The 57,671-nt window shown below is 50.4% G+C and carries 45 protein-coding genes and 2 tRNA genes (2 of these 47 running past the window's edge); 18 read left to right on the forward strand and 29 right to left on the reverse strand.

Going from position 1 to position 57,671, the window contains the following annotated elements; all coding sequences use genetic code 11:
• From BOC67_RS07930 to BOC67_RS07950, 5 genes are all read right to left on the reverse strand, one after another.
• Positions 1–569: the 5' end (the start) of a cellulase family glycosylhydrolase gene (locus tag BOC67_RS07930; RefSeq protein ID WP_291909096.1), read on the reverse strand. The gene continues 880 nt to the left of window position 1, outside the view; the window shows 569 of its 1,449 coding nt (coding positions 1–569); the start codon lies at positions 567–569; its stop codon lies off the left edge, out of view.
• Positions 570–673: 104 nt separating this feature from the next.
• A complete protein-coding gene (locus BOC67_RS07935) occupies positions 674–2,266 on the reverse strand; it encodes a RagB/SusD family nutrient uptake outer membrane protein (RefSeq protein WP_291909100.1) in 1,593 nt (530 codons plus the stop codon).
• Between the two features lie 17 nt (positions 2,267–2,283).
• A complete protein-coding gene (locus BOC67_RS07940; protein WP_291909103.1) occupies positions 2,284–5,358 on the reverse strand; it encodes a TonB-dependent receptor in 3,075 nt (1,024 codons plus the stop codon).
• Positions 5,359–5,425: 67 nt separating this feature from the next.
• A complete protein-coding gene (locus BOC67_RS07945; RefSeq protein WP_291909104.1) occupies positions 5,426–8,278 on the reverse strand; it encodes a TIM-barrel domain-containing protein in 2,853 nt (950 codons plus the stop codon).
• Between the two features lie 327 nt (positions 8,279–8,605).
• Positions 8,606–10,903, reverse strand: coding sequence for a glycosyl hydrolase family 28-related protein (locus BOC67_RS07950; RefSeq protein WP_291909106.1), 2,298 nt, complete (start codon positions 10,901–10,903; stop codon positions 8,606–8,608).
• 324 nt (positions 10,904–11,227) lie between these two features.
• Between BOC67_RS07950 and BOC67_RS07955 the strand changes: the two genes are divergently transcribed.
• Together BOC67_RS07955 and BOC67_RS07960 are read left to right on the forward strand one after the other, a co-directional pair.
• Positions 11,228–11,659 carry an SgcJ/EcaC family oxidoreductase gene (locus tag BOC67_RS07955; RefSeq protein ID WP_291909108.1) on the forward strand — a complete coding sequence of 144 codons (432 nt, stop codon included), beginning with the start codon at positions 11,228–11,230 and terminating at the stop codon, positions 11,657–11,659.
• Between the two features lie 83 nt (positions 11,660–11,742).
• Complete coding sequence (locus BOC67_RS07960; RefSeq protein WP_291909110.1) at positions 11,743–12,729, forward strand: hypothetical protein; 987 nt, start codon at positions 11,743–11,745, stop codon at positions 12,727–12,729.
• Between the two features lie 17 nt (positions 12,730–12,746).
• On the opposite strand, the gene BOC67_RS07965 is transcribed toward BOC67_RS07960, so the two are convergent.
• From BOC67_RS07965 to BOC67_RS07990, 7 genes are all read right to left on the reverse strand, one after another.
• A complete protein-coding gene (locus tag BOC67_RS07965; RefSeq protein ID WP_291909112.1) occupies positions 12,747–13,451 on the reverse strand; it encodes a class I SAM-dependent methyltransferase in 705 nt (234 codons plus the stop codon).
• A 236-nt stretch (positions 13,452–13,687) separates the two neighbouring features.
• A complete protein-coding gene (locus tag BOC67_RS07970; RefSeq protein WP_291909114.1) occupies positions 13,688–14,059 on the reverse strand; it encodes a hypothetical protein in 372 nt (123 codons plus the stop codon).
• A gap of 37 nt (positions 14,060–14,096) precedes the next feature.
• Positions 14,097–14,870 (reverse strand): relaxase/mobilization nuclease domain-containing protein, encoded by a 774-nt coding sequence (locus BOC67_RS07975; protein ID WP_291909115.1) that lies wholly within the window; start codon positions 14,868–14,870, stop codon positions 14,097–14,099.
• On the reverse strand, positions 14,860–15,222 hold the full coding sequence (mobC, locus tag BOC67_RS07980) for a plasmid mobilization relaxosome protein MobC (RefSeq protein WP_291909117.1): 363 nt from the start codon (positions 15,220–15,222) through the stop codon (positions 14,860–14,862). Before mobC ends, BOC67_RS07975 begins: the two co-directional genes overlap by 11 nt.
• A gap of 437 nt (positions 15,223–15,659) precedes the next feature.
• A complete protein-coding gene (locus BOC67_RS25390) occupies positions 15,660–15,806 on the reverse strand; it encodes a helix-turn-helix domain-containing protein (RefSeq protein WP_367115549.1) in 147 nt (48 codons plus the stop codon).
• On the reverse strand, positions 15,761–15,997 hold the full coding sequence (locus tag BOC67_RS07985) for a hypothetical protein (protein ID WP_291909118.1): 237 nt from the start codon (positions 15,995–15,997) through the stop codon (positions 15,761–15,763). The genes BOC67_RS25390 and BOC67_RS07985 overlap by 46 nt, the downstream gene beginning before the upstream one ends.
• Positions 15,998–16,096: 99 nt before the next feature.
• Entirely contained in the window at positions 16,097–16,801 is a 705-nt protein-coding gene (locus BOC67_RS07990) for a hypothetical protein (protein WP_291909120.1), read from the reverse strand.
• Between the two features lie 722 nt (positions 16,802–17,523).
• On the opposite strand from BOC67_RS07990, the gene BOC67_RS07995 reads away from it, so the two are divergent.
• Positions 17,524–18,438, forward strand: a complete 915-nt coding sequence (locus BOC67_RS07995; protein WP_291909122.1) for a hypothetical protein — start codon at positions 17,524–17,526, stop codon at positions 18,436–18,438.
• Positions 18,439–18,814: 376 nt separating this feature from the next.
• Here the strand turns inward: BOC67_RS07995 and BOC67_RS08000 are convergent.
• Both BOC67_RS08000 and BOC67_RS08005 read right to left on the reverse strand, forming a co-directional pair.
• Positions 18,815–18,887 (reverse strand) — tRNA-Lys (locus tag BOC67_RS08000).
• Between the two features lie 102 nt (positions 18,888–18,989).
• Entirely contained in the window at positions 18,990–21,470 is a 2,481-nt protein-coding gene (locus BOC67_RS08005; protein ID WP_291909124.1) for a glycoside hydrolase family 95 protein, read from the reverse strand.
• A 287-nt stretch (positions 21,471–21,757) separates the two neighbouring features.
• Here BOC67_RS08005 and BOC67_RS08010 point away from each other — a divergent pair, with 287 nt between their 5' ends.
• Complete coding sequence (locus BOC67_RS08010) at positions 21,758–22,615, forward strand: hypothetical protein (protein ID WP_291909126.1); 858 nt, start codon at positions 21,758–21,760, stop codon at positions 22,613–22,615.
• Positions 22,616–22,635: 20 nt separating this feature from the next.
• Here the strand turns inward: BOC67_RS08010 and BOC67_RS08015 are convergent, their stop codons facing one another.
• Positions 22,636–23,211, reverse strand: a complete 576-nt coding sequence (locus BOC67_RS08015) for a Crp/Fnr family transcriptional regulator (protein WP_291909128.1) — start codon at positions 23,209–23,211, stop codon at positions 22,636–22,638.
• 121 nt (positions 23,212–23,332) lie between these two features.
• Here BOC67_RS08015 and BOC67_RS08020 point away from each other — a divergent pair, with 121 nt between their 5' ends.
• On the forward strand, positions 23,333–24,244 hold the full coding sequence (locus BOC67_RS08020; protein WP_291909130.1) for an alpha/beta hydrolase: 912 nt from the start codon (positions 23,333–23,335) through the stop codon (positions 24,242–24,244).
• 80 nt (positions 24,245–24,324) lie between these two features.
• Here BOC67_RS08020 and BOC67_RS08025 read toward each other — a convergent pair whose 3' ends face one another.
• Together BOC67_RS08025 and BOC67_RS08030 are read right to left on the reverse strand one after the other, a co-directional pair.
• Positions 24,325–24,951 (reverse strand): cysteine hydrolase family protein, encoded by a 627-nt coding sequence (locus BOC67_RS08025; protein WP_291909133.1) that lies wholly within the window; start codon positions 24,949–24,951, stop codon positions 24,325–24,327.
• A gap of 115 nt (positions 24,952–25,066) precedes the next feature.
• The gene (locus tag BOC67_RS08030; protein WP_291909135.1) at positions 25,067–25,663 is read right to left on the reverse strand and encodes a Crp/Fnr family transcriptional regulator; all 597 of its coding nucleotides are present in this window, start codon (positions 25,661–25,663) and stop codon (positions 25,067–25,069) included.
• Between the two features lie 138 nt (positions 25,664–25,801).
• On the opposite strand from BOC67_RS08030, the gene BOC67_RS08035 reads away from it, so the two are divergent.
• Positions 25,802–26,800, forward strand: coding sequence for a hypothetical protein (locus BOC67_RS08035; RefSeq protein WP_291909136.1), 999 nt, complete (start codon positions 25,802–25,804; stop codon positions 26,798–26,800).
• Positions 26,801–26,813: 13 nt separating this feature from the next.
• Here the strand turns inward: BOC67_RS08035 and BOC67_RS08040 are convergent, their stop codons facing one another.
• The 3 genes from BOC67_RS08040 to BOC67_RS08050 all read right to left on the reverse strand — a co-directional run bounded on the left by BOC67_RS08040 (position 26,814) and on the right by BOC67_RS08050 (position 29,105).
• Positions 26,814–27,566 (reverse strand): DJ-1/PfpI family protein, encoded by a 753-nt coding sequence (locus BOC67_RS08040; RefSeq protein ID WP_291909137.1) that lies wholly within the window; start codon positions 27,564–27,566, stop codon positions 26,814–26,816.
• A gap of 90 nt (positions 27,567–27,656) precedes the next feature.
• Complete coding sequence (locus BOC67_RS08045; RefSeq protein ID WP_291909140.1) at positions 27,657–28,577, reverse strand: DJ-1/PfpI family protein; 921 nt, start codon at positions 28,575–28,577, stop codon at positions 27,657–27,659.
• A gap of 165 nt (positions 28,578–28,742) precedes the next feature.
• A complete protein-coding gene (locus tag BOC67_RS08050; RefSeq protein WP_291909142.1) occupies positions 28,743–29,105 on the reverse strand; it encodes a DoxX family protein in 363 nt (120 codons plus the stop codon).
• A gap of 110 nt (positions 29,106–29,215) precedes the next feature.
• Here BOC67_RS08050 and BOC67_RS08055 point away from each other — a divergent pair, with 110 nt between their 5' ends.
• The 3 genes from BOC67_RS08055 to BOC67_RS08065 all read left to right on the forward strand — a co-directional run bounded on the left by BOC67_RS08055 (position 29,216) and on the right by BOC67_RS08065 (position 34,353).
• The gene (locus BOC67_RS08055) at positions 29,216–29,554 is read left to right on the forward strand and encodes a helix-turn-helix domain-containing protein (protein WP_291909144.1); all 339 of its coding nucleotides are present in this window, start codon (positions 29,216–29,218) and stop codon (positions 29,552–29,554) included.
• 199 nt (positions 29,555–29,753) lie between these two features.
• The gene (locus BOC67_RS08060) at positions 29,754–31,670 is read left to right on the forward strand and encodes a carbohydrate-binding protein (RefSeq protein ID WP_291909146.1); all 1,917 of its coding nucleotides are present in this window, start codon (positions 29,754–29,756) and stop codon (positions 31,668–31,670) included.
• A 274-nt stretch (positions 31,671–31,944) separates the two neighbouring features.
• Positions 31,945–34,353 (forward strand): FdhF/YdeP family oxidoreductase, encoded by a 2,409-nt coding sequence (locus tag BOC67_RS08065; protein ID WP_291909148.1) that lies wholly within the window; start codon positions 31,945–31,947, stop codon positions 34,351–34,353.
• Between the two features lie 7 nt (positions 34,354–34,360).
• Here the strand turns inward: BOC67_RS08065 and BOC67_RS08070 are convergent, their stop codons facing one another.
• The 3 genes from BOC67_RS08070 to BOC67_RS08080 form a co-directional block, all read right to left on the reverse strand.
• Positions 34,361–34,672: a DUF1493 family protein gene (locus BOC67_RS08070; protein ID WP_291909151.1), complete on the reverse strand. Its 312-nt coding sequence runs from the start codon at positions 34,670–34,672 to the stop codon at positions 34,361–34,363.
• A 236-nt stretch (positions 34,673–34,908) separates the two neighbouring features.
• Complete coding sequence (locus BOC67_RS08075) at positions 34,909–35,895, reverse strand: pyocin knob domain-containing protein (RefSeq protein WP_291909152.1); 987 nt, start codon at positions 35,893–35,895, stop codon at positions 34,909–34,911.
• A gap of 276 nt (positions 35,896–36,171) precedes the next feature.
• Positions 36,172–36,244: transfer RNA gene (locus BOC67_RS08080), tRNA-Lys, on the reverse strand.
• A 143-nt stretch (positions 36,245–36,387) separates the two neighbouring features.
• Here BOC67_RS08080 and BOC67_RS08085 point away from each other — a divergent pair.
• The 5 genes from BOC67_RS08085 (at position 36,388) to BOC67_RS08105 (ending at position 44,534) form a co-directional block, all read left to right on the forward strand.
• Complete coding sequence (locus BOC67_RS08085) at positions 36,388–37,200, forward strand: SDR family oxidoreductase (RefSeq protein WP_291909153.1); 813 nt, start codon at positions 36,388–36,390, stop codon at positions 37,198–37,200.
• A 237-nt stretch (positions 37,201–37,437) separates the two neighbouring features.
• Entirely contained in the window at positions 37,438–38,265 is an 828-nt protein-coding gene (locus tag BOC67_RS08090) for an SAM-dependent chlorinase/fluorinase (RefSeq protein WP_291909155.1), read from the forward strand.
• On the forward strand, positions 38,262–38,555 hold the full coding sequence (locus tag BOC67_RS08095) for an antibiotic biosynthesis monooxygenase (RefSeq protein WP_291909156.1): 294 nt from the start codon (positions 38,262–38,264) through the stop codon (positions 38,553–38,555). The genes BOC67_RS08090 and BOC67_RS08095 overlap by 4 nt, the downstream gene beginning before the upstream one ends.
• Positions 38,556–38,695: 140 nt before the next feature.
• Positions 38,696–41,908 (forward strand): DUF2723 domain-containing protein, encoded by a 3,213-nt coding sequence (locus tag BOC67_RS08100; protein WP_291909158.1) that lies wholly within the window; start codon positions 38,696–38,698, stop codon positions 41,906–41,908.
• Positions 41,909–42,113: 205 nt separating this feature from the next.
• Positions 42,114–44,534, forward strand: a complete 2,421-nt coding sequence (locus tag BOC67_RS08105) for a TonB-dependent receptor (protein ID WP_291909160.1) — start codon at positions 42,114–42,116, stop codon at positions 44,532–44,534.
• An 81-nt stretch (positions 44,535–44,615) separates the two neighbouring features.
• Here the strand turns inward: BOC67_RS08105 and BOC67_RS08110 are convergent, their stop codons facing one another.
• Positions 44,616–45,461, reverse strand: a complete 846-nt coding sequence (locus tag BOC67_RS08110; RefSeq protein WP_291909162.1) for a sugar phosphate isomerase/epimerase — start codon at positions 45,459–45,461, stop codon at positions 44,616–44,618.
• A 120-nt stretch (positions 45,462–45,581) separates the two neighbouring features.
• On the opposite strand from BOC67_RS08110, the gene BOC67_RS08115 reads away from it, so the two are divergent.
• The 4 genes from BOC67_RS08115 (at position 45,582) to BOC67_RS08130 (ending at position 49,825) form a co-directional block, all read left to right on the forward strand.
• A complete protein-coding gene (locus tag BOC67_RS08115) occupies positions 45,582–46,673 on the forward strand; it encodes a VWA domain-containing protein (protein WP_291909164.1) in 1,092 nt (363 codons plus the stop codon).
• A gap of 33 nt (positions 46,674–46,706) precedes the next feature.
• On the forward strand, positions 46,707–48,203 hold the full coding sequence (locus BOC67_RS08120) for a sigma 54-interacting transcriptional regulator (RefSeq protein WP_291909165.1): 1,497 nt from the start codon (positions 46,707–46,709) through the stop codon (positions 48,201–48,203).
• Between the two features lie 91 nt (positions 48,204–48,294).
• Positions 48,295–48,513: a hypothetical protein gene (locus tag BOC67_RS08125; RefSeq protein ID WP_291909167.1), complete on the forward strand. Its 219-nt coding sequence runs from the start codon at positions 48,295–48,297 to the stop codon at positions 48,511–48,513.
• Between the two features lie 13 nt (positions 48,514–48,526).
• A complete protein-coding gene (locus BOC67_RS08130; RefSeq protein ID WP_291909169.1) occupies positions 48,527–49,825 on the forward strand; it encodes a Gfo/Idh/MocA family oxidoreductase in 1,299 nt (432 codons plus the stop codon).
• 355 nt (positions 49,826–50,180) lie between these two features.
• On the opposite strand, the gene BOC67_RS08135 is transcribed toward BOC67_RS08130, so the two are convergent.
• From BOC67_RS08135 to BOC67_RS08155, 5 genes are all read right to left on the reverse strand, one after another.
• Entirely contained in the window at positions 50,181–50,654 is a 474-nt protein-coding gene (locus BOC67_RS08135; protein WP_291909171.1) for a GNAT family N-acetyltransferase, read from the reverse strand.
• Between the two features lie 297 nt (positions 50,655–50,951).
• Positions 50,952–52,139 carry a thioredoxin family protein gene (locus BOC67_RS08140; protein WP_291909173.1) on the reverse strand — a complete coding sequence of 396 codons (1,188 nt, stop codon included), beginning with the start codon at positions 52,137–52,139 and terminating at the stop codon, positions 50,952–50,954.
• A 36-nt stretch (positions 52,140–52,175) separates the two neighbouring features.
• Positions 52,176–53,633, reverse strand: coding sequence for a RagB/SusD family nutrient uptake outer membrane protein (locus BOC67_RS08145; protein ID WP_291909175.1), 1,458 nt, complete (start codon positions 53,631–53,633; stop codon positions 52,176–52,178).
• Between the two features lie 14 nt (positions 53,634–53,647).
• Positions 53,648–57,097 (reverse strand): SusC/RagA family TonB-linked outer membrane protein, encoded by a 3,450-nt coding sequence (locus tag BOC67_RS08150; protein WP_291909177.1) that lies wholly within the window; start codon positions 57,095–57,097, stop codon positions 53,648–53,650.
• Between the two features lie 198 nt (positions 57,098–57,295).
• A protein-coding gene (locus BOC67_RS08155; protein WP_291909178.1) for a FecR family protein crosses the window boundary here: on the reverse strand, positions 57,296–57,671 show its 3' end. 776 nt of this gene lie beyond the right edge of the window; the window shows 376 of its 1,152 coding nt (coding positions 777–1,152); its start codon lies off the right edge, out of view; the stop codon is at positions 57,296–57,298.

The following is a 57,671-nucleotide window of genomic DNA, read 5'->3' on the forward strand; positions in this document are numbered from 1 at the left end:
CAGGAGCATGGGAGCCTGATGGCGTTAAAGCCCTGTTGCTTTACGCCCTGGATATAGCTTTCGCTGATGAGCGGATTGCCCCAGGCGGTTTCCCCGCCTATGGCTTCCAGGGTGTTGCCGATGTTCCAGCCGAGTTTGAACTTAGCGGCCAGCTGTACGGCATTGCTTTGCATGCCGGTAGCATCTGCTGGCTTCGGAGAGGTGTTGTAGTTCGGGTAGCGACTACTGCCCTGGCTTACGCTGATCCGGCGTACCTGGCTGTTGCCGGCATTGACCTGGAGTATAGCCGTGCGCGTTGCGCCGGTGGTATTAGCCGCGGCGGACAGGCGAATGCTGGCCTCGCCGCTTTTACCCGTGGCCTGGCTGGCCTGCAGCCAGGAAGCGGTATTGGTAATATCCCAGTCTACATTACTGGATATGGTTACATCGGCATTGCCCCCTTCAGGCTGGAATGTTATTTCAGCTAAGGAAACGGACAAGGTGGGCGTAACGGTACTCTTTTTACCACAGGCACTGGTCACTGCGAAAAGTAAGAGTACAAGGATAGATAAGCTCCTGTTGATATTCATATCTCCCTAAAAATTTTAAAACTTACCGGGTAATAATGGAATTGGCGCAGCTCAGCAAAGCCTTACTACGCCATATCCCAGCTTAATAATAAATTGACAGCCTGTTACCAGCCTGCGTTTTGCTTCAACACGTTATTGGATAAAGTGATCTGCGAATAAGGTATTTGCACCAGGCCTTTAGTTTCCTGAATTTTGGCGGCGGTAATAGTTTTGGTCGTATTTACGCCACCATTCTGCACTGTAGTGGTTTCAGCAATTGCGGCTGCGGCTGCGTTTATGCCTTGCCGTAGTAAGTCCCAGTAGCGGATACCTTCGGCTGCAAATTCCAGTCTTCTTTCGTTCAGGATATTTTCCCTGGTTACCGGCGTTTGTACAAAAGCAGCGCCATAGGCCCTTCTGCGTACCTGGTCAAAATAATCCTGCGCGCCGGCAGCGCCCAGCTCGGCCGCCATCAGCAATACATCCGCATACCGGATGGAAACATAATCCTGGTACTGGCTGATCATGAAGCTGGCGCCTCCCATTTTTTCAGCCAGGCTTCTGCCGGCTTCATCTGCCATGGGCGTGTATTTCTTGATAGTATAGCCGGTGTACTCCCGCTGATCTTTAATATTTTGGAAGTCCAGGTGCTCATCGGCGAAAGATATGATGGAAGCGCTCTTCCGGGAATCATTGGCATCAAAGGCGTTCCAGAGCTTCGGGTTGACGGTGGCGCCGCCCCAGCCCATGCCATACGGGTAGATGCTTTGAATGCGGATGCCGAACATCACCATCCAGGTGTTACCGTCCACGTTGCCGTTCCAGTCGCCCGTAAAGGTGTACTTGATGGCGAAGACGGTTTCCTTATTATCCTCCCCTACATAATTATTCAGGGAAGCTGCGGGCCAGAGGTTGGCAAACTTGTCTACCAGGCCAAAGCCGCCGTTGCTGATGACATCTTCCAGGTAAGCCAGCGCCTGAGGTTTGGTGACTTCACCCACCAGGTCAGGCTTGCCGTAGTAACCGGTATAGTACAGGAATACGCGGCCGAGCAATGCTTCCGCGGCCCATTTGGTGACGCGGCCACGTGTGGATGGATCCTGGCTGCCGTAGCTGGTACCGGCAAGGTTAGCGGCGGCAAACTTCAAATCTTCCGCGATCAGTTTGTACACGCTGTCCGGATTGGCCTGCGGCACGTTGGCGGTGGTCGGGGTGGTGATCAATGGGATATTGCCCCATAACCTTACCATATCAAAGTAGCAGTAAGCCCTGATGAACCTTGTTTCTGCCTCATAAGTATTTCGCAGGGTAGTATTGCCTTTCCAGTCAATACCATTCATATGCGTCAGCAACATATTGGCGCGGTAGATCGCTTTATAATAAAGCGCCCATGAGTCGCCGAACATATCCTGATCGGAAGGAGAACGGAGTTTATCAAATTCATCCATCATCTGGTAGCCAAATCCGTCCGCATTACCGGTAGCGCCAAATGCCTCGTCGGACATGATGGTGGAGGCCACGGGAAACGCTACCCCGCCGGACCATACACGTTGCAACCCGTCATAAACGCCTACCAGCGCCTTCCAGGCATCGCCCTGCGTTTTATAGAAGTTCTGCTCTGTAGCGGAGGTCACATCCTCCGTATCCAGGAAGTCCTTGGAACAGGCGCCCAGGGATATCAATGCAGCGAGCAGTATATATAATTTTATGTTTTTCATCGTCTGATCATTTTGAATTAAAAACGGATGTTTGCACCTGCCATAAACGTTCTCGGACGAGGGTAGTAACCTAAGTCCACACCGGACGAAAAGCCTTCATTATAGCCCACTTCAGGATCCATTCCTTTATACCTGGTGATGGTGAAAGCGTTTTGAACGGAAGCATATAACCGCAACCTGCTCAGGTAGCTTTTCTTCAGCAGTGCGGAGAAGTCGTACCCTAACGTGATGTTGTTGATGCGCAGGTAGTTGCCGCTGTAGATGTACAGGTCGGAGAACTGGGCGTAGTTCGCGCCGTCTTCCGTTACGCGGGGAATCCTGTTGGAAGTGCCCGGTCCATGCCAGCGTTGCAGTATCTCCGTGGTGTAGTTGGCAAAGCCGCCGGGGCCCCTGTAGGATTGTACCAGCTGGTTGCCGGATACGCCGGAAGCCTGCACCTGGAAGTCGAAGCCTTTGTAACCGAGAGAAATATTGAAGCCGTAGGTGAAGTCCGGATTAGGATCACCGATGTTGGTTTTATCGTTCGCGTCGATCACGCCATCCCCGTTCAAATCCTGGTAGCGTACATCGCCTGGTTTTGCGTTAGGCTGGATAGGCGCGCCGGTTTTACCTTTGTAGGCCAGCACTTCTTCCGCTGTCTGGAAGATACCGTCTGTTTTATATCCCCAGAAATAACCCACCGGCTCGCCGTTTGCAGCGCGATAGAATTCGCCGGCATTGTTAAACAATACGTTGGTATTGCCGTGCAGCACATGGTCGTTGGTAGGAATATTTCCAATCCTGTTCTTGTTATATGCGCCGTTCACTCCAATAGAATAGCGGAAATTTTTGCCGATGTTATTACTGTAATTCAGTGCCAGCTCCACACCGGTATTCTTCACATCTCCACCATTGATCAGCGGTGCATCCGCTCCGCCGGTGGCCAGGATAGGTACGGTGATCAGCCAGTCTTTCGTTTGCTTCACGTAATAATCGAACACTACGCTCAGGCGTTGGAACAGGGTAGCGTCGAAACCGATATTCGTCTGTTCGGAAGTTTCCCATTTAACATTGGGGTTGGCGATGCGGTTAGGATAAGCGCCCTGCGTATTGGCGCCTTCCACCGGGCCGAAGATGTAGGAAGTATTGCTGAAACTGATGGGCGATAAAAACTGGTAGGGTACTACGTTCTGGTTGCCCACCTGGCCCCAGGTACCGCGTAATTTCAGGAAGTTCAGCCATTGGATGCCCTGCATGAAATTCTCCCTGGTCAGCACCCATCCTGCGGATACAGACGGGAAGTAACCCCAGCGGTTATCCGGTGCAAAATTGGAAGAGCCATCCGCGCGGAAGGTGAGGTTCAGGATATATTTTTCCTGGAAGTCGTATTGCAACCTGCCGAAGTAAGAGAGCAGCGCGCTTTCCGTAGGTCCGCCGCCGAGGCTCATATAAGGCGCGCCCCTGTTCACATTTTGCGCAACGGACAAGTAGGCATGACGCAGGTCAGCCACGCGCAGGTCCCAGTTACTACCCCTCATGTCTACCGTTTTCTTTTTCAGGGAAGAGCTACCGGCCATGATGCTGAAATGGTGATCATCCTTGATATTGAAATCGTAGCTGAGTTGGTTATCAAACTGAATGGTACGTCCGTTACCCATTGCCTGGCTCACTTTTGCCGTATCGTTAAAGGAGTAGATAGACAGATGATACACCGGCGTATAGCCATGGCTTTGGTTAGAGTAGTAATTGATGCCGATGCTGGAACGGTATTTCAACCCTTTTACCGGTTCCACCTGGAGGTACACATCTCCGAATAAACCCTGGTTGCTATTGCGGTTACGGGTAGTGTAATCCATTACAGCGTAGGGGTTTGCTTCCCCGTTGTTCCAGGACTGGTCAGGCTTTCCGGGATACCATCCCTTCTTGTCGCTGCTATAGTAGCTGCCATCCGTATCATACATTGGCAGGAACGGGCTGGTAGTGAAAGCACTGCGCAGGGTATTATTGTACAGGCCATCCACGAGGATGCCGTGGTTATTCTGGTAATTGAAGGTAAGGTGCTCTCCTATCTTCACATAATTCTCGTATAAGTTATGCTCGGAATTGATGCGGAAGTTATAACGGTCGAAATAAGACATATCGGAGCCGCCCACAATACCACCCTGGCTGGTATAACCGAGGGAAAGGGAGTAGATGGAATTGGCTCCGCCTCCCTGCACACCCAGTACGTAGTTTTGCGTAGGCACGTTACTTTTAAACATCTGATCCAGCCAGTTGGTGTTTACCGGCAGATTATTCACGACGTCGTCACTGAAGTAAGGCGCTTTACCGGAGTTCACGGCCGCTTCGTTAATGATCATTGCGTACTCTTTGGCGTCGAGCAGGGCGGTTTTGCGGGGCGCCTGCTGCAGGCCATAAAACGCATCCAGGGTTACCTGCGGCTTCTGGTTAATCTTACCTGTCCTGGTAGTAACGAGGATCACGCCGTTTGCCGCCTGGGAGCCGTAGATCGCTGCGGATGCGGCATCTTTCAGGATGTCGATGGAGGCGATATCAGCGGGGTTCAGGTAGGAGATATCACCTGTTTGCACTCCATCTACGATATACAGCGGCGAAAAGTTACCCACCGTACCTTTACCGCGGATCACGACGTTCATGCCTGATCCTGGCTGGCCGGAGTAGGAAGTGAGCTGCACGCCGGCAGCCTGCCCCTGCAATGCCTGCAAGGCGGTGGTTGTATTTTGCTTTTGGATGTCCTCTCCTTTCACCTGCAGGTTAGCGCCGGTAACGAGCTTTTTCTTCTGCACGCCATAGCCGATCACCACCACATTTTCCAGTTGGCTTTCCGCATCCTGCAATTGAATCTTCAGATCGTTGGAGGTCACTTTCACCTCTTTGGGAACAAAGCCAACAGAGGTAATAACAAGGACGTCCCCGTTAGCGGCGCTGATGGTGAACTTCCCTGCTTCGTTGGCAATCGTGGAAGTCTGCGAACCTTTTACCACCACTGAGGCATTAGCCACGGGTAAGGCGGTGTTTTGGCTGGTAATGGTGCCGCTTACCCTGCCTGTTTGTGCAAAGGTCTTGTTGCCCAGGGCAAGTAGCAGTAGCATTCCCCATAGCAATAATATTCGCAAGCGAATGTTCTTACTTGATTTCATACGTGAGAATTTAAATTGGCTAGATTTTTATAACTAAAGTTTTCCCGTCATAAACTGCCGTTTTACCGGCTTTTTTATCAAGATCCAGGCTGCTGGCTTTATCAGGAGAGATCCTGTTTATTTTGAACGTTCTCTTTTTCAGCATTCCGTTATAAGCGCCTTTCCGCGCGCCTATTGTAATAGTGGAGGTAGCCTCTTCATATTTTATCGGAATGATGGCATACGCGCCTTTTTCATAATTGTAATTGCTGCCTTCATCTTCGTAGAGGTCGAAAGTGGCATCGGCGCCGCTATAGATATTCAGCGTGATGGTATCCGCCTGTTTCTCTGAAGTGTATTGCAGCTCTGGGCCGAAAGGCAGTATGGAACCGGCTTTCACAAAGAGTGGCATACGTTCGTAAGGCGCGGCGGCAACAATTTTTTGTCCGCCTGCGAACCATTTACCGGAGTAGAGGTCGTACCATCCGGCGCATTGCGGCAGGTACACCGCACGCTGCGTCTGTTTGTATTCCGCCACCGGGTTTACCAGCAGCGAAGGACCGAACATGTATTGATCCGGAATATTCAGCACGGCAGTATCCTTACCGAAGTCCATGGCGAGTCCGCGCATGATTGTATAATCCTGGTGGTAGCTCCATCCGGCCAGGGAATAGATGTAAGGCAGCAGCCGGTAACGGAGATGATCATAATACAGGAAGCTTTTATATGCGGGATGATCTGCCGGCGCGGTATTGAAAACTTCGCGGTACGGGAATTGGCCATGCGAGCGGAACAGGGGCACAAACGCGCCAAACTGCGTCCAGCGGGTCATCAGCTCCCGCCATTCTTCCAGGTTTTGGCTGTCGGGTTTTTCAAATTTTGCCGGCACTACAAAACCGCCGATGTCCATGGTCCAGTATGGCAAGCCTGACATGGAGAAGTTCAGGCCGGCGGTAATCTGCGTCTTCATATCTGCCCAGGTGGCGCCGATGTCCCCGCTCCATATGGCGGCGGCGTAGCGCTGGGAGCCTGCAAAACCGGAGCGGGTGAGCAGGAAAACGCGTTTATCCGGGTCCGTAGAGCGCTGGCCTTCGTATATGCCTTTCGCGTTTTGCAGCGGGTAGGCGTTGAGGTATTCAGCGGCGCTGCCGAGGGCGGTAGGCGTCATCTGCATCTTTCTTCTTTCCGGGCTTACGTTGGAAAGGATATCCGGTTCGCTGGCGTCCATCCACCAGGCGTCGATGCCTTTGCTGTAGATCTTTTTGTTGATCAGGTCCCAGAAGCCTTTGCGGGCGGCTGGGTTGAACGCATCGTAAAAAGTGGACACATACCCTTTGCCGATCCAGTCCTTTTGCTGGTCGGCAACATTTCTTTTATATAACCATCCGTTTTTGTCGAATGCTTCATAGGCAGGAATACCATCGTAAAACTTGGGCCAAACGCTTATCATTATTTGCGTATGGTATTTTTTATGGAGAAGATTTACCATTTCCTCCGGAGAAGGGAATCGTTTCTCATCAAATTCCTGGCTGCCCCATTCCGGTTCTCTCCAGTAACTCCAATCCAGCACAATGTTATCGAGAGGGATTTTGCGCTTACGAAACTCTGCTACCGTACTCAATATTTCTTCCTGGGTCTTATATCTTTCCCTGCTCTGCCAGAAGCCCAATGCCCATTTAGGCACTATCGGCGCTTTACCGGTCAGCGTTCTGTAACCGCCAATCACCTCGTCCATATTCTCTCCATACACGAAATAATAATCAATTTGCTGGCCCGCTTCGGAGGAGAAGCCGAAGGTATTTTGCTGCTCCCCGCTCAAGGGCTCCTGCCATTTCAGGGACAGGTAGGAGTCGCCTTCCGGTATCCACTGGATTTTCACCGGCACTTTCACCCCTTTGGTAAAATGGCAGGCTACCAATGCAGAAGCGGGGTTCCATGCCTTTCTCCAACGGTCCAGCACCAGCTTTCCGTTCAACCATACTTTCAGGGTGCCGCCAAAAACGAAGCGGAATTGGTGGAGCCCATCGAGGTGGCTGGCCAGCATGCCTTCCCAGGTAACCATGCCGGTACCGGGGGTAAATTCAGCGGGCCACTGTTTCATGGCTTCGCCCAGGTACTCCATATTAATATTAGCCTCCGGCCGCTCGATGCTTACCTGCTGCGGTTGATGGAGGTCGTTGGCGTAGGAGGCGGTGAGCCAGCCCTGTTCTCCTTTTTTGGAGAATAGTTGCAGCGCGGAAAGAGCGTGCAGCGGGCGGATATCGCCGGCCCGCGTCAGGGAGTAGTTATCCCAGAGGATGCCGTAGTTACGGCTGGAAATCATGAAAGGGATGGCTACCTCCGTATTATTCTGGAAGAAGGTCACCTGCTGCCCCCGGTAGTTGAGGACGCCGTCCTGGTGCTGGCCCAGTCCGTACCAGGCTTCGCCGGGTGCGGTTTCGAAGGTCTGGTTCAAGGTAAAGTACCGGGTACCGTCAAAAATGGCGGGCTGGAATTGCCGGCCTGCGGGTTGCTTTTCCGCTATAATTTTATGTCCGTTCAAGTCCGTAAAGGTGACATTCCCCGTTTTGCGGTTGATGGAAGCGATTAATTTTTTGGTCTTAAGGGTGAGGTTTTCCTCTGATGGGATGATTTCCCAGGTAAGGCCCGGCGTTTTCGGGTACACGGTAACCAGGCTGTTACGGGGTATGATGTCTTTCCCCGGAGCGGTAATCACTCTTATAATATTATCCGCGATCACTTCCAGTTTCACAGCGCGGGGCGTCTCGGTCAGGAGGGAGTCGGTAAATAATATGACTCCATCCGGCAATTTGACATAGGAAGGAGGCGTGGCAAATGAGTCATTAATACAGGCTAATAACCATACGCTAAACAGCAGCACTTTCAATTTCATAAACGTGGATTAAATGCTGTAAAGCTATTCGGAAGCAGGCAGTTGATAGGAATTGAAATGATTCAATCAGGGGGGGATAATTGTTACAAATGGGCCCTGGGTAAGGGTAAGTGGGGGGAATGGCGGCATTAAGGGGGAGCGTGTCATAGGGGGAGTAGCTACCGGCGACAGTGATCATATTACATAAATATTTAATTATGTGGTAACGGTTCATCCGTGATAATTGGGGGTGTCAACCGGGCTCTGAAGTAAACAGTTGCTTAACCCGGCATCTGGGATTACGGATGCCGGGTTAAGCTTAATTTGGTTACCTATTGGTTGCATTGATCAGACATTATTGCCGGCAGCATCCTTCCAGGTTGTTCCCCACCAGGTGATTTTCTTCTGGAGGGTGGTGTCCAGGTATTCCAGCCCGGTTGGCTGGCCGGTGGGTCGATCTGCCGTGGGCCCGGCAGCCGGGGAGATGACCAGGTTGGGATTGCCGCGGCGGTTGCAGACGGGCATGGGTGGTAGGTTGTTCCTGTTGGTGGTGGTATTATTGGTGATGTAATTCAGGCCGGTATATTGAACAAAATCGGGAAACTCAATCGCATTAAAAATCAGGTCCGTTATGAAAGCGTTCCCGATGAAATTAGCATAGTTAAGTTTCAGGGAGGTGGAGGAAGGATCATATCCATAGATTCCCAGGCCATTGCCTTCGAACACGTTATAGGTAATATCCGTCTTGTACAGCTCCACGTTGATCAGCAATAACCTGTTCTTAAATATATTGGACACTACATGCGCATTGTTGACATTCCCGCGCAGGCTTACCCCACTTTGGAAGGTATTGCCCTTGATATCGGCTGCGATTAACAGGTTTTTGAAGTTCACCTCTTCATTAACAAGGTTATCGATGAATTGCAAGCTGAACTGCGTACCGCTGATCAAATCAACCTTTCCAAGTGCGGCATTTTCCATCACCCGGACCTTACTCTCCCGGGTGGCCGTTACTGCCCAGTCCCAGGTGATAGCCGTATGAGGGGCATTATTACGTGCAATTGTAGCCTCAAATGATCCGTTCAGCAGGTATATCCGCTGGGCAGCCACTATATTATTGCCTATAATATTCAGCTTTAAGTCGGTATCCCCGTATTCTCCCCGCTGGCTAAAGAAATCCCCTGTACATTTTACGCTGGGGTTATTGACAATATTTATTTCCCGGGGAAGCTTAAAGAAATTGTTCCCGGTAAAGACTTCCGCATTATAGCCCATCACAAATTCATTACACACCACGTCATTACCCTGGACAGTCAGGTGATCGCAGGGCCTTTCGGCACTGATGGTGTCAATATAGATAAAGTTGCTGAACGGGGCATAATGTTTATTGTTTTCTATATTTACGACCGCATCATTACTCCTGGTCATTACTGCAATAGTACCAGTACTATCGGTTATATTATCAGCCGCAATGTAGGTATTCCGCGAGTATTCAAAGTAGGGCTTTTCCTCGTTGTACCTCGCATAGGCAAATCTGCACAGGAGAAATTGACCGTCTCCTACTGCCCGCTTTCTGTAGGAAAATCTATTTTCGGTAACCGAAGCAGACTGATGATTTTCCACCCAAACGAAACCCGGAGGATTAGCGCCTTTCAAGCGGTCGGAATCAGCAACGAAATGGTTATTGGAAATGAGGATCATGCTTTTTTTCAGGCCAGGCCCTGCCGGGTGATCGGCCCCGATAGACAACCCGCTGATGTTTTCGAAATGATTATCCTTTGCCTGAAAGTTATTGCCAATGATGCCTACTGCCTGTCCGAACTGCCATGCGTATGAGGTGGAGGGGAAAGACTGCTGCAGCTCTGCTCCATCCTTGACGATCACAAAACTATCGGGCATCAGGGCGATGTTAAGAAACTTGTTCCTTTCCAGGTAAAAAGCTTCATGACCCCAGGTCTGAATACAGGTATCCACGAAGCAGTTATCATGGATATAATTCCCGGTAAAATTGATGAAGCCATCCACGAATGAAAAAATTGCACTGGCGTAAACGGCTGTGATGTCGCAATGCGAAATATTAACGGCGCCGCATTGCGTGAAATAGAAAATACTGGCTTCCAGTCCTTCTACCCTGAATTGTGGAATATTTGCCCAAATCCCGTTGTCGTTAAATTTCAGGACTGCCGGCAAGCTGTTTCGGAGGTTTACACTTAGGTCAACCCTTGGGCACGCGTTAAAGTGAATCAGATGATCCCCCAGGTATTTCTTATTCAGAAAGGCGGCTGGCGAGGAAGATATGGCTATCGCTTTGTTACTCACTGTTAACTTGCCGGTTATCTTATAATCTCCCTCGTCAAGGTAAACTGCAGCAGCGGTGTTTAAACACTGCTGCAAAGCAGCTGTATCATCTGTATCGCCATCACCAACGGCCCCGAACCACTTCACATGGAGCGCGCCGCTAAAGATTCTCTTCCACCGGCCGGTGGAGGTATTGGTCACCCCGATAATAGTTCCGTCATTATTCGCCTCCACGGAAAGGTTGTCCCAGTAAAAGTCGCCCCCACCGCCATCCCCGGGGTAATGATAGCCAAGCAGGTGGCAAATTTCATTGGCTTGTGTGCCGGGCGTGGTCTTTAATGTTGTCATGTCAGGTACTGTCATACTTAAAATTGAATTTGGTAGATAACAAACCTAAGGGGTGGGTACGCAAGGGATATGCGCAACCGGGATTTTAAGTTGGTATGTTTCATTTATACCTGAAGGTAATGACTGGAAAAATATAATCGCCGGGTAGGATGAGGCAATTATTATGAACACCGCCCCGGCAACATACTACCAATATTACCCAAAGGTCCCTATTAAAATTTCACCGGTAAATTCCCCTGTTTCACCGCCACTCAATTCCTGTTTCACCTATCCCCCGTTGACCTACGGCCATTCCCGCGCTAGTTTTACAGAAAAAAATTAGCCATGACCGACGAACAACTGATACGCGCCAAAGCAGCATCCATGAAATTAATGTTCCAGGCCCCTACCCGGGAGTTATTTGAATCCTTGTTTACAACGGACTGTGACTATGTTACTTTCATGGGCCAGCATCTCCGGGGAATCGATGAGAACCTGAAAGTACACCAGCAACTTGCCGGCACCTGGTTCTTCAGAGGGGCAGAGCTGGTAAGTGAGATCAAACAGGTTAAATTCATGCGTCCTGATGTGGCAGTTGTAATTGCCGAAGGGGCGATAAAATTCAGGTGGCAAAAATCTGTTAAGCGCGACAGGTTATCAATCAATACCAACGTATTTGTAAAACAGGATGGAGATTGGAAGCTGGCTTCGTTTCAAAATACGAGGATACAGCGGCCGGGATTGATGCAGCGTTTGTTTATGAAAAAGGATAAATAGTGGTGTTATCTAGTGACAAGAATTTGTCGCGAATTATATGTTTGCTTACTTTAGTGTAATTACTGTAGCTTAAATAAAGCAGCATGAAATTAGCACCGGCCCAGACATTTGAAATAAAGGATGCAGGACAAAAACAGTTTCACAGGATCGTACTCTTCAACTCAGGGAATATTGTTGGATATTATTCGCAAGAGGATACCTGCCACCTGGCTTGGTTTAAGGGGAATGACATCACAGCAACTAAGGTGGACAACCTCGCCTGTGACCTTTTCAGTCTTCCCGCCTTCTTCCACTTTCAAAATTATGCGGGGTTATATTCCTCAAAAAATGATTCCATTACTTTATATAGCGAAGCGGATAAAAGCACTCCCATCAGCATTGTCATCACTAACCAGCTTCCTAAAGCGAAGTATCCAAATTTCGACAGGGTACTTTCCAATTACCATACAGCCGGCAATACGGACAGCAATGTAATTCCCATCCTCTTCACCAATGGAGGGCTATTACCCGTGTACGTGGCCAATCTTCAGATTGATATGGAAAAGCAGACTGCTACCTGGCTGGATTTAAAATACTGGAACAACAAACAACCCATCCCGCTGGAGAACGAAAACTTTGACAAACCGCAAAAACCATTTACAATGCTCCATGCGCTAAATAAACAACATACAACTTACCTGTACGGGATAGGTGACCGGGATGGCGGTTATTTAAAGCCTGGAATGGAGTTTTCGGAATTAGGCGCCGTCGATGAAAAAGGAACAGTAAAAGAGACTTTATTTTCATTGGGGCGCTTATACAAGGACAATAAAAAAGGCGGGAAGGAATGCACTTTTTCATCATCCGGCAAGTATGCAATACTGACACCTGCATTTAAATCTGACGACTGGAAGAATAAGCAGAAGTTATTCGATCTGGATAGTAAAGAGATATTGGATTTAGAGCTTCCTAAAGGGTTATCAGACTACAGGGTAATAGACCATAACAACGAGTTATTTTTATTGGTGAATAAGCATCCTAATTTGGTATTTGCGGGGAGTGATAGTTTGATCATCTGTAAAGTAGAATAATCCACGTTTATGGGATACTATTCCTGCATCACCTGCAATACAAATATCAATGACATGGGAGCCTTCGTTTCCGGATGCACCGGCTCTTCCAGCTGCAAAATTGTCAATCCTGCACCGGAAAACAGCTTCACCCAATCCGCAATCGTTCTGAAATACCATTGATACGGCTGGACAAACGTTCGTTTCATACCATTCCAGCTCCCCTCCTTCCATCCGGTAGCATAAGGCTGCTGGCCGGCAATCACAAGCGGGTGTAAAGTTTGAATAAACAAATAACCATCCGGACGCACCACCATTCGGATATGCTGTAACAATAACTCCGTTTCCTCCTTATCCAACAAGGCAAAATTGATCACAGCTGCATCAAAAGGTTGTGATGCGGTATATACACCAGTGGCTATATCCCGGAAGCTGGCTACTGCGTAATAATCCCCACCTTTTTCAATGGCATTTTCAATCAAGGCCGGTACTGCATCAACTCCAAATGCTTGTTTTCCCTGAGCCTGCAAAGCGCGGGTAAGCCAGCCTTCGCCACAACCTATATCCAGGATGCTTTGTATGGGATAGCTGAGAACGGTTTGGACAATGGCAGCATTTGTAACCAGAACCCTGGAGGATATTTCATCATGATCAATAGTGGCAATCCAATTGGCTGCATTGGCATGCCAGGAAGTGAGGATGGCGGTATCTGGATCCATGGTGGTTGCGTTTTGTAGGTACAAGATAGAAAATAAATCGGTGCTGAATAGAGTTGTGAGAGGGAACAGGTATGAGCCTGCAGAAATCAGAAAGTTAAGTGAACCGTTAGTATGAAATGCTATTAGCGAAAACCATTGTTAATGGTGTTGATTAACCTGTATGAAGCACGGGAAAGAAATCTGTTTATACAAAACGACGTTGACTAAACGCTCAATTAAAAAAAGAAAAACCTGCGACCAGCGCAGGCTTACAAAGTTGCTTATGCCTGCAATATGGAGCGTGTGTTGAATAACCATACAGCCCCTAAGACAAGCAACAGGAACAGGCAAGCGGAAACAATCGCTCCTGCCTTTACATGATGATGATGTTTTATTTCCTGTACAGGTGGGCGTTTCAGCAGATCGTTATTTATTTCAAGATTTTGCGATAGCGTATAAACCGCGACTGTAGGAAATTTCAGGCGCTCAGGCATTCCTGCTACATCTACTTTTATCTGCTCTAAAGAAGTACCAACATTCTTTAACTGTTCTGTATAATCCGGCATTTGCGGCGCCGCGCTATTTATTTGCCGGATACCTTCATCAACTTTATTTAACTTGTCTACAATTGTCTGCAATAACAACTCATACATAACACATAGTTTAATTCATTCTTAAATAGATTTACTGTTACAAACGCAAACCACGTTTGTTTATCTGCTGCTGTTCTTGTGTAATCTGCTGCTGCATTGTCTTTTGTAAGCCTGATACAGAATATTTCCGGTCAATGCTGCTGCCTTTAAAGGCATACAAACCTTTTTTAAAACTAATGCCCTGTAATTGATGCGTATCCCCTTTGTACTTATACTGTACATCTATTCCTTTTTTCATTAGCTCCTTTTCCAATGCTGGCAAGGTTTTACAGCGGAGCAATACAGCCTCGATAGCCTGAAAAATCTCATAGCGGGCCGTTTCTTCATGATTAAGGGCTTGCAGATTGGTGAGGGCTATTTTCTTTTCGATGGCAGGAACAAGCTGATATTTTTGCGTTAGCTGCTGCGCGGCCTTCTTCCCTCGTAACCCTATCCAGTTATCACGGATTGCTTTTCCCCGGTTGTTGACCAAATTAGCGATAATATGCAGGTGCAAATGATTGGTATCTGTATGCTTTGTTATCACATATTGGGTGTTAGTGATGCCTAGCTTTTCGAGGTATTCCCGCCCTATCTGCGCCAATGCATCATTGGTTAACTGTTCTCCAGGATAAAAGCTAAGGATGCCATGAAAAACAGCCTTTTTCTTATCTGGTAACTGCTGTCTGCTCATTTCAAAATCATTGCCCATATGCCGGTAACTATAATCTCTTACACCTTCCGCTTCCAGTATTTCCGCCCGCTGCTCATCTGCGCAAACGTAACGACAGCAGCCATAAAAGGATTTACCGGTAATTACTTTACTTATCACGTCTTAACCAGTTTAATAGGTTATCAATCTGGCTACGGTAACTTTCAAAAAGTAGCATGGCATTCAACATGCCCTCTTTGTGGGCTTGTTTCGATACTTGATTGATATTATTTGCCATCCCTATTAACTGTTTGATATATGCCCGTTCCTCGTCATTTAAACGGGCTATAACGCCGCCAAACAATGCCATCTGACGGATATAGCCAGTATAGCGCAAACCGGCTTTTATGGCCTTTTCTTTCACGATAAAATACTCGGCTTTGGTAAACCGTACACCTGTACGTATTTCTTTCCTTACGGCTTTAGGCGGCCTGCCGCCTTTATCCTTCTTCTTTTCCTGCGTCTGTTCCATAGCTGCTACATTTTAATCTTTGAGGGCTGGCAGCTCTGCTGCCCTGCCCGATCTTCCCGTACAGGTGGCAACGCCGCCTGTACTTTCTCCGCAGACGGGTAGCGAAGCTGCCCGTCATTCTCCGCTAAGATCTCCGCACTTCCCCCTCGCTCCCGGTGGTCGCAAGGGGGCGAGCGGTTTTTGCGCAGCAAAAACACCGCTCGCTAACGGAGCGAAGCCCGTTCCGAATCCGCGAACGGGATGCCGAAGGCGGCCCGTTCAATCTTCGCGGGTGGGGCCTGCGTGGAGCAGCCCCGCCTGATCTCCGCGTACAGGTGGCAACGCGCCTGTACTATCTCCCCGGACGGGATGCCGAAGGCTGCCCGTCCGATCTTCGCGGGTGGGGCCTGCGTGGAGCAGCCCCGCCCGATCTTCACGACAGGTAGCAACGCTGCCTGTCATTCTTTCGGCTGTTCTCCGGGCTGTAATAGTTGCTGAATGTCGTTCCAAAGAAAATAGACCCTCGACCGGATTTTGTACGGCTTTAGTTTGCCGTGCTTTATCCAGTCGTAAATGGTAGATTGGTAACCTGAAATAGTTGACAGACCTCACCGATTTTATAGAGGGGCTTATAGGTGAGGCCGGGGGTATCATATGCCGGGGTACATACCGACTGCCTTTCCAGTTGGCTGACTTCTTCTCGCACCAATACACGCAGCATTTGCCAAAACTGTTCCAGCTCAATTGGGAACAGCATTGGCGCAGCCGTCTGCACATTTCTTTCTCTCTTTTCCATAATACACCGATTTATACGGCAAATATGGTTGCTAAGGAAAAAGAAAACAGGTTAAGTATACTTGTTTGGCGGAAAAAGGAAGGGTTTGGCCTTATGATATTACGGCCTTTGAAATTGTTGCTCCAAATGCTTTAGCCGTTGGATACCTTCATCAAATTGCATTGCTTCTAAGATAGCATAGGCTTCTTCAAAACTTTTGCCCACTTCAACAAGATGGCGATGTTCCAATTTTGCCCGCTTATCCTTCTTAAAGATCAGGTCAAGTGCTTTTTTGATTCCATCAGGGCTTGACCCGAAAATTTTGTGCAACAGGTCTGCGCATTTATCACTGGGGGTTAGATAGTTGGCTTTGCTGGTTTTGTCAAATGCGTAGAAAAAAAGAACCAAAGCACGATTTGTTAATTGGTCTTGTTTACACTTTTCCAGCCATTCGCGTTCGCGGCCTTCATACGCTGCTATCACCGTTTCCAGCTTTGGCAAAAAATCGCCGGTAAAGATGGGCCGATAAAGAATGAAATACAATGGCAGATACGCCACTATCCCCAACGTCACGCCGACAAGCATATACATACCATTCAATTGACCATTGTGAAACCAGACAGCAACAGCGGCTACAACAACTAAAAGCAAATAATGCCAAAGTGCATTACTCCAATACTCATTGATCAACTGGCGGCGCGTTGCCTCTGCCGGCCAACTGGCATAAATACCGCGCTGCTCTTCATGAGTTTTACGAAAGCGGGAATAAATGTAACTGTATTTAACGGGGAGGTCGAAGGTGAAAAAGGATTTCAACTGCTTCATGTTCAAACTTCTCATATTCATATGTTAGGTTAAAAAACAATAATGCCTATGAACATACGAAATCAACTAGGCTGTACCCAAAACTATTTTTACCTTTTCTTTACTGACGATTCAATAAAAACGGGCGTAAATTTTGAATATTTTGAATTTTACCCAAAGCGATGCACCCAACATAAAATCGGAGTTATTTTTTGGGGACACCGTAATCTAAGATTACATTTTTCGAAATTGGCTTGAGCAATCACGATAGCTTTATCCATTATCTAAATAATGCCAAGTTATTGAGCGCATTGTAGACTGACATAAAAGGACAACTATAACACAAACTGAATATTTTGCCTCATTTGAACAAGAACTCGCACTAATAGCGGATAAGAGAAGTAAGAAAAGGTTTGAAAATCGCTACTAGGAATAGTTATCAAAAAGAAAATAATGACATACTGCCATTTTGGCAGTGACAAAATGGCAAAAGCCTTGTGAAATAACACATGGCATATAAATTGGAGACAACAGCTATAAAAACTGTAGGCAGAGCTTGATTGAAAAGGAGCATGGATTAGACCCCCACCCCATAGGCTGCTCATCCTAGTGGATACCAAATTGGACTGCAAGATTAGGTGTTTTTTCTAAAACAACCAAATTATTAGTCAAATTGAGGTCTCGGAAATATTTCGCTTTTTACACGTGAGGGAAACTACAAGCGAACAACTAATTCTTATTAAATGACAAACATTAGTACCTATTTTAAATTAAAAACAAAACAAGACAAATTACCTTTTGTGGATGTTGTTCTTGATGATGACAACCTTCTTTTCGTAGATCCCCGGCATATCGAAAACTCTTCTGTAAGAGACGATGAGCAGGTAAAAGATTGTTTGTATAAATTTTTTGGCAACCTAGTCGCAAGTATTGCCGCCAGCAATCACCGTCGAACCTCTGAGCTTCTTAATGGTGTTGAAGAACCTAAAGAAACGCGGTTGGGCTACGGAGAGGATAATTCAAACGGGAAATCGGCTGGCCCTCAGATTAAGAAGGAATTGATTGATTCCATCGCCAATAATCCCGTGATTAAGGCGAATAAAGTTTCTAATCTCAGCGATATTTCGTTTTTCATACCGAATGTTGGCATTGATAGAATTTCCGACATTACGACGAAAGTCATTAAGCAATTCCTGATTGAATTTACCCAAAAACAATGTCGCTCATTGGCCATTCCGATGAAAAAAGTGATGCAAAAGAATATTTTGAATCCAGCAACGTTGGGATGGGAAAATAGATCTCTTGAACTACCAGTTTTCAATGATGGAGGAATTGACAAGCCAATAATATTCGTCCCTAAGCATTTTGTCAGCCGAGACACTGATGCTAACTCCAATTTCAACTGTTTCTTCCGCTTTGCGAGAAACTATATTTTGGAAAAAGGTAACAGAAAGTTCATCAAAGGCATCCCACGTAATGGCAAAAACAATACAATTCTCAAGAAGGATTTTGATGAGTCTTTGGGTGCAAAAAAGGATGAGTTAACCAAATGGCTATTAGAACATCCAGATATTGTGCATGATTATTGGCTAGATTCAATTGACAAAATCACCCCACTTTCTGATGATGAAATTAGTGAAGTAGTTTATCGAAAATAAAATACGACGACTTTGGTGATAGAATTGGCTGTTATTCAAACAGCCATTTTTATTTCACAAAGAGATATCGCTGAAGATCGTCGATAATTACCCTCTGCTAAATAACTGGGGCATTAAATATAATGCTACAAAAAAATAATCTAGTTCCTCCTATTGCAAGGTAGGAGCGTCTTTCATTTAAAATGATTCCTATATACAAGCGATGCAGCATCGAGAAATGGAGTAAATTTCAATATGAATATTTCATATCTTAGTAAAAGCTGATTAACCTGTATAAAGTACGGGAAAGAAATTGGGGTTATATAAAAGGAACTCAACTAAACGATCAACTAAAAAAGCAAAACCTGCGGCCAGCGCAGGTTTTAAAAGTTGTCTGTGATCCCGCTGGGACTCGAACCCAGGGCCCATACATTAAAAGTGTATTGCTCTACCAACTGAGCTACGGAATCATTCCCGTTTGTTTCGGGAGTGCAAAAGTAGAAAAATATTTATTACTGCCAAATTTTTTTCATCAATTTCAAAATCATCCAAAACCAACCTCCACTCAAAAACTACCTGAACGTAATCACATACGTCTTCCCCGCAGCCGTAGCCAGGTCATAATCCCGCGTCCGCAACACCGCCGCCTCCACTGCCGGCGCCTCCTTCGATACCAGCGGTTCCGCCACGTCCATCACCTGGTAAAACGGGTTCGTATTCTCCCCCTTGGCAGCGCTGAGGCCAGGCGCCGCCGGCTGCCACGCCTCCGCTAACCGCAGCCGCAGGTTGCCGCCCAGTGTAGCCGTTACCGTTACCTTTTCGGGCTTGTTGTTCTTCCAGGTGATGGATACCGTATAGCCACCCCGCGCCTTCAGGCCCGTAACGCTGCCGTCCTTCCAGCTGTCCGGAAGCGCAGGCAGAATCTCCACCGCCCCATCATGACTCTGCAATAACATCTCCGCAATACCAGCCGTACAACCGAAGTTGCCATCTATCTGGAAGGGCGGATGCGCGTCAAACAGGTTGGGATAAGTGCCGCCGCCCTGGCCGATCTGCATCTCGGGAGTTACGAGGTTCAGCTGGTTGGTGATCAGCTTCAGCGCGTGGTTGCCATCTTTCATGCGCGCCCAGAAGTTCACTTTCCAGCCCATGCTCCAACCGGTGGAAATATCGCCGCGACTCACCAGCGTATTGTTCGCCGCCCTGAACAGCGCCGGCGTATGCACCGGCGAAATCTGGTTGGATGGGTACAGCCCGTACAAATGCGAAATATGCCGGTGCCGGTCGTTCGGGTGGTCCCAGTCGTTGATCCACTCCTGCAGCTGGCCAAAGCGGCCTATCTGCATCGGTGGGAGCTGTGCGCGTTTTTGTACCAGCGTGTCCGTGAATAAAGGATCCGCGCCGGTGATTTTGCCGGCCTGGATCGTGTTATAAAATAACTCGGATACAATCTGGTTATCCATCGTAGTGCCGTAACTAAGCCCAATGCCATGGCCGGCACTGTCTTTCATATACGTATTCTCCGGCGACATAGAAGGGCTCACCACCAGCCAGCCATGATCCGGCTCCCGCTGCAACGCATCCACATAGTACATGGCAGCGCCTTTCATTACCGGATATACCGCTTTCAGGAAAGCCTTATCCCCCGTGTACAGGTAATGCTCCCATAAATGCCGCGTAAGCCAGGCGCCGCCCATTGGCCACATGCCGTAAAAGCCGCCATCCACCGGGCCGGTAATGCGCCAGAGGTCCGTGTTATGATGCGCCACCCATCCGCGGGCGTGATAGAGCTTTTGCGCGCTCTCCTGCCCCGTTACCGCCAGGTCCTGCAGCATACGGAACAGCGGCTCGCCCAGCTCGCTCAGGTTCGTCACCTCGGATGGCCAGTAATTCATTTCCGTATTGATGTTGATCGTGTACTTGCTGTCCCACGCCGGGTTGGTCTTGTTGTTCCACTTGCCTTGCAGGTTCGTCGGCTGACCGCCCGGCTGCGATCCGGAAATGAGCAGGTAGCGGCCAAACTGGAAATACAGTGCTATCAACTGCGGGTCCTGGGTGCGACTGAATTGCTTCACCCGCTCGTCCGTTGAGAGGTTCGCCGTAGTAGCCTCGCCTAAATACAGGCCTACCCGGTTGAAGTACCGCGCATAAAACTGCTCATGCAGCCGGCGTATCTGCTCAAAAGGCTTGCTGCTGCCTTTTGCCAGGTAAGCCAAAGAACGCTGGTGCGCATCCCCGTTCACCTCCCTGAAATTATTAAAGTTCGTACCGATGGATATATACACCGTAGCGCGCGTGGCGCCAGTGACGGTGATGCTGCTATCCGTATAGCCTACCTTGCCATCCGGCGCCACCACCTTCACGTTGGTTTCATATTGAATAACGGGCTCCAGCTGCTCAAGCACGCCGGGCATACCGCTGAGCCGCAGCAGGTGATCCTTCACTTCGCGGCGACTACGTGTATGCGCACTCGTTAGTCCGACGCTGAACTGCAGCGCTCCCTTTCTGGAAGCTTCACACTGCACCACCATCACATTCTCCGTAAACGAAGCAAGGGCCGTGCGGGTGTACCTTACCCCGTCCACTTCATAGCTCACCGTGCTGGTAGCCTTGCTGATATTGAGTTCCCGCTGATAGGCCGTAGCTTTTTCATGACCGGGAAAATACAGCAGCAGATCGCTCGCCGGCTGGTAGCTCATCCCGTTTTGAATGGCACCAATCTTTGCCTGGGACAACTGCTGCGCTTCCGCATACTTCTTCTGAAACAGCAGCCGTCGCAATTCCTGCATCACCTCGCCCTGGCCCGCCACCACATTATTATGCGGCCTGCCCGTCCAAACGGTTTCTTCGTTTAGCTGTAACCGTTCGGTACCGGTACCGCCAAACACCATGGCCGCAAGCCGGCCGTTGCCAATAGGCAGCGCTTCGTTCCAGTTTTGCGCCGGTTTATCATACCAGAGTTTAAAATCGCCTGATTGCTGCGCCGCAGCGGGCAGCGCGAAGAGCGCGGGAATGGCTGCCAACAGCAGCCGGGATGCTAAAGAATGCTTCATAAACGTGTTCATTAACGTGGACGACGATACCGCCAATCAGTAATACTTCATTAACCTGGACGACCATGCCGTCAATAATTAATACTTCATTAACCTATACAACGCTACCGTCAAAATGCTTGTTAATTTACACAATCATCCCCATTATTCCACCCCCATCCCCAATCTTACCCCAACCTGATACTATTTTCCCGCATACGGATATCCACCCAAAGTCCACGAATATGGATCCGCCCAACCCGCAATTACAGCATTGCCGTACCTTGCGCCTAATTACTTATCTGATCATGAAAAGATTAAATATCCTCGCAATCATTCTGGGCTGCGCTTTCGCGGCCAACGCACAAACCATCACCACCGTCACGTATCACTATACCGGCGCGGTGAGCAAATACCCTATCGAAATGCAACTGCTGGTCAGCAGTAACACGGATACCGTTATGGGCGAGTACTATTATACGAGCAAAGGCCGTAATGCCCGGCTGGACTTAAGCGGTACCAGAAATGTAAATGATACACTGATCCTTTTAGAAAAAAATTTTCAACGGCAGAATGCGCAGGGCAACGCACTGTTAACGGGCAGCTTCCGCCTCCACGGCCTTGACTCTCTCTCCGGAAAATGGAAAAACCCGTCAACCGGCGCAGTGTTACAAACAACGGCCACGCTCCGTGAAAGCCTGCGACTGATGCGCCCCTCCGACTATGAGTTTCGCCTGCGGACCTACAAAGGCCGGATGATGAATGCCGGAGGTAACGAAGACACCTATACGAAAACTAACCTGCTGGATATTTACCACGAAGGCAAACTGCTGCAATCCCTTGCCGGCTTTGACGCGGTGCTGTTTGACCACCGGGCGGAAGTCATCCTGGAAGACCTGAATTTCGACGGCTGCTTTGACCTGAAAATCCCCATCTATTTCCCGGAAAGAACCAAATACGACGGCTCTTACCTCTATTTCCTCTTCAATAGCGCCACGAAAAAATTTGAACCTCATCAACAGCTGAATGATTTTGAATACCTGACCTTCGACCCGGTTAAAAAGGAATTTTACCGGTACGACGAAGGGCCGGAGGGCTTTATCATCAACTATTACAAATGGCGGGGCAACAAAGCCTATTTGGCGCGGACGGAAAAAGAGCAATAACACCGACGGCAGCAGCCGGGCTATTTCGCAAGCCGCTTCCTGATCCGGCTCAGGGAGGGCGGTTTAACGCCCACATAAGAGGAAATATAATACTGGGGCAGCCTCGGCGCCAGGTCCGCATAGGCATCCAGGAATTGCAGGTACCTGGTTTCCGGCTCGGTGGTATATAGGGAACGCATTTTTTTAATCGCCTGCACATACAGGAATTCGCAGATCAGGCGGCCAAACTTTTCCCCCTCCGCCACCTGCTTGTACAGCTCCTGCAGGCCGTCGTAGGAGATGACGATGATCGTGGTGGGCTCAATGCACTGAATGGCCGTATAGGACGGCGATTTATCCAGGAAACTCGCGTAATTGCAGGTATATTCCAGCTCCTTGTTGAAGTCCACCGTCAGCTCCTCCCCGCTGTCCTTCGTAAGTACATACCTTACCAGCCCTTCCACTATAAAACCGGCTTCCCTGCAAACCTGCCCTTCCCGGAGGAAATACTCATTTTTCCGGTAGCTCCGCACCTCAAACCTTTGCGCAATCCACTCCTTCTCTTCCGCGGAAAGGCGTACCAGGTAAGACATTTGTTTGATCAGCAGTTCGTGCATGCAACGTAATAATTTGCCGGCAAGATAAGGATTTGTCGGAATTACCCTACTGATTGTCGGAATCGCGTATCGGCGAATTATCCCGCAATCCGGATATTTGCAATACTAAATCTACACAACTATGAAAAAGCTCCTGATAGCGGTACTATTTTTCGCTGCCTGCCAGCAAACGCCACAGCCGGCCACAACGGCAACCGGCAAAGATTCCACCAAAACTGCCGCTCTTACGCCTGCTGAAAAAGGCTATGCCGATGTCAATGGTTTGAAAATGTATTACGAAGTCTATGGAGAAGGCAAGCCCATCGTACTGCTGCATGGCGCGTTTATGAACATCCCGCTGAACTGGTCCGCCGTTATCCCGCAAATGGCTAAAAACAGGAAAGTGATCGTTACTGAAATGCAGGCCCATGGCCGCACCAAGGACATCGACCGACCGCTGACCAGCGAAGGCATGGCCGATGATGTTTCCGGCCTGCTCAAACACCTCAAAATCGACAGCGCCGATGTATTGGGCTACAGCATGGGTGGCGCCGTTGCTTACCAGGTGGCCATCCGCCATCCGGAACAGGTGCGCCGGCTCGTGATCCTGTCCGCCACTTATGCCAATGATGGCTGGCTGCCGGAAGTAGAAGGCGCCTTCGCCACCATGACGCCGGATATTTTCAAAGGCTCGCCTATTGAAAAGCAATACGACAGCCTTGGCAACGATCCTGCTCACTTTAACGACTATATCAATAAAGTACTCAGCCTGGACCGCAAGCCCTATAACTGGACCAAAGAAGTGAAAAACATCCAATCCCCTATCTTCCTCGCCATCGGCGATGCGGATGGAGTGCGCTACGAGCATGCCATTGAGCTGTTTAAAGCGAAAGGCGGCGGTAAATCAGGCGATTTCCACGGACTGCCAAAGTCAAGACTGGCGGTAATTCCCGGTACCACGCACATCGGGATGATGCAGCATTTTGACTGGATACTGCCCATGATCAACGACTTCCTCGATTCCGACCTGAATTCCGCGCCGCCAACGTTCTAAGCGGGAAACAATATCAAGAGGGCCGCCCCTGAAGGGTGTAATAATAAAACGCATACATCTCCGGGGGCGCCCCTCTTCCCTTATTCCGCCGTTACTTCCGCGGCAGTTTTAATGTCCGCATAATAAAACGCCATCGCTCCCAGCAGCGCGTGCTGCACCTCTTCAGCAGCCACTTTCCGGCCTTGTATCTCCACATCCAGCGTAGCGCACGCATCCGCCACCACCGTACAGTCAAAGCCATAGTCCCTGGCAGCCTTCACGGTAGCGTCTATACACACATGCGTCATCATGCCCATGATGGTTAATTTTTTTATGTGGCGCGCGTGCAGGTACGCGAGCAATTCCGTTTCCCGGAATGCGTTCGGATAATGCTTGGTAATGACCTTTTCGCCCGCTGCCGGCGCTACGGAAGGATGTATCTTTACTCCCTCGGTGTTGGGCAGGAAAAAAGTAGCGCCTTCGTTGGTGGAAAGTCCCTGAATGTGAATCACCGGGATCCCTTTTTTGCGATAATGCGCCAATACTTTCGCCGCCTGCTGCGCGGCCTCCTCCGGGCCTTTCAGCGGATGATTGCCTCCCGGAAAATAGTCTTTCTGAATGTCTACAATGAGCAATGCCTGTTCCATGTTTGCTTGTTTTGCAGGGCGCTGGGCCACAGCTCCCAGGGTGATTGAAATGAATGCAACCAGTAATGCGGTTATTTTCATATCAGCTTAATTTTTTTTTGAGTGATAAATACTGAAGGCCTTCATTGCTGCAAATGTATCCGCAATGAAAAACCTGCATCTTGACCTTGGTCAAGAACACAAAAAAAATAGCAGCTTATCTCCCTTTCAGGTCATGCTTTTTGAGCATGCGGCTAAAGAAAGCAGGCGTGACGCCGATGTAGGAAGCGATTTCCTGGTCGGTCAACAGGGGCAGCAGGTAAGGATATTGCCGGCGGAATTTTTCCAGCCGCTCCACCGCGGATAGGCTCATGCTGTCGATATTCCGTTGCTGGCTCGCGGCAAAGGCACGCTCCGTCAGAATGCGGAAGCAGCGTTCAAACTTCGGAATTTCCCGCAGCAGGGTTTCCTGGTTGCGGCGGGATAAGGCAAGGGTTTGCGTGTCGTTAATCGCCTGTATGAACAGGTTGCCGGGGCGGCCCGTAATAAAACTCATGATATCCGCAATCCACCAATCAGGCGCGGCAAAGGTGAGGATATGTTCCTTTCCATTTTTATCCTGCAGGTAACTTTTCATACATCCCGCGGCAATGAAAGTAAAATCAGCACAGACCTCCCCTTCCCGCAGCAGGTAAGCCCTGCGGGCGTAATGGCCGGGCTTCAGCAGGTCCGTGAAATAACGGCTTTCTTCCGGCGTAAGCGTAATATGGCGGCCTATATTGGCGAGTACCAGTTCAATTGGATCTTGTTGCATAGATTAACTGCAGCCACAAAGATAAGGCACGCAGGCCTGCGAAAATTAACCGGAAACCTGCAAATTTGGATTGCCTGCAACGGATCCGCTCATCTCTTCCTATATTCACCCTATAATTTAATTCAAGTGAAAACGATCATGAACATTTGCGCAGCATTGTTACTGGCAACCGCCGCCCACGGGCAGGACCCGCGCTATCAGCAGCATGCCGGCCGGTATGGCGGCAACGCCGGCATCTGCCTGTTTGAGGACGGGAAGTTTATGTTGTATGGCTATGCTACCGCAGTGTTTGGCCAATACCTGTTCGAAAAGGATTACCTGCTGTTTTATCCGGACCAACCGCCATTGTTTACCGTGTATGCCCATAAAAACCCCGCTGCGCCTGGTAGTACGCGGATCAACTTTGTCAGTTTCCAGCAGGGAAACACAGCGGTACAGTTGGATCAGGCTGCGGCCATCCGCGTGTTTAATGAGGGCGCCAATTGTTTTGACGGGCCTTTTGTGCATCAGCAGCCGGGCCTGGTGCGGACATTTTCCTTAATCGCCGAAAGCGCGGTTGCCTGGCAGTATCAAAACGAAAAAGGGTACAACGATTTTGTATTCATCTACAACCAACGCAAACGGGAGTACGAAAATTTCAGCGCCCGCCTGGAAGTAAGCAATAATGGTAAAGTCCTGAAAACGGACATGGGCAGCTTTGAACTGGCGCGCCCGGATGAAGACGGGCAGCGGCAATGGCAGGAAGCGCAACAATGGAAGGACCAATACTTTGCGTCGGCAACCCAGCAGCCGGAGGTGGTGTATGCGAACAAGCATTACAACTCATTTGCGCCCGATCTCAGCAAATACAAGTATGACTCTGCTTCCGCGCAATATATCTCGCTGGATGCAAACGAAAACGAAGCCTACTTCAGGCAAAATCAGTATAACGATAACCGTTACCTGCGGCTATACGAAAAGTGGGAACCCAGGCTGCAAAGCAAGCTGGACGCGCTTCCCGTAGCCGCCGGCAGTATCTTCTTTACGGTATGCGGGGAAGGTTCGGAGAAGTCGTATCACTACAACGGGTTTGTGAAATATGAGGCAGCGGATAAAAATCCGTTACCCACCACAACTGTTCCGAATATAGAAAAGTAGGGCAATACGAAACCTATTGCCGCACCACCATCCCCTGCTCCGGCACGTACTTATCATACTCCATATGCTGCGCAATACGCAGGGCCGCAGCTTCCCCGCGGAGGCGCGCCACGAGGTGAAGCGCCCCGTCGATCCCGGCTGAAATACCGGCCGTGGTGATCACCCGGCCATTGTCCACATATCGCACATTGTTCAGCACTTTTGCGCCCGGCGCCGCTTTTTGCAGGGATTGAATACTCTTGTGGAAGGTGGTGACGGTCAGGTTGTCCAACAGGCCGGCCCTGGCGAGTACAAAAGCCCCGGTGCAAACTGAAAAGTAGCCTTTGGTAGCAGCGTCGCGACTTTTAATCCAGTTAATCACCGCGGGATCATTGGCCGCCACCTCGTCGCTACCGCCAAAAATGGCGAAGTAGTCGGCCGCAGGCGCATCCTCCATAGCATAATCCGGTATCACTTTTAGTGTACCCTGCACCGTTACCGGCGCTTTCGTTTTACCAACGGTAAAAATTTTAAAACCGGCATAGGAAAATACTTCCAGCGGCCCTGCAAAATCAAGCACCTCCGTGCCATCGTACAGGTAAAAGCAGATGCTCAAAGGCGTGGTATCCTTCGGTTGCAACGTCATCCCGCAATGCGGGCACAGGCCCGGTGCATGATACACGATGGAATCGCAAGGTCCGCAGGGCGGGCAGACGTAGTCATTCGGTTTTTGCTGCGGCATGGCCCACACAGGAAGGCACAAGAGGACGAGAAGGAGTTGTTTCATGGGTCTTAATTCTCTCCCAAAAATATATACCCCTCCCATGCGCAAAAGGACAATACCCGTGCAAATCAGGCCATTTTAAGGCCGGCGGTTTCACCCGGCCAAGCCTGCCTTCCGCGCCAGTTGCGTCATTTGCCGGTTGCTGCCAATGCCGCAGGCTTTCGCCACCCAGGCCATTTTATGACCGGCTTTCAGCAGCTGGGCAGCCTTTTCTTCCCGGAGGTTGCGGATGTAATCCCCGATGGTAATACCCGTGGTGGCTTTGAAGAGGCGTGTGAGGTTGCGGGGCGACATATACACCAGCTCCGCCAGTTCCGCGATGGCGAGCTTGGTATGCAGGTGATGGGCAATGTGATCCTGCACCTGGTGTACCTGGTGGTTGATATGCTGCCGGTATTGCAGGTGAATGCTGTGCTGGGCGGCATCCCCGTCCCGCCGGATGTACACCACCATATCCCTGGCAACGGTGTACGCAAAGGCAGGCCCATGGTCGATTTCAACGAGGTATAGCGCCAGGTCGATCCCCGTGGTAATGCCGGCGCTGGTGTAAATATTATCGCTCTGGACAAACAGCTTGTTTTCCAGCACGCGGGTCTGCGGAAAACGCTCCACGAGGGCTTTCGTATAAGCCCAGTGGGTCGTACATTCCCGGCCGTTGAGGAGCCCTGCGGCAGCCAGCACAAACGCCGCCGTACATACGGAGCAAACGGTGGCCCCGGCGGCGGCCGCACGTTGCAGCCAGGGCATCCACTGCTGGTCCTGCGTGTGATCCCATTTGGAAAGGTCGATGCCGGCCACGATCACAATATCGTTCCGCTGAACGGTAATGGCTTCCAGCGGCTCCACCCGGGCAAACCCAAGTCCGGCGGAGCTTCCCGGGGCCTCGTAGGGCGAAACGTAGCGCAGTTCATACGGTTGCCCGCAGCAGCCCGACTCATAAAAAACAGTGACGGCGCCCGCGAGGTCCAGCAGGTGGATGTGGTCCAGGAGGAAGAAAATAACGCGCTTTTCCATAGGGCTAAGGTAGGACCGGATTTTTATTTTTTAGGGGGAAAAATCAGTGTTCCGCGGCAGGTGGCATCGTCCGTGAACGGTGGTAACAAAGCCTTGTGCCGTATATTGCCACAGGTGCTGATAAGCCAGGGCTGCCCCTGAAATGCATGGAAAAAGGTTGCGCCCCTATCTCCTGCCCCACGCCACAAAACCCGCCACTACAGTCATGAATATATTAAAACCAATGCTGGCCGCCTCTCCCCTTGCTATATGGAATACCATGGCGGCCGCCATCAACGCGATGATGCCGTAGGCGGCCAATACCACCAGCCCCGGCCGGATGCGCAGGATGGCCGGCAGTATAATACCAATACCGCCCAGTATATCCGCCACGCCTGTCAACACAACCAGTTGCGGGAGCTCCTTCACCCAGGGGAACGGTAACGCCTGCGGTTGAAAAAGTTTCATAAAACCCGTCAGGAGCAGCGCGGCCGCCAGGAGCCCCTGCGCGATCCATAGCCATACGTTCATTGTTTTTGATGCTTTCATACTTGCTGTTATTTTGAAAGGGCGAAAATAGCTACCTTTACTATCCAAAAGATATTACTATCCCATTGGATAGCACTATCCCGATGGAAAGTAACGTAAAATACAAGGCTATGTTATCGAAAGCAGGATGTCCGAAAACGATGCTGTCTATCAAAGACGCGATCGAAGCAATTGAAGGGAAATGGAAAGTGCTGATCTTATTTGCGTTATCGGAAAAGCCGAAGCGTTTCCGGCAGATCGCCCGGGAGGTGAACGGGATTACGGACAAAACCTTATCCAAAGAGTTGAAAAGCCTGGAGGCCAATAAGCTGATCAAACGGGAAGTCTATGATAGCTTTCCGCCTGCCGTGGAATATTCCATCACGCCGCATGGCAGGTCCCTGGAGAAAGTGCTGGACGAGCTGCACTTCTGGGGTTTATTACATCGCAGGAAAGTGATCGGGAAGTAATATCCCTATTTTGCAAAAAAGGAAAAATAATATCAGTATTATTTTTTAAGTTTACTAACGAACACATCACCCACCCGAAATAATCCAGTCAATTTACGGTTGGTAGCTAATGCTACCTGTTTTATACCGCCAGGCAGTGGCGGACAGTTATTCCTATGCGTCATTCCACGTTTTAATAACCAATTAAACCCTTAATTCCATGTTACAAAAACTACCCCCTTTATCCAAAATTTACAGGTCCCTTGCTTTACTGTGTTGCCTGCTGCTGGCGCACCTGGCGCTACCGGCGCAAACGCCGCGCTTTAAAGTGATTGCCTTTTACAACGGTACTTATGATGCGGCGCATATCAACTTTGTGCAGGAGGCGAACCAGTGGTTTCCAACGATTGCCGCCCAGTACAACTTTTCTTACGAAGCCACCAATAACTGGAACAACCTGAATGCAAGCTTTTTGTCGCAATACCAGGTAGTGATTTTCCTGGACGACGCGCCCACCAATGCCACGCAGCGGGCCGCCTTCCAGACGTATATGCAGAACGGCGGCGCCTGGATGGGATTTCACGTATGCGCATTTACCACCAACGCCGGCGCATGGAGCTGGTATCATAACACCTTCCTGGGCTCCGGCAACTTCCAGCGTAACACCTGGGGCCCTACCACGGCTATATTCCGTTGCGAAGACCAAACGCATCCCAGCACGCAGCGTTTACCCGTTACGTTTACCAGCGCCGTGAGCGAATGGTATGCATGGAGCAACGACTTGCGCAACAACAGTAATATCGATATTCTCTGCTCCATCGACCCCGCCAGCTTCCCGCTGGGCACGGACCCTAACCAGTCCTGGTACAACGGTTATTACCCGGTGGTCTGGACCAACAAGAATTACAAAATGCTCTATGCCAACTTCGGGCATAACGACATGAACTATTCCACCAACACGGGCAAATCCTCCACCTTTGCCAGCGCCATTCAAAACCGGTTTATTATTGACGGGTTGCTCTGGCTCGGCGGCGTGCCTGCGGGCCCTGCGCCGGCCATACCTATACCCGGCACCGTGCAGGCGGAGAACTTCACGGCTATGAGCGGCATCCAAACAGAAACCACTACGGATACCGGCGGCGGGTTAAACATAGGCTATACCGATGCCGGCGACTGGCTGGATTACAAAGTGAGCGTGCCAGCCGCCGGCACTTACAATGTGCAGTTCCGCGTGGCGAGTCAAACCAACGGCGGTACCGTGCAACTGAAAAAGGACAGCGCCGTACTCTGTACCACTACCCTGCCTGTAACCGGCGCATGGCAAACTTGGACCACCGTCAACGCCACGGTTAACCTCAGCGCCGGCGAGCAAACGCTGCGACTGCAGGTGGTAGCCGGCGGCTTTAACCTGAACTGGATTTCATTTAGCGCCAATACGCCGGTAACTGCGCCGGTGGGCTCCGTGATCACCCTCCGGGGAAATAATAACCTCTACGTTAGCGGGGAGAATGGCACACAGGCGATGCGCTGCAACAGAACCGCTCCGCAAACCTGGGAACAGTTCAGCGTGCTGGCCGCTACCGGCGGGAAGATATCCCTGCGCAGCATGGGGAAATACGTATCTTCTGAAAACGGCACTACCGCCATCACCTGCAACCGCGCTACAGTAGGCTCCTATGAGCAGTTCGACTGGATTCAAAACAGCGATGGCACTATTTCCCTCCGTGGCAACAACGGCCGGTATGTATCCTCTGAAAACGGCGCCGCCGCTATGACCTGTACGCGTACGACGATTGATGGCTGGGAGAAGTTTAACTACAGCGTGGTAGGGCCGGTGGCAAGCGCCGGTACCGTGATGGTAAGTAGTAAAACCAGCGGCATGAACCAGGCGCCCGTTGAAACAGTGGTGTTTCCGAATCCGTTTGAATCACTGCTCTATTATTCAGTCCCGGCGGGCGTGACCATGCATGTAGCTACGCTGTATGATATGAACGGGCGGGCGCAGGTGCGGAATGTGGTGAAGACGCCGCAGAGCAGGTACATGCTGGATGCGGGGAAACTGCCGGCAGGTACTTATGTGCTGGAAGTGAGCGCCAGGGGGTGGAATAAAAGAGTGAAGGTGCAGAAGGTGAAGTAAGGATTAGAGGAAAATTTTTTGAAGCAGGAGCAGGAATGGCGCAAGGGGCTATTCCTGCTCTTTGAATATGTGGATACAACAGCCCCTTTTCTTTCATGTTGCTAACGGATAATATTGTAAATTAGTAATGCCTGCCGGCGCTTTGTTAATGGATGCACCCAGGCAATGTTTTGCTTTTATCCTTGATGATTAGAGAGCAGATTGTCAGGTATCGGGAATAAACGAACGCGCAAACCATACTCCACTCCTTCTTACACAGTCATAAATTTATTTTATGCAAGATCAGGACCACCCACAGCAAAAAACCGACGGGGAAATAATACAGGCGCTTAGGAAAGCGCCTGATGCAGAAAACCCTTTCAAACTCCTGGACCTTCGGCTAACCCCTCCCAAAACCTGGGCCGCAGGCGTGCCGGCCGTGATGGCCGCCATGAAGGACCTGGTGGAAGAAAAAGCCTTCTTCCGGGGTAATTTTGCCTTGCTGAAAATGAACCAGTTTAAAGGATTCGATTGCCCCAGTTGCGCATGGCCTGATCCCGATGACGAGCGTTCCCCTATTGCGGAATATTGCGAGAACGGGGCAAAGGCGCTGGCCGAAGAAGCAACCACCAAAAAACTCACCGCTGAATTCTTTAAAAATAATGCAGTCGTTGACCTGGCGAAACTGGATGATTACCAGATCGGCAAACTGGGGCGGCTCACCGAACCCATGTACCTGCCACCCGGCGGAACGCATTACCAGCCTGTCAGCTGGGAGCAAGCCTTCGAAAAGATCGGCGCGCACCTGAATGCGCTGGCCTCCCCGGATGAAGCGGCGTTTTATACCTCCGGCAGAACCAGTAATGAAGCCTCTTTTGTTTACCAGCTTTTTGCGAAGGAATTCGGCACGCTCAACATGCCCGATTGCTCCAACATGTGCCACGAAACCTCCGGCACTGCCCTCCGCCCTACCATTGGTATCGGCAAAGGCACGGTGAAGCTGGAAGATTTTTATGATACCGATGTAATCGTCATCATAGGTCAAAATCCCGGCACCAATGCGCCGAGAATGATGAGCGCATTGGCAAAGGGGAAGAAGAACGGCGCAAAGATCATTGCCATCAATCCTTTGCCGGAAGCAGGACTGATGGGCTTTCGCAACCCGCAGGCCGTATCGGGGGTGGTGGGCGAAGGAGCCAAACTGGCCGACTTATACCTGCCCGTGAAAATTAACGGGGATATGGCCCTGTTAAAAGCCATAGAACTGCTGCTGCTGGATTTTGAAAAGAAATTTCCCGGTAAAGTGCTGCACCAGGATTTCATCCGGGATAAGACAGCAGGATACGACGCGTTTGTTCAGCAGTTTGAAAAGTACCAGCTCGATACCCTTGCGGAGGAAGCCGGGATAGCCCCTGCCGCTATCATGGAAGCGGCACAGATACTGGCTTTCAAAAAACGTATTATTGTCTGCTGGGGTATGGGACTCACCCAACAACCCAACGGCGTGGATATGATCCGGGAAATCCTGAATATCCTGCTGCTGAAAGGCAGCATCGGCATCCCGGGAGGCGGCGTATGCCCGGTAAGGGGTCATAGCAATGTGCAGGGCAACCGGACCATGCTGATTGATGAAAAGCCCACGGACGAGCAGCTGGACCGCCTCGAGCAATTTTTTGGATTCAAAATGCCCCGCAAGCATGGCTATGATGTGGTAAGGGCCATTAAAGCCATGCATGAGGAGAAGGTGAAAGTGCTGTTTTGCATGGGCGGCAATTTTCTGTCCGCCACGCCGGATACTACCTATACCGCGCACGCCCTGCGCAGGCTCAACTTGCTGGTATGCGTTTCCACCAAGCTAAACCGCGGGCACCTGGTTCACGGGAAAGAAGCGCTGATCCTGCCCACATACGGCCGTAGCGATAAGGATATTGTAAAAGGAGCAGTGCAATTCATTTCCACGGAAAACTCCATGGGCGTGGTACAGCATTCCAAAGGCGTGCTGGACCCGGTTTCCACAAACCTCCTCAACGAAACGCAGATTGTATGCCGCATGGCTATGGCTACCCTGGGCAGCCGCGCAGTAGTGAACTGGCAGCGTTACCACGACAGCTATGATGCCGTACGGGACGACATCGAACAATGCATCCCCGGATTTGAAAATTACAATAAACGCATACGGGAAAAAGGCGGGTTTTATCTCCCCAATGCCGCCCGCGACGAGCAAAAGTTCGCGGAGCAGTATGATCACCGCGCCCCTTTCACGTTGACGGAGCTGCCGGATAACCGGCTGGAAGCCGATGAATACATGATGGCCACCACCCGTACCCACGATCAGTTTAATACGACCATTTATGGCCTGGACGACCGTTACCGGGGCGTACACCAGGAACGGCGGGTGATATTTATGAATCAGAAAGATATTGATAAGGCCGGGTTCAAGGCGGGCGATAAGGTGGATCTGTTTAATTATGATGATGGCATTGAACGGGTAGCGCCTTTATTTATCATTGTCCCCTACCCCGTTCCCGAGAGAAATACGGTAACTTATTTCCCGGAAACCAATGTGCTGGTATCAGTGAATAATGTCGTGAAGGAGAGTAATATGCCGGCATCGAAGTATGTGAGGATTAAGGTCAGGAAGCATAGTGAGGAGGTGTGGAAGAAGGTGGAGGAGATGTTGGTGAGAGGGGAGAGGCAGCGGTAAAGGTGGTTCAGGAAACGAGGTTAATCACTTCATCGTCCAGGCGGCCCTGGGAAATGGCCTGTAGCAGGTGCTTTACCGCCAGTTCTTTTTCCGGAGTGGCACGGCTGTATAATTCAGGCTCGGGGTAAAAGTATTTTGAAAAGATGAAATTACGGATATCGACATTAAATGTCTTTGCGAATGCAATAATTAATTCTTCGCCATCCTCCCCGGAGATACCGAGGTCTGTTTCAAAGCGGGTGTCTTCATTTATTTCTTCGCGGGCACAACCGGATTGCTGCCGAATGAAATGCACGAGTGTGGTGAAAGTATTTTCCATAGCGTACAGTATGATAGCTTGCGAAGCTTTCCATTAAATACATCATTGCTATCAAACGCACAAAAATAAGCTCTTACCGCAAGCTGGACAAATCAGGTACAATCCCTTCTGATAATAAACCATAAAACGAAACCCTGTGCCATGGCACAGGGTTTCTCTATTTAGACAATTCTATTTATCACCATTTCACGCGCAATTCCGAACGCCTGTTCTGGCGGTGGTAACCAGAGGAAAGTTTATTTATGCTGCTCCTTTGCTTCCAGCGCGTCTACCTGCCTCTTCAAATCTATAATGTACAAGGTAAGCTCTTCTACTTTCTGGAGCAGTTTTTTATTCATTTCTGCCAGATCCACTCCTTCCTTTTCCACTTGTGTAGCGGTTGGTATTTCGGGGAGATGTTTATTTGTTTTAATAAAATTTTCGAGGTCATATAACGAAGGTAAGGTGTAGGAATCTTCGAAGACGAAGTCCGCCCATCCGGAAGCGGTCACCTTTACTCTTTTGGCGGTAATGGTTCCTGCGACAGTAAGCAGGGACTGTGGGGTGGTAGTACCAATAGAAACATTACCGAGGGCGTCAATGCGTAATCTTTCCTGGTTGTTAAGCGTAGCAAATGATAAATATCCACTGGTGGCGTCTCCACCACGGCAAAAGTTAATAGAGCTGTTCAGATGACCATAAAAGTTGTGTTCAATACTAAATGAAGGGATAGTTTGGTCCTGGGTTGAACCACTTCGTACAGCAAGACAGGTGCCGGCTCCATCGCCGTTTCCTTCATATAAATGTCCAAGGATAGCAGTGTAGATATTGGGGCTCTGATCGTTGGTAGACAACCCGACATCAAATAAGGCTTTCGGGGTATTTGTATGGATCCCCACTTTACCATCTCTGACTAATAGTACCTTAGACCAGGGCGTATTTGGATTATTATCTACGGATCGGTAATACAAGCTCTGATCGAAAAAAGGTGCAGACAGCTGCATGGCGAAATTATTTTCACTGCTTGAATGGCGCACATCCATTAAATGCCACCAGTAGCCTGGTTCGGTTGCAATCGGGTAATTTACCGCAGCATTTGTTTGATAAAAACCGGACATACCGCCCATTGCGCCGGCATCATTTTTAAATTCTGTTCTGGAGTTATTTTCGCCCCAGGTAACTGTTTGAGAAAATCCTATGTAGCCGGATAAAACAAGGTACAGGAGGGTTAAGCATTTTTCCATAAGTATAAAAATTAATTGTTAACAGGTCTGAAATTAGTATTTTTTAAATTCAGGGAATACTTAATAATACTTCAAAGCACCCAGGCGTAATTACTAATGTTGTTTCAATGATTAGTTGAAATCAGGTTAACTCCACTCAAATATTTCGTTACTTTTTTTATCTTAGTAAAAGCTCGTTAACCTGTATAAAGTAGGGGAAGAAATTGAAGTTATACAATCGGCACTCGACTAAAAAAACAAAACCCCGCGCAAAGCGCGAGGTTTGTAACTTGCCTGTGATCCCGCTGGGACTCGAACCCAGGGCCCATACATTAAAAGTGTATTGCTCTACCAACTGAGCTACGGAATCATTCCCGTTTGTTTCGGGAGTGCAAAAGTAGACAATTTCCCATAACTACCAAATTTTTTTCTCCAGTTTATGAAAAATTGTTTCATGTATTTATTTTCATTCCAGCTAATTCTCTCCTATTTTTGTGGCGCAAAAACGTACCCATGAATAATTTCTATCAGCACAAAACAGTTGTGATCACCGGCGGTTCCTCTGGTATCGGCAAAGCCCTCGTAGCCGAAATGGTAAAGCAGGGCGCAAACGTAGCCGTTTGCGGCAGAAAGCAGGCGGCGCTCGAAGCCATGAAAAATGAACTGAACGCCAAAGATGTCTTCACCTTCGTAGCCGATGTAAGCGTCGAAAGCGATTGTAAAGCCTTCATTGATGCCGTGATCCAACGCTTCGGGAAAATCGATGTGCTGATAAATAATGCCGGCATCTCCATGCGCGCACTCTTCAGGGACCTGGACCTCAGCGTGCTGAAATCCCTTATGGACATCAATTTCTGGGGTACCGTTTATTGTACCAAGTATGCCTACCCTTCTATCCTGGAAAACAAGGGTACTATCGTGGGCGTATCTTCCATCGCCGGCTACCGCGGCCTGCCTGCCCGTACCGGCTACTCCGCCTCCAAGTTTGCCATGCAGGGATTCCTGGAAGCGCTGCGTACGGAAAACCTTCGTACAGGCGTTAACGTAATGTGGGTATGCCCCGGCTTCACCGCCTCCAACATCCGCAATACGGCCCTCAATCCGCAGGGGCAGGCGCAAAGCGAAACCCCGCTCAACGAAGATAAGCTCATGAGCGCCGAAGAGGTGGCCGCCCGCATAGGCAAAGCTATCGCCAAACGCAAACGCACCCTCGTGCTGACTACCCAGGGCAAGCTGACTGTGCTGCTGAGCAAACTGGTCCCCGGTTTACTCGATGGCATCGTCTTCAACCACTTCCGGAAAGAACCAGGGTCCCCCCTGCAATAACCTTTTAAAATAAACAATTGTCTGCTTTAGCCGTTAACGTTAGTACGTACAAATACTTAATATTGCGGTTAATTTAACATTGCATTATTATTTTAACTTTCTTTGCACTCAGGTGGCAGTTGATACCAGTGGCATTCTTTTTGACAGGAAAGCGACGCATATAAAAGCTGGCCATCATGCAGTGAAGGATTGGCGTGTGGTTACGATTTAAAGGGATAGGGATTTAGATATTAGGGCATGTCCATTATTACATTAACATCAGACATTGGTTTGCAGGATTACCTGGTAGGCGCCATCAAAGGGCAACTCTGGCAGTACTGTCCGGAATGTCACGTTACGGACATTACCCATCATATCAGCCCCTTCAACCTGCCACAGGCTACCTATATCTGTAAAAGCGCATTCGCCTATTTCCCTTTAGGCACCTTCCACTTTGTGCTGATCAACCTGTTCGACCGGAGGCCGGACCATGTGCTGGTTGCCGAGCATAACGGCCAGTACATCGGCTGTGCGGATAACGGCCTGCTTACCATGATCGCCGGCGGCATGCCCGAAAAGGTGATCAAAATTCCCCTGGCCAAAGACGAACCAAGGAATACCTTCTCCATTATAAAACTACTGGCCGCCGCCGCCCGCGAACTGAGCAGAGGGGCCGCGCTCGGCGAGCTGGCGCCCCTCACCCAGCAGATCGTAGTTAAACATAACCTGCAACCACTGGTGGGCGATGATTTCATCGAAGGGCAGATCATCCATATCGACGCCTTCGAGAACGTAGTCGTCAACATCACCAGGGAACAATTTGCCGCCCAGCGGAAAAACAGGCGCTTTCGCATCTTCTTCCGCCGCGATGAAGTGATCAGCCAGATCAGCGAGACTTACGCCGACGTGCCTGAAGGCACCAAACTGGCGCTCTTTAACGCTGCCGGTTACCTGGAAATTGCCATCAATAAAGGCAACGCAGCCGGACTGTTCGGCCTGCAGGGCTTCCGCCGCGATCAGCTTACGCAACCAACCGGCTTCCAACAACTATCATACTACCAAACTGTCAGAATCATCTTTCAATGATCAACCGTTTAGTTAAAATGGAGTTCCTGCCCGACCAGGTACACTCCTTCCGGGAACTGTTCGCCCGGCAGCAACAACAAATCAGGAACTTCCCGGGATGCCTGCACCTGGAATTATGGGAACACCCGGACTCGGGTAATACCTTCTTCACCTTCAGCAAATGGGAATCGGCAGCAGCCCTGGAAACCTACCGGCAATCCGATCTATTCCGCGATACATGGGCACAAACAAAAGTGCTGTTCGCCGCAAAGCCCGCTGCATGGAGCGTTACGCCGGCTGCCATCTTGTAGGTTTTTAAGCCAATTTTAATCTAGTACATTGTGTACCAATTAGTCACAAATAAAAATATATTTACAAAAAGTTAAAACTATCCGGCAGATTAGCATAATTTGCTACTTTTTCTATTTTTGTCGGACCTTAAAACAACCTTATGAATTTTAAAAGGACCAACAACATTGTGGGCTGGATCGTGTGTATCATTGCCTGCTTTGTTTACATTAAGACTATGGAGGCCACCGGCAGCTTGTGGGACTGCGGCGAGTTTATCTCAAGTGCTTACAAGGTACAAGTCCCCCACCCGCCAGGAGCGCCACTGTTTGTGCTGCTCGGAAGACTGTTCAGCTTTTTCCTGAAACCATCGCAGGCTGCCCTCGGCGTCAACACTATGTCGGCACTGGCATCCGGTTTCACCATCCTGTTCCTCTTCTGGACCATCACTCACTTCGCCCGTCGTCTGATGGTTAAAGCCGGTGAAGAGATCTCCCGTGAGAAAATGATCGCTATTATGGGCGCAGGAGCTGTGGGCGCACTGGCCTATACCTTTTCTGATTCATTCTGGTTCTCCGCTGTGGAAGGGGAAGTGTACGCTATGTCTTCCTTCTTCACTGCGATCGTATTCTGGGCCATCCTGAAATGGGAACATGAAGCGGATGAACCTTATGCTGACCGCTGGATCGTGCTGATCGCATACCTGCTCGGCCTCTCCATCGGCGTTCACCTGCTCAACCTCCTCACCATCCCGGCTATGGTAATGGTGTACTACTTCAGGAAATATAAGGTTACAGCCTGGGGTACTTTCTGGGCATTCCTGATCGGTTGCGCCATCACCGGTATCGTACAGAAATTCATTATCCAGGATACTATCAAAGCTTCCGGCTATATGGACGTATTCTTCGTGAATACCCTCGGCCTCGGCTTCTTCTCCGGATTCACCTTCTACTTCGTGGCTATCACCGCCATCCTCATCATCGGTTACAAGAAACCTAAATTCGGTATCTATGCGCCGCTGATCGTGATCGCCAGCATTATCATCATCCCTGCTTTCAACGATGTTTCCGGCACCAGCATCGCTGCCAAAATCTTCCTGGCAGCCTTATTCCTGGCCATCCCTTACATCCTGAAATCATTTGGCGTCAATATCAACACCGCCAGGGTATTCCACTTCAGCAAACTGACGATCGCAGTTATTCTGTTCATGCTCCTGGGTTATTCCACCTATATCACCACCATGATCCGCTCTACAGCGAATCCTGCGGTGGATATGTACAACGTGGACAACCCGATTTCCCTGGTAGGTTACCTGGGCCGTGAGCAATATGGCGACTTCCCGCTGATCTACGGTCAGGTGTTCACCGCCCGCCCTACTGAATACAAAGAAGGCGGTAACATCTACGCCCGCGGCGAAAAGAAATATGAAATCTCCGGTAAGAAAATGGATCCCGTTTATGCGCCGGAAGATATGATGCTGTTCCCGCGCGTATGGGACGCCAGCAACGATCAGGGCCATGCTGATTACTACCGCTCCTGGTTAGGGCTGCAACAGGGTGAAAGACCTTCCTTCGGCGATAACGTGAAATTCTTCCTGCAATACCAGGTAAACTTCATGTACTTCCGCTACTTCCTCTGGAACTTCGCAGGACGCCAGAACGATACCCAGGGCTACGGTAACGTACGCGATGGTAACTGGATTTCCGGTATTCCTTTCATTGATAACTTCCTCTATGGCGATCAATCCGCCATGCCGGACAGCCTCACGCAGAACAAAGCGCACAACCGCCTGTTCATGCTCCCGCTGATCCTCGGTATTATCGGGTTCTTCTTCCAGTACAAATACCACCGCAAGGACACGCTCATCGTTGCCCTGCTGTTCTTCTTTACAGGCTTTGCCATCGTATTATACCTCAACCAGCCGGGTAACCAGCCGCGTGAACGTGACTACGCCTATGTAGGCTCCTTCTACGCTTTCGCGATCTGGATCGGCCTGGGGGTACTGCAGGTGTACTACTGGCTGAAAAAATCCCTGAAAGGCGCCGCCGGTCCTGCATTGGCTACCGCCATCTGCCTGCTGGCAGTACCGGTACTCATGGGCTTCCAGGAATGGGACGACCATGACCGCTCTACCAAAACCATTGCCAGGGACGTAGCGAAAGACTACCTCGAATCCTGCGCGCCAAATGCCATCCTCTTCACCGTCGGGGATAACGATACCTACCCGCTCTGGTATGCACAGGAAGTGGAAGGTATCCGTACGGACGTTCGCGTGATCAACCTCTCCCTCCTCGGGGTGGACTGGTATATCGATCAGCAGCGCGTGAAAGTGAACAACAGCCCGGCCGTTCCGATGAGCTGGACGCCTGATAAATACCGCGGCGAAACCCGCAACTTTATCCGCTACTTCGATCCGGGAAATATCCCGCAGGATAAATACTTTAACCTGAAAGAAATCATCGCCTTCATGGGTAATGATGATCCTAACGCTAAAGTAAATACCCAGGACGGCGGTTCTGAAAACTTCCTGCCTACCCGCCAGCTGTTTATCCCGGTGGATAAAGAGCAGGTGCTGAAAGATGGCGTGGTGTCCGCAGCGGACAGCGCCCGCATCCTGCCGCAGGTTCCTTTCAAGATCAGCAAAAACTACCTGGTGAAGAACGACCTGGCCGTGTACGATATCATCGCTACCAATAACTGGAAACGCCCGATCTACTTCACCAGCCCTACTGACCTGGGCCTGAATGATTATCTCCGCCCTGACGGACTGACTTACCGCCTCGTACCGCTGGCCAAAGAGCCTAACAACGATCCTATCGGTATGGACATCAACGTGAACAGGGAAGTGATGTATAATAATATGATGACCAAATTCGCCTTCGGCGGTGCGCAGACGCCTGGTACTTACTTCGATGAGCCGAACAGGAAAATGCTGCTGTACCTCCGCCAGGCATTTGCTAAGCTGGGCGTAGCCATGGCTGCTGACGGCAAGAAAGCCGAAGGCCTGAAAGCCCTGAACTATATGGACGCCAACATCCTGGATGAAAACTATCCATACGCGATGACCTCTCCTGGTAACATGCATAACTATACCTCCCTGCAGGTAGCCTACGCTTACTACCAGGCCGGCGACGCCAAAAAAGGCGATGCCATTGCGGATAAGATCATCAAGGATTGCAACCAGCAGCTGCGCTACTACAACCAGCTGCCGGACAACAGGATGACGGAAGACCTGAAACGCGACGCACAGGCCGCTCAGCAAATGATCGCCTGGATGGAACGTATGAAAGTGGACTTCGGCCACCCGCAGCAACCTGCCGCCAACCAGGAACAGGGTGTAGAAGTACATACCGTTCCGGATTCGAGCAAGCAATAATACATTCGGAAAAATCTGATATATAAAAGCCCGGTAATCAAAATTACCGGGCTTTTTATTTGCATTTTTTCCGCTTTGCGTAAGACATTTTCCCGATTGGAGTTTTGGGGGAGATGCCATTGCCCCAACTTTGCGGCCTCAAAGGCAGTGCAATACCAGCGCGCTGCAGTAAACCGGAAGCATTACACACACTTAATAGCTACATATGCTAAGAAAATTAACAGGCATTATCACACTACTGCTCACGCTTTGCGCAGTGGCCTCCGCACAGACCAACACGGGTAATATCAGAGGAACTATCATTACCAACGACGGCCAACCGGGTCCGTTCGTAACTGTACAAATCAAACCTACCGACCGCGGTACCGTTTCCAACGAGAAAGGGGAATTCGCCCTCCGCAAACTGGAACCAGGCGTCTATACCCTGTACATCTCCATGATCGGCTACGAAACAACAACACAGGAGGTACAGGTGGAAGCCAATAGAACCGCTACCGTTTCCATCCGGCTGAACGTATCAGATAAACAACTGGAAGAAGTAACGATCGTCGGGAAAGCCCGGAACGAAAAATCTTCCGAACAGATCGCGAAACTGCCGATCAAAAACCTGGAAAACCCGCAATCCTACTCTGTAATCGGTAGCAGCCTGATTAAAGAGCAGGTGATCACCAACTTCGATGATGTGATCAAAAATGCGCCGGGTATCACCAAATTATGGTCTTCCACCGGCCGCCCCGGCGATGGCGCAGGTTACTACACCATCCGCGGCTTTGCCGTGCAGCCTACCCTCGTGAACGGCATTGCCGGTATCACCAACGGCATCAACGATCCTGCGATCATTGAAAACCTGGAAGTGATCAAAGGCCCGTCCGGTACGCTCTTCGGCAGCAGCCTGATCTCCTTCGGCGGGTTGCTGAACCTGGTGACCAAAAAGCCTTACGATAACTTCGGCGGGGAAGTAACCTATACCGGTGGCTCCTTTGGCCTGAACCGCGTTACGGCCGATATTAACGCGCCGGTGAACGACGATAAATCCCTCGCCATCCGCACCATCGCTGGCTATACCACGCAGAACTCCTGGCAGGATGCCGGTTATAACAAAAGCATGTTCATCGCGCCAAGCGTGAGATACCGTGTAAACGACCGCCTCACCTTCAACGTGAACGCCGTGCTCAGCACCGCGGAAGCTACCAACACACCGATGATCTTCCTGAACCGCAGCCGCCCGCTGGAGTACACCACGCCTGACCAGATGAAAGCTGCCGGCTTCGACTTCAACCGGTCATTCACCATGAACGATATCAATTATAAAACGCCAACCTTCAACCTGAATGCGCAGGCGATTTATAAAATCAATAACCAGTGGACTTCCCAGACCGCCGTTTCCCGCGGGAACGCCAAAAGTAACGGGTATTACTCCTACGTGATGTTCCTCGGCGCGCACGACGATCTACTGAGCCGCTACGTGTACCACCAGAATTCTACCACCAACGCCACCAACATCCAGCAGAACTTCACCGGCGATTTCAAAATCGGTAGCCTGCGCAACAGGCTGGTGTTTGGGTTAGACTTCCTGCAGCTGCAACAAACGGACGACAACTCCCCGTACACCCTGTTCGACAATGTGGATGCCTTCCACGTAACGCCGGGTTACAGCTCCCTGAACAGGCCTGCGGTGGATGCGAAAATTGCCGCTTCCAACAACGAATACGCTACCAGGGCGCAACAGAATAATTATACCTACAGCGCTTATGTATCCGATGTGCTGAACATCACGGATAATTTACTGGCCATGGCCAGCCTCCGCCTGGATTACTATGACCTGAAAGGTTATAAGGATTACATCGCGCAGACTAAAGGCGAAGGCTATACGCAGGTATCCCTGTCCCCTAAATTCGGACTGGTGTACCAGGTAGTGAAGGACAAAGTGAGCCTCTTTGCCAACTACATGAATGGTTTCCAGAATACAGCGCCTGTAACGCAGCCGCTGCCTGAGTTCCAGGTGACCATGAAGCCGCAGCAGGCCAACCAGTGGGAAGGCGGTGTGAAAGCCTCTCTGCTGAACGGCAGATTGAACCTGACTGCCAGCTACTACGACATTAAAGTATCCAACATGCCGCTGAAGGTTTCCCGTACCGGCTCCGATGGCCAGCCTTACCAGGTAACCGTACAGGATGGTACCCAGGCCAGCCGCGGTATTGAATTCGAAGCCAACGCTTCCCCTGTACAGGGCCTCAATATCATTGCAGGCTACAGCCACAATAACAGCAAAATGGAAAAAGCGGATGTACGCGTACAGGGCTACCGCCCTGAAGGCGCGGGCCCTGCGGACCTGGCTAACCTCTGGGTGAGCTATACCATCAGCAGCGGCGCATTGCACGGGCTGGGCGCAGGCTTCGGCGGTAACTATGCCAGCGAAAACAAGATCACCAACAACAGTGTGAACGGCGCCTTTACCCTGCCTTCCTATACTGTACTCGGCGCATCCGTTTTCTATGACGTGAAACGCTACAGGATAGGCCTTAAACTCGATAACCTGACCAATAAAGAATACTATACCGGTTGGTCAACTATCGAACAACAAGCGCCTCGCAGGTTCTCCGCAAGCGCTGCATTCAGATTCTAATATTGATTTCGGCATAATGCAAAAAAAGTCCGGTCGTGTGACCGGACTTTTTTTTATTCATTAAGCTTAGATCTCTCCCCCCTATAAATTACTTACCATACTCCTCCAATACCTGGCGCTTTCTTTCACTTCGGGCACGCTGTTTTCCCAGTGGTATTCATACTCTACGGAAAACAGGCCCTTGAATTTCTGGTTTTTCAGCTCCTCAAGTACTGCAGGGATTTCGGAAACGCCGTTGCCCCAAACTACGTCGTGCGCATTGGGCGACTTTTCGTTCAGATCCTTGAAGTGCAGGCTCACGACACGGCCGTTGAGTTTTTTCAGGCATTCTACCGGATCGAGGCCGCTGCGCACCCAGTGGCCGATGTCAGCGCAGGCGCCCATGAGCTTACTCCTGCCTTTGATGGCGGCCAGCACGCTGTCCGGATGCCAGTAATGACTCGGTTTGGGATGATCGTGTATAGCTACTTTGATATTGTATTGATCACAGAGAGAGGAAATTAAATCCAGGAACTCCGGCTGCGGCTCGGTGGTAATGCTCTGGATGCCCATGCGGTTGGCAAAATCGAATAACATCCGCCACTCGGCTGCGGATTTAGGCACTACGACGCCGAAAGCCATCAGCACTTTGTGCTTCTTTTTGATCAGTTGTTTCACCTGCTCCTGCTTGTCGGGCGACATATGATAATCAAACGTACCTTCCAGTCCGCCGCCCAGCTGCTGCCCCGGGAACGCCTCTACGTACTGAATCCCGCAGCTGTCCATTTTGTCCAGCGCCTCTGCAAAGGTAAATTTGTGAAAGGTGTAAGCTTGTGCGCCCAGTTTCCAGCCCAATGCATCAGCCCTGGCCTGGGACCTGGCACTTTGTGCAAATAGAGCAGCCGAAAGGCCACCGGCCAGCATTAATGCATGTCTCAGTTTTTTCATATAGATATTTTTTTGATAATTGAAAGTAATAGCTTTCAAGATAAAATGCAAATCTCCGTCCCTTTTATTCCATTTTAGTATTCCGGTTATTTTTCGTTAATTTTAGGTAGAACTAGTGCTATGAGAGGAATTACATTTTCCAGGTTTAACCCTGGCGACAGTACCAAGCCACCTTTCCAGAAACTCCTGGATCTCTTCACACAACTCCTGACCTATACCAGCGGCGATGTAAATGAAGCCCTGCAATGGCTTACCCAGCTGGATAACGAGTACGGCCTCACTGATGAAGATTATGGCATAGGTGATTTTTTGAAAGACCTGCAGGATAAAGGATATCTGCGCGAAAATGAAGCCGGCGAAATATCCATCACCTCCAAGACAGAACAAACCATCCGCAAAAGTGCTTTGGAAGAAATATTCGGTAAACTGAAAAAATCAGGCGCCGGGAACCACAATATCCGCAAATCGGGCATGGGCGATGAGCTGAACGCTGAAAGCCGCCCCTACCAGTTCGGGGATAATGTGGACCACCTGGATATTACCGCTTCCATCCACAATGCACAGGTCAATCACGGTATCGACAGCTTTAACATCGACCAGGAAGACCTCGTCATCAAGGAGACGGATTTTAAAACCCAAACGTCTACCGCCCTGATGATCGATATTTCCCACTCCATGATCCTGTACGGTGAAGACCGCATCACGCCCGCCAAAAAAGTGGCCATGGCATTGAGCGAACTGATCACCACGCGGTATCCGAAAGATACGCTGGACATCATCGTGTTTGGGAACGACGCCTGGCAGATTGAGATCAAAGACCTGCCGTACCTCCAGGTAGGCCCCTACCATACCAATACGGTGGCAGGGCTGGAACTGGCCATGGACCTGCTTCGCAGACGACGCAATCCGAACAAGCAGATCTTCATGATCACAGACGGTAAACCTACCTGCCTCAAACAGGGGAAACAGTATTACAAGAACAGCTTCGGGCTGGACCGGAAAATCCTTAACCGGACGCTGAACCTCGCCGCCCAATGTAAAAAGCTGAAGATTCCCATCACCACTTTCATGGTAGCTACGGACCCGTGGCTGCAGCAGTTTGTACAGGAATTCACGGAAACCAATAACGGTAAAGCGTTCTTTTCCGGGACTGACAACCTCGGCAAATTCCTGTTTCACGACTTCGAAAATGGTAAACGTAAATTGTTTTAAACTTATTCTACTAGTAATCAGTAAAATTTGAGCATGGACACTAACATTAAAACGCTGGGCGAACTGAAGAAAAGCGGTTATAAGCCAAAGTCAGTAAAAGAAGAGATCAGACAAAACCTGATTACCAAACTCAAAGAAAAAGAATCGGCCTTCCCGGGCATCATCGGCTACGAAGACACCGTTATCCCGGATACAGAAAGGGCCCTCCTCTCCCGCCACAATATCCTCTTCCTCGGCCTCCGCGGCCAGGCGAAGACCAGGATGGCCAGGCAGATGTTAGACTTACTCGACGAATACATTCCCGTAATAGCAGGATCGGAAGTAAACGACGATCCGTTTATGCCCCTCTCCCGTTATGCGCGCGACCTGATTGCAGAGAAGGGCGACGATACGCCTGTTACCTGGCTGCACCGCAGTCAGCGCTACGGCGAAAAGCTGGCTACGCCGGACGTTTCCGTGGCGGACCTGATCGGGGACATCGACCCCATCAAAGCCGCCAACCTCAAGCTGAGCTTTGCGGATGAAAGGGTGATCCACTTTGGGATCATCCCGCGCTCCAACCGGGGCATCTTCGTGATCAATGAACTGCCGGACCTGCAGGCGCGTATCCAGGTTTCCCTGTTCAACATCCTGCAGGAAGGCGACATCCAGATACGGGGTTTCAAAATCAGGATGCCGCTGGATATACTTTTTGTATTCACTGCTAACCCGGAAGACTATACGAACCGCGGCTCCATCGTGACCCCGCTGAAGGACAGGATTGAGAGCCAGATCATCACGCACTATCCGAAAAACATTGAAAACTCCCTGCTCATTACCGAACAGGAAGCGGATGTTCATGAAGATCAGCTGAAGAAAGTACAGATTTCCGATATAGTGAAACGGCTCATTGAGCAGGTAGCCTTTGAAGCGCGTAACAGCGAGTATGTGGACAAGAAAAGCGGGGTATCCGCCAGGCTGACCATTGCCGCGTATGAAAACGCCGTCAGCGCCGGGGAAAGAAGGGCCATCATTAACCGGGAAAAGGAAACCCAGGTACGCATCGGGGACCTGCAGGGCATCATCCCGGCGATTACGGGTAAGATTGAACTGGTGTATGAAGGAGAACAGGAAGGCCCGCTGCAAGTAGCGCACAATCTGCTGGACAAAGCCATCCGCACGGTGTTTGCCTGCTACTTCCCTAACCCGGAAAACTACAAAAAGCGCAAACAAACTTCTCCGTCAGAGAACCCTTACCGCGCCGTGATCCAATGGTTTGACCAGGGGAACCAGCTGCAGCTGCTCGGGGATTTAACGGATAAACAATATGAATCCCGGCTGATGTCCGTCAACGGGCTGCGGGAGCTGGTAGGCGAAAAATTCCCGAAAGCGAACGGCCGCGAGGCGTTGCTGCTGATGGAATTTGTGCTGCATGGGCTCAGTGCTTACTCGCTGATCAGCAAAAAGGTGCTGGAAAACGAAACCCGGTTTTCGGATTTGTTGGGTACGATGATGAATTTCAACCTCAGCAGTGAGGATGATGTGGAATAGGTTATTAACAGGGTGGTCATTCTCAAAATAGGATGATGTACCATAGATTATTACCAAAGTGGTCTTTCTAAAAAACGAGTCCCCTGCCGGCATGGCGGGGGATTCTTTTTTGCGCAACCTTCATTCTTTTGCCCGGATGCAGCAGGTGGTTGACGCAGGCGCCGGCAGCCCCGTCGCTGGATTCAGTCCCTCTATGGTATTCATTTTTAAGAAAAAAGGGTATCAAATGTTTCATTCCTCCCAAAAACCTGCACAAAAAAAAGATTTTCACTATTTTGTTTGCGACAAAAAATTCCACGAATCCCGCTAAAAGTGCTAATCACATGAATAGTTCAAGAAGATCATTTCTCCGATCTGCGTCCGCGTTGGTTGCTGGCGCAAGTCTCCTCCATACGCTTCCCCTGCGTGCCATCGCTCCGAGCGATAAAATCCGTATAGGCGCCATCGGTATCAACGGCATGGGCTGGTCCGACCTTACCGCCCTGCTGAAAAACCCGGAAGTGGAAGTAGTAGCCCTCTGCGATGTAGATAAAAACGTGCTGGACAAGCGCATCGCGGAACTGGCAAAGAATAATATTAAAGTGAAAGGCTACACGGACTACCGCAAGCTCCTGGAAGATAAATCCATTGACGCCGTGGTGATCGGCTCTCCGGACCATTGGCATTGCCTGATGATGACGGATGCCTGCTCCGCCGGCAAAGACGTGTACGTGGAGAAGCCGGTGGGCAACTCCATCGTGGAATGCGCTACCATGGTGGCAGCCCAGCAACGCTACAACCGCGTGGTACAGGTAGGCCAGTGGCAACGCAGCCAGCAGCATTTCCGCGATGCCATCAACTTCGTGCATTCAGGACAGTTAGGCCAGATCCGCCTGGTGAAAGCCTGGGCGTACATGGGCTGGATGAAGTCCATCCCGGTGGTACCGGACGGTCCGGCGCCGGCAGGGGTAGACTATACATCATGGCTGGGCCCGGCACAGACCCGCCCGTTCAACGCCAACCGCTTCCACTTTAACTTCCGCTGGTATTGGGATTATGCGGGCGGCCTGATGACCGACTGGGGCGTGCACCTGCTCGACTATGCGCTCATCGGCATGAAGTCCAGCAACCCTAAATCCATTATGGCGGCCGGCGGCAAGTTCGCTTATCCGAACGATGCAGCTGAAACGCCGGATACCCTCACCACCGTGTACGAATTCGATAACTATAACATCCAGTGGGAACAGGCAACCGGCATTGACGGCGGCCCATACAACCGTACGCACGGCATTGCCTTCATCGGCAACAACGGCACGCTGGTGCTGGATCGTGGCGGATGGGAAGTAATCCCTGAAAAAGGCAAGATGGAAGCGGTAGACCGCAAACCTTCCGTAGATAAAGGTTTGGACCTGCATGCGAAAAATTTTGTAGAAGTGATCAAGTCCCGAAAAATGAGCGATTTGAATTGCCCGATAACTGCCGGCGCGCATATTGCGAGCTTTGCGCAGATGGGTAATATTGCTTACCGTACCGGGAAGAAGATTTACTGGAATGAGGCGAAACAGAATTTTACGGATAGCGATGCGAATAAATTACTGGCAGCGGCTTATCATAATGGATATAAGATTCCGAAGATAGGGTAGTGAAATGTTTTTGTGTAGAGGCGTGCTGTTTGGGGTGCGTCTCTACATTATTTGGCTACTTTCCAATGCAGCCTCCATTATTTTAAAAAATACTTTCGTTTCAGGGCTGGGATACTTCCAATGCAGCCTCCATTATTTTAAAAAATACTTTCGTTTCAGGGCTTGGCTACTTTCCAATGCAGCTCCACTATCTCAAAAAAACACCTTCAATCTATCAACTCCACTACCCTCCCATTTCATCAACAAAAGCATCTACCCCATCGCAACCCCGGGTTGCAATACACGTGTCTTTTACATACCGGCGCCTATCTACGCCGGTATCCAGGAAAGAAAATGCCGCCTCAATGCCAGTCTCCTATTCGATGTTCAGTGACAAATACACCGCACTGGAAAGGGGATTGTCGTAATACGCTGCAATAGGTTGGAAACCGAGAGAAGTATATAACTCAATAGCGGGTCGCATATGGGCCAGGGTATCCAATAAGATTCGCTTATACCCTAATTTTTTACTTTCTTCTATCGCCGTGGCTGCAAGCATCTTTCCTAATCCTTGCTTTTTGAAGGCATCTCTTACAAACAATCTTTTCATTTCGGCAGTGCTGTTGTCAAATTCTCTGACTGCCACACATCCTGCGATCTGACCATCCGATTTTGCCAGGAATAATGCACCGGTGGGCGCAGCATAAGCGCCAGGCAGATGAGCCATCTCATCTTCGAATTGCTGGAAACTAAGGTCTACGCTCAACCAATTGGCATATTCACGAAACAGGGACTTCACAGCGTCCAGGTTCGCGGTATCATCGGCGGTTACTCGTATTATTTCAATCATAACCACACTGTTTTAGCACCAAATAATTTTGGGACGTACAACTTAATTATTTTCCGGCAATTTCCAAGGGATTTTTTAAAAAAGTTTTAAAAGTATGGGGAATGGGTGGCGGGGAAAATGAAGGAAGCAAGGAAGGCCTGGTGGCCATGAAAATAAAAGAACTATAAGATGCATACCCAAACAAAATAAACAAAACCCACTACTGCAATCTGCAATAGTGGGCTTGAAATTATTATCACTAAATGCTGTTGGGCGCGTTAGCAGCAGATTAATAAAAAAACAGCCGCAAACCCTAACCTACAACCCCTCCAGCTGCCCAATCAACTTCTTCACGATCCCCTCAATCTTCGTCGTACCGGCCAGCGCATACGCTTTCTGCGCAGCTTCCAGCCCTTCCGATTTCTTTTTCATCACCAGGCACAGCTGCGCGAGTGTACTCTGCGTACTGTACTCCTCCGGCTGCAACTCCACCGCACGTTTGGCCATGGCGTAACACACCGGCAATACTTCCGCCGTTCCATCTCCCCTGAAGCCTGCCCTGCGCGCGATAAAACTCAGCTTGTCCGCATCATCTTTCAACAAGCCGGTCAATGCATTGTTGCACAGTTTATTGAAATCAGCGTACTTGTTATTCCGGAGGTAGTATTCCGACTCAATCAGCACCCCTTCGCGGCGGCGGGCCTCCATCGGGGAGCTACGGAAGTAGTCGATCCGCTTCGCAAACTCCGCATTTTTGCCTTCCCGGATGTAGCCATACAGCAGCGCCGTCATCATGCGGGTAGCCAGCGTGTCAATTTCCCCGGCTCTTGCATACGCGCGGAACGCATCCTGGTGCTGCATAAAATAAGCGCCCAGTCGGTCTTTCTCCGTTCTGGCAAGGGCCCGCACCGCTTTCCATCCCAGCGCCGAATTCAACTGCTGCTCCGGGAATTTCTTCACGATCTCCTGGCCTATCTGCTCGGCCTTACCCCGGTCGTTATCCTGCAACACATCGTAGTAGTCCAGCAGGAACTGCATATCCCGCTTGCCTTTATCATACTGCTGTTGCATGGCAGCCATGCTTTTCGCAGGATTGTTGGCATTCTCCCCCACGGCAATAAACTCCTCCGCGCTCATGCGGGAGCCGGAGCGGTACACCAGCTTGCCTTTGCTGTCAATAAACAGGTAGGTAGGGAAAGAACCTACGTTATATTCCTTTCTCAAGGCAATGCCCTCGCCTTTTTCCATATCGAAACGGGCATTGATGAAATACTTATTGTACTGCTCCGCTACTGCCGGCAGGGTAAACACATTGTTGTCCATCCACTTGCAGGGCGCGCACCAGGTGGTATAGCAGTCAATAAAGATCAGCTTATTCTCCTGCGCCGCTTTGGCTTTCAGGGACGTAAAGCTGAGGGTGTCAAACCGGATTCCATGCTGTGCTACGGCTGTACCGGCGAAAGTCATGCAGCAGAACAGTAATATTTTGCCAGGAATGTTTTTCATTTCTCTCAAAAAATTATTTAAGGTAAATATATATAATTATCGCTCATATAATGGCATGGTACCATTAAATTCCAGGACTTTCGGCGGCACCGGCAGGATATAACGTTTGTCGTTAGCCGGCAACGTGTACACGTCATTGCCCTGTTGATGGGTAATCGTTTTGGCAAATCGCGGGTCGCGGTTGAGTCGCTTCAGGTCAATCAACCGGTTTAACCCCACAAAGCAGAACTCCCTGCGGCGCTCATTCAGCACCAGTTGCAGCGCCTGATCATTGGTGGCGGCTACCAGCGGCTGGTTATTTTTGATACGCGCATTGCGCAGGGTGTTCAGGTAATTCATCGCTTCCTGCTTATCGCCCACGCGGGCCTCGCATTCCGCCGCCGCCAGGAAAACTTCCGCATTGCCGAAGCCGAAGTTGGGATCGATATAAGGGCCGTACAACACCCTTCCAGGGAAGTACACCGGCTTCACGCCAAAGTTGCTTTCCCCGTCGCAGAAGAATAACGCCCGGCGCTGGTCTACCGCGCCGGCAGCGAGGTCCTGCGCAAAGACATTCAGCAGGTCCTTCGATACATAGACCTCCGCGTTCAAACTCGCTGAGCTGGAACTGCCATAGCGCACCCAGAGGCTCTCCCCATTCTGATGCGCATCCGGGAAGCGGACGGAATTATCCGTAGCCAGGCATACCCGGCCAAACGTCACGCCCTTTTTAGTGGTGTACAGCTTGTAATCCAGCAGCGTGCTATTCAGCGCCAGCGCGGCTTTGGCGTTGGTCAGCGCAGCGGCGTAATTGCCCATGTACAGGTACATGCGGCTCAGGAAGGAGTAACCCACGCTCTGCGTAGGGTGAAAGATGTTCACCGCCTTGGCCGGCAGGTCCTTCACGGCAGCTTCCAGGTCGTTTTTAATGAGGGCGTACACCTCTTCCACCGTACCGCGTTTGTACGGCTGATTGATGTCCTCTGTTAACACCAGCGGCACGCCGTAGTCCGTAGCAGCCGTGGCAGGATCGTAGTGCTTCGCATAGGCGTTCACCAGCGTCAGGTATTCAAAAGCGCGGCCAAACAAGGCTTCCGCCTTCAGCTGCTTTTTCTCCTGCTCCGTTCCATCCGGTACGTTCATGATGTTGTTGATCACCACATTGTAAGTATAGATATGGCTATAAGCCGGCTCCCAGAGCGGATCTGATGACCCCGGCACAAATACGCCGCCCGGCTGGAAAGTATAGAGCGCCTTCTTGTAATCCGCCAGCCCGCTGTAGCTGGCCTGTTTGGAAACATCCGTAGGATCGCCGGTTTGCACATCGTCCGTCAGGTAGCCGGGATACGCGGAGGAAACCCGGATCAGCGACATATTATTCATCAGCTTCTGGTAATCTTCATAAAACTGCGGAATCGTATAGCCCTTCGGTTTTACATCCAGGTATCGGTTACAGGAGCTGAAACCCGCCGTGAGCGCAGCCGCAGCAAAACATAATACTATTATCTTCTTCATGGTTGTCGTCAGGTTTAAATGTTAGCAGAAAGACCGAAAGTAAAGGTAGCCGGCGGCAGGTAACCACGTGTAGGCGATAACGTTAGTCCGTTCCAGACTTCCGGATCCAGCTTTTGCGGGTTGGCGGACCAGCGCCAGATGTTCTGCATCTGCAGGCTCACTTTCACATTCTTAAATGCCGCCTTGTTGATCACCTTATACGGCAGGCGGTAGCTCAGCGTCACGTCGCGCAGCTTGATGTAGTCCGCCTTTTTCACGAAGCGGTCGCCCGCATTCCAGATGTCGGTAATCACGGTGCTCACCGCCTGCTCGTAGGCCGGCGCCATGTCCGGGTCCTTCTCATCGCCAGGCTGCTTCCAGTGGCGCAGCGCATTGCGCTCCAGGTTGCTGGTGTAGTTCAGTTCGGGGAAAAGGTTCAGGTAGGGCGACTTCACGTCCCTCAACACATGCCCGCCGTAGTAGGTAAACATGAAGAAGAGTTCCACGCCTTTATAACCAATGGTATTCAACAGGGACGCCGCATACGGTGGTACGGAAGTACCCTGGTACACGAGGTCGTTCACGGTCAGCTGCTGGGTGGACTTCACCACCTTACCATCCGCCGTATAAGCCTGCGGCTTGCCCGTCGCATCCAGGCCGGCATAGCGCACGCTGTAGATAGCCCCCATCGGCACGCCTACCCTGTTCTGCTGGCTGACCAGGTAGCTGGCAACGGTGTTGCTGCTGTTCTCCAGTCGGGTCAGCTGGTTTTTGTTATAGGAGAAATTAAGGGTGGTGTTCCAGTACAGGTCACTCCTGTCGATATTGCGACTGGTAAGCGCCAGCTCCACCCCGCGGTTATACATGCTGCCGTAGTTCACCGTAACGGCGGACCAGCCAATGGTAGGATCCGCGTTCAGCCTGCCCAGCAGGTCGTTCGTCTGCTTGTTGTACACGTCGATGGAACCTGTCAGCCGTTTTTTGAAGAAGCTGAAATCGATACCCAGGTTGGTCACTTTCGTTTTTTCCCAGCGCAGGCCGGAGTTCGGCGGACTGGATACATAGGACTGGAATTCGTTCGTCCAGTAGTTCGTGCTAGTTTCATCCTTTGAAATCAGGTACGGACCTGCATCCTTCGGAATGTTACCATTGATACCATAGGTGGTGCGTACCGCCAGGCGGTCAATCCAATCCTTATCATCCAGCACTACATAGAGCAAACCAGCGGACCACAAAGGCTTGTACTGATATTTGGGATCGGTGCCAAAGAGGTTGGACTGATCCATCCGCACGCTACCGGTGGCCGTCAGTTTGTTATCGAATGTATAGGAGCCGTTGGCATAGAGGGAAATATAACGGTCATCCGTGTACGTAAATCCTCTCTCCGCCCTGCTCAGCATGAACTGGTTGAAGAGCGCCTGCGTGTTGTAGATGTAGTTGCTCAGCAGCAGCTCGTCTACCGGCTTGTAGTTGAGGTTGAAATCGTCGTAACCGTATTTATAAATATCGGTGGCAGTGCTGCCGATTTTTCTTCGCTCCGCACCGGCAATCACGTTTACCTGGTGTTTGCTGCCAAACCAGTTTTCGTAGTTCAGCTGCGCGCGCATGGTGTAGGAGTTTTGATCATAGCGCGTTTCCCGGACCTGCCCGCCTTTAGGGATGTAATTGATGATTTTGCCGGTATTGTCAATCACCGTGGCATCGTTGATCTGCGTATTTACGGACCAGGCATTTTTGCTGAAGAACTGTTTGGTCAGGCCTTCCGTTCTTTCCGTCTGGTAGCGGAGGTCCAGCGTAAGCCCGCGAAACAGTTTGAAGTTGGCGCCGATGTTCAGGTTATTGTATTTGGTAGTGGCCAGCCGGTGCGCATGGGAGATTTCCCGCAGCGGGTAATACGTTTCATCCTGCAGGCCCAGGCTTTTCAGCCGGTCTATTTCGTACTGCGATTTATTATTCAGCCATTGTGCAGGGTTGCCGTTCGCATCCCGGTACATATAGTAGGAGGCTTTTCCCGCGAGGTAGGTACTCATCGGGCTAAAGCCGTTGTCGTAATCTTCTTTCGTATAGCTACCCAGCAAACCTACGTCCAGCCTGAACCAGCGGGTGAGGTTAAACATATTTCTCAGGTTATAGCCATAGCGCATGGGCGTACCGCCGTTTTTAGCATAAGGCGCGCTGCCCATATAATTCCCGGAGAGGTTGTAGCGGTATTTATCCGATCCGCCGGAGATGGTCAGGTTGTGCTGATGCACGAGGCTGTCTTTCCGCAGCACTTCTCCCAGCTGGTCGTAGCGGTCGCGATGGCGGAATACATCCAGCCCTGCTTCCAGCTCCGCGTTGGATATAGCGCCGGCTTTATGTTTGTACAGCAGCGCAAATACATCGTTCATGGATTTGCGTGGGTCCAGCGCGTTGGGATCCCCGGAGGAATAGCTGAACATTTCCTTTTGAAAATCTACCAGCTCCGCGCTCGACATGCGGTTGGCATAATCCCTGTCCGGCAGCGGGATCACTTTCAGCGTACCATCGTAGGTCACAGTCGCCGGGCCGGGTTTGCCTCTGCGGGTAACGATCACGATTACGCCGTTGGCCGCGCGGGCGCCGTAGATGGAAGCGGCGGTAGCGTCTTTCAGTACGTTGACGCTTTCCAGGTCGGCCGGGTTGAGGGCTTCGATGCTGCCTTCGTAAGGCACGCCATCCACCACGATCAGCGGGTTACGGTTCCCGTTCACGGTAGACACGCCCCTGATCTGCAGGGAGCCGCGGTAGGAAGTAAAGCCCGGGGCCATCCCTTCCAGGCGGTCCATGATATTGGTTTGCAGTTTACCGCGGAGGTCTTCGGCGGATACGCTGGCAAAGGAGCCGGCAGCGCGTTCCCGGAGGATGGTTTGATAACCGGTGGATACTACCGCTACGGACGACAACCGGTTGATCTGCCGGTTCATGGTCACCTTCAACAGCTTGCCGGAGCTGGCTTTCAGCTCCACCGGCTCAAAGCCAACGGAGGTAAATACAAATACCTGCGGTTGTTTATAGTCGAAAGCGAAGTGGCCGTCCCCATCGCTGAAATACGTTTTCCCGCTGGACTTCTCCCGGATCGTCACCGCCGGCACGGGTTGGCCGTTTTCATCCACCACCTGGCCGGCGCAGCGCAGCAGCGTATCTGCAACGGCGGTATTAGTTGACGCGATGGGCTTTCGCGTGAGGGAAACCGTTTTACCTATGATTTCATAGGAGATCGGCAATTTCTCAAACAGCAGGTCCAGGAAGCCGGTTACGGGCACGTCTTTCACGTCGGCGGTCACCGGGGCGCTGCCGTTGATCAGCTCCTGGTTGTAGAACAGGACTAACCCCGTTTGGGCTTCCACTTTTTCAAATACGCGTTTCAGCGGCATGTTTTTACAGGACAGTGTAACCGTTTGCGCCTGGCCTTTGGCATACACCTGCATACCTGCGGCCAGCAAAAAGAAGGCTAAGAACTTCATGACCAGTAGATTTTTGCGCGATAGCAGAACAACTCCGGGAGAGCTGTTCTCCCTTTGCCTTAATTTCATAGATTTGTTGCGGTTTTGGTTAATAAATGCTGTTTCAGAACAAATTGACCCGAACTCCGCCGCTGCAGCTCTCACCCTGTAGCGGCTTCGTTTTTTATATACTGCGGCCGCCCCCTGCGGCCGGAAATATTAGCGTGTAATAATCAGGCGGTTCCCGTCCAGCCGGCATTTCAGGTCGGCCCTGGCGAGGATGCGCAGCACTTCGTTTAAGTGGGTGTTGCGGTTTACTTTACCGCCAAACCTGATCGGCGGTATGCCATTTTCATAAATCACGGTGATGTTATACCATCGTTCCAGTTGTCGCATAGCCTCTTCCAGGCTCACGCCGTCGAAAAGGAAGTAGCCGTTTTTCCAGGCCAGTACTCTTTCCGTGGAGGCATTAGTGGTAATACTGATCTTATCTGTTTCCAGGTCGGCCTGCTCTCCCGGCCGCATCCGGTAATGCTTCCCGGCATTGTTGATCCGGATAGCGCCCTGCAGCAGTGTGGCAGTCAGTTTTGGTTCA

The sequence above is a fragment of the Chitinophaga sp. CB10 genome (assembly GCA_001870995.2).
Classification (GTDB): Bacteria; Bacteroidota; Bacteroidia; order Chitinophagales; family Chitinophagaceae; genus Chitinophaga.

Bases quoted from the DNA above. Each gene is read 5' to 3' on its own strand.
- BOC67_RS08070 (WP_291909151.1), bottom strand. From the start codon at position 34,672: ATGGAAAATACTTTCACCACACTCGTGCATTTCATTCGGCAGCAATCC.
- BOC67_RS08035 (WP_291909136.1), top strand. From the start codon at position 25,802: ATGAACATTTGCGCAGCATTGTTACTGGCAACCGCCGCCCACGGGCAG.
- BOC67_RS07960 (WP_291909110.1), top strand. From the start codon at position 11,743: ATGAAATTAGCACCGGCCCAGACATTTGAAATAAAGGATGCAGGACAA.
- BOC67_RS08090 (WP_291909155.1), top strand. From the start codon at position 37,438: ATGTCCATTATTACATTAACATCAGACATTGGTTTGCAGGATTACCTG.
- BOC67_RS08085 (WP_291909153.1), top strand. From the start codon at position 36,388: ATGAATAATTTCTATCAGCACAAAACAGTTGTGATCACCGGCGGTTCC.
- BOC67_RS08045 (WP_291909140.1), bottom strand. From the start codon at position 28,577: ATGGAAAAGCGCGTTATTTTCTTCCTCCTGGACCACATCCACCTGCTG.
- BOC67_RS07950 (WP_291909106.1), bottom strand. From the start codon at position 10,903: ATGACAACATTAAAGACCACGCCCGGCACACAAGCCAATGAAATTTGC.
- BOC67_RS08100 (WP_291909158.1), top strand. From the start codon at position 38,696: ATGAATTTTAAAAGGACCAACAACATTGTGGGCTGGATCGTGTGTATC.
- BOC67_RS08145 (WP_291909175.1), bottom strand. From the start codon at position 53,633: ATGAAGAAGATAATAGTATTATGTTTTGCTGCGGCTGCGCTCACGGCG.
- BOC67_RS08060 (WP_291909146.1), top strand. From the start codon at position 29,754: ATGTTACAAAAACTACCCCCTTTATCCAAAATTTACAGGTCCCTTGCT.
- BOC67_RS07990 (WP_291909120.1), bottom strand. From the start codon at position 16,801: ATGAAGCAGTTGAAATCCTTTTTCACCTTCGACCTCCCCGTTAAATAC.
- BOC67_RS07985 (WP_291909118.1), bottom strand. From the start codon at position 15,997: ATGGAAAAGAGAGAAAGAAATGTGCAGACGGCTGCGCCAATGCTGTTC.
- BOC67_RS08075 (WP_291909152.1), bottom strand. From the start codon at position 35,895: ATGGAAAAATGCTTAACCCTCCTGTACCTTGTTTTATCCGGCTACATA.
- BOC67_RS08015 (WP_291909128.1), bottom strand. From the start codon at position 23,211: ATGCACGAACTGCTGATCAAACAAATGTCTTACCTGGTACGCCTTTCC.
- BOC67_RS08120 (WP_291909165.1), top strand. From the start codon at position 46,707: ATGGACACTAACATTAAAACGCTGGGCGAACTGAAGAAAAGCGGTTAT.
- BOC67_RS08020 (WP_291909130.1), top strand. From the start codon at position 23,333: ATGAAAAAGCTCCTGATAGCGGTACTATTTTTCGCTGCCTGCCAGCAA.
- BOC67_RS07995 (WP_291909122.1), top strand. From the start codon at position 17,524: ATGACAAACATTAGTACCTATTTTAAATTAAAAACAAAACAAGACAAA.
- BOC67_RS07935 (WP_291909100.1), bottom strand. From the start codon at position 2,266: ATGAAAAACATAAAATTATATATACTGCTCGCTGCATTGATATCCCTG.
- BOC67_RS08125 (WP_291909167.1), top strand. From the start codon at position 48,295: ATGGCGGGGGATTCTTTTTTGCGCAACCTTCATTCTTTTGCCCGGATG.
- mobC (WP_291909117.1), bottom strand. From the start codon at position 15,222: ATGGAACAGACGCAGGAAAAGAAGAAGGATAAAGGCGGCAGGCCGCCT.
- BOC67_RS07970 (WP_291909114.1), bottom strand. From the start codon at position 14,059: ATGTATGAGTTGTTATTGCAGACAATTGTAGACAAGTTAAATAAAGTT.
- BOC67_RS08130 (WP_291909169.1), top strand. From the start codon at position 48,527: ATGAATAGTTCAAGAAGATCATTTCTCCGATCTGCGTCCGCGTTGGTT.
- BOC67_RS07945 (WP_291909104.1), bottom strand. From the start codon at position 8,278: ATGAAATTGAAAGTGCTGCTGTTTAGCGTATGGTTATTAGCCTGTATT.
- BOC67_RS08055 (WP_291909144.1), top strand. From the start codon at position 29,216: ATGTTATCGAAAGCAGGATGTCCGAAAACGATGCTGTCTATCAAAGAC.
- BOC67_RS07940 (WP_291909103.1), bottom strand. From the start codon at position 5,358: ATGCTACTGCTACTTGCCCTGGGCAACAAGACCTTTGCACAAACAGGC.
- BOC67_RS08050 (WP_291909142.1), bottom strand. From the start codon at position 29,105: ATGAAAGCATCAAAAACAATGAACGTATGGCTATGGATCGCGCAGGGG.
- BOC67_RS08040 (WP_291909137.1), bottom strand. From the start codon at position 27,566: ATGAAACAACTCCTTCTCGTCCTCTTGTGCCTTCCTGTGTGGGCCATG.
- BOC67_RS08005 (WP_291909124.1), bottom strand. From the start codon at position 21,470: ATGAAGCATTCTTTAGCATCCCGGCTGCTGTTGGCAGCCATTCCCGCG.
- BOC67_RS08135 (WP_291909171.1), bottom strand. From the start codon at position 50,654: ATGATTGAAATAATACGAGTAACCGCCGATGATACCGCGAACCTGGAC.
- BOC67_RS08140 (WP_291909173.1), bottom strand. From the start codon at position 52,139: ATGAAAAACATTCCTGGCAAAATATTACTGTTCTGCTGCATGACTTTC.
- BOC67_RS08025 (WP_291909133.1), bottom strand. From the start codon at position 24,951: ATGAAAATAACCGCATTACTGGTTGCATTCATTTCAATCACCCTGGGA.
- BOC67_RS08095 (WP_291909156.1), top strand. From the start codon at position 38,262: ATGATCAACCGTTTAGTTAAAATGGAGTTCCTGCCCGACCAGGTACAC.
- BOC67_RS08110 (WP_291909162.1), bottom strand. From the start codon at position 45,461: ATGAAAAAACTGAGACATGCATTAATGCTGGCCGGTGGCCTTTCGGCT.
- BOC67_RS08010 (WP_291909126.1), top strand. From the start codon at position 21,758: ATGAAAAGATTAAATATCCTCGCAATCATTCTGGGCTGCGCTTTCGCG.
- BOC67_RS08105 (WP_291909160.1), top strand. From the start codon at position 42,114: ATGCTAAGAAAATTAACAGGCATTATCACACTACTGCTCACGCTTTGC.
- BOC67_RS07955 (WP_291909108.1), top strand. From the start codon at position 11,228: ATGACCGACGAACAACTGATACGCGCCAAAGCAGCATCCATGAAATTA.
- BOC67_RS08065 (WP_291909148.1), top strand. From the start codon at position 31,945: ATGCAAGATCAGGACCACCCACAGCAAAAAACCGACGGGGAAATAATA.
- BOC67_RS08150 (WP_291909177.1), bottom strand. From the start codon at position 57,097: ATGAAGTTCTTAGCCTTCTTTTTGCTGGCCGCAGGTATGCAGGTGTAT.
- BOC67_RS08030 (WP_291909135.1), bottom strand. From the start codon at position 25,663: ATGCAACAAGATCCAATTGAACTGGTACTCGCCAATATAGGCCGCCAT.
- BOC67_RS08115 (WP_291909164.1), top strand. From the start codon at position 45,582: ATGAGAGGAATTACATTTTCCAGGTTTAACCCTGGCGACAGTACCAAG.